Annotated in this window: 49 protein-coding genes, 1 riboswitch and 3 other annotated features (1 of these 53 cut by a window edge); of the genes, 47 read left to right on the forward strand and 2 right to left on the reverse strand. The window is 37.1% G+C overall.

Annotated features, from left to right (window positions below; all coding sequences use genetic code 11):
- Nucleotides 1-118: 118 nt before the first annotated feature.
- From BK574_RS22375 to BK574_RS22500, 27 genes are all read left to right on the forward strand, one after another.
- Nucleotides 119-592, forward strand: coding sequence for a DUF441 domain-containing protein (locus BK574_RS22375; protein WP_078430144.1), 474 nt, complete (start codon nt 119-121; stop codon nt 590-592).
- 218 nt (nt 593-810) lie between these two features.
- The gene (gene citZ / locus BK574_RS22380; protein WP_075386020.1) at nt 811-1,926 is read left to right on the forward strand and encodes a citrate synthase; all 1,116 of its coding nucleotides are present in this window, start codon (nt 811-813) and stop codon (nt 1,924-1,926) included.
- A 119-nt stretch (nt 1,927-2,045) separates the two neighbouring features.
- Nucleotides 2,046-3,314 carry an NADP-dependent isocitrate dehydrogenase gene (gene icd, locus BK574_RS22385; protein WP_075386021.1) on the forward strand — a complete coding sequence of 423 codons (1,269 nt, stop codon included), beginning with the start codon at nt 2,046-2,048 and terminating at the stop codon, nt 3,312-3,314.
- Nucleotides 3,315-3,563: 249 nt separating this feature from the next.
- Nucleotides 3,564-4,508 carry a malate dehydrogenase gene (gene mdh, locus BK574_RS22390; RefSeq protein WP_078430145.1) on the forward strand — a complete coding sequence of 315 codons (945 nt, stop codon included), beginning with the start codon at nt 3,564-3,566 and terminating at the stop codon, nt 4,506-4,508.
- Nucleotides 4,509-4,854: 346 nt separating this feature from the next.
- Entirely contained in the window at nt 4,855-5,574 is a 720-nt protein-coding gene (locus BK574_RS22395; protein ID WP_078430146.1) for a response regulator transcription factor, read from the forward strand.
- Nucleotides 5,567-7,360: a two-component system histidine kinase PnpS gene (gene pnpS, locus BK574_RS22400; protein WP_078430147.1), complete on the forward strand. Its 1,794-nt coding sequence runs from the start codon at nt 5,567-5,569 to the stop codon at nt 7,358-7,360. Before BK574_RS22395 ends, pnpS begins: the two co-directional genes overlap by 8 nt.
- A gap of 356 nt (nt 7,361-7,716) precedes the next feature.
- On the forward strand, nt 7,717-8,673 hold the full coding sequence (gene hflK / locus BK574_RS22405) for an FtsH protease activity modulator HflK (RefSeq protein WP_180320599.1): 957 nt from the start codon (nt 7,717-7,719) through the stop codon (nt 8,671-8,673).
- Nucleotides 8,673-9,605, forward strand: coding sequence for a protease modulator HflC (gene hflC, locus BK574_RS22410; RefSeq protein ID WP_078430148.1), 933 nt, complete (start codon nt 8,673-8,675; stop codon nt 9,603-9,605). Before hflK ends, hflC begins: the two co-directional genes overlap by 1 nt.
- Before the next feature lie 261 nt (nt 9,606-9,866).
- Nucleotides 9,867-12,542: a DNA polymerase I gene (polA, locus tag BK574_RS22415; protein ID WP_420797003.1), complete on the forward strand. Its 2,676-nt coding sequence runs from the start codon at nt 9,867-9,869 to the stop codon at nt 12,540-12,542.
- Nucleotides 12,543-12,554: 12 nt separating this feature from the next.
- The gene (mutM, locus tag BK574_RS22420; protein WP_075388329.1) at nt 12,555-13,379 is read left to right on the forward strand and encodes a DNA-formamidopyrimidine glycosylase; all 825 of its coding nucleotides are present in this window, start codon (nt 12,555-12,557) and stop codon (nt 13,377-13,379) included.
- Nucleotides 13,380-13,439: 60 nt separating this feature from the next.
- The gene (gene ytaF, locus BK574_RS22425; protein ID WP_075388328.1) at nt 13,440-14,105 is read left to right on the forward strand and encodes a sporulation membrane protein YtaF; all 666 of its coding nucleotides are present in this window, start codon (nt 13,440-13,442) and stop codon (nt 14,103-14,105) included.
- Nucleotides 14,106-14,317: 212 nt separating this feature from the next.
- Nucleotides 14,318-14,923 (forward strand): dephospho-CoA kinase, encoded by a 606-nt coding sequence (coaE, locus tag BK574_RS22430; RefSeq protein WP_075388327.1) that lies wholly within the window; start codon nt 14,318-14,320, stop codon nt 14,921-14,923.
- A 655-nt stretch (nt 14,924-15,578) separates the two neighbouring features.
- Nucleotides 15,579-16,607 (forward strand): glyceraldehyde-3-phosphate dehydrogenase, encoded by a 1,029-nt coding sequence (locus BK574_RS22435; protein ID WP_075388335.1) that lies wholly within the window; start codon nt 15,579-15,581, stop codon nt 16,605-16,607.
- 496 nt (nt 16,608-17,103) lie between these two features.
- On the forward strand, nt 17,104-17,487 hold the full coding sequence (gene speD, locus BK574_RS22440) for an adenosylmethionine decarboxylase (protein ID WP_075388326.1): 384 nt from the start codon (nt 17,104-17,106) through the stop codon (nt 17,485-17,487).
- 192 nt (nt 17,488-17,679) lie between these two features.
- Nucleotides 17,680-18,147, forward strand: a complete 468-nt coding sequence (gene nrdR / locus BK574_RS22445) for a transcriptional regulator NrdR (RefSeq protein ID WP_078430149.1) — start codon at nt 17,680-17,682, stop codon at nt 18,145-18,147.
- 74 nt (nt 18,148-18,221) lie between these two features.
- On the forward strand, nt 18,222-19,676 hold the full coding sequence (locus BK574_RS22450) for a replication initiation and membrane attachment family protein (protein ID WP_078430150.1): 1,455 nt from the start codon (nt 18,222-18,224) through the stop codon (nt 19,674-19,676).
- Nucleotide 19,677: 1 nt separating this feature from the next.
- Nucleotides 19,678-20,613: a primosomal protein DnaI gene (gene dnaI, locus BK574_RS22455; RefSeq protein ID WP_075388323.1), complete on the forward strand. Its 936-nt coding sequence runs from the start codon at nt 19,678-19,680 to the stop codon at nt 20,611-20,613.
- 77 nt (nt 20,614-20,690) lie between these two features.
- Complete coding sequence (gene mqnC / locus BK574_RS22460; RefSeq protein WP_078430151.1) at nt 20,691-21,797, forward strand: cyclic dehypoxanthinyl futalosine synthase; 1,107 nt, start codon at nt 20,691-20,693, stop codon at nt 21,795-21,797.
- Between the two features lie 157 nt (nt 21,798-21,954).
- Nucleotides 21,955-22,107 (forward strand): hypothetical protein, encoded by a 153-nt coding sequence (locus tag BK574_RS27715; protein WP_158211726.1) that lies wholly within the window; start codon nt 21,955-21,957, stop codon nt 22,105-22,107.
- 331 nt (nt 22,108-22,438) lie between these two features.
- Nucleotides 22,439-23,305 carry a putative sporulation protein YtxC gene (gene ytxC, locus BK574_RS22465; protein ID WP_075388321.1) on the forward strand — a complete coding sequence of 289 codons (867 nt, stop codon included), beginning with the start codon at nt 22,439-22,441 and terminating at the stop codon, nt 23,303-23,305.
- A 79-nt stretch (nt 23,306-23,384) separates the two neighbouring features.
- Nucleotides 23,385-23,638 (forward strand) — a binding site (T-box leader).
- 140 nt (nt 23,639-23,778) lie between these two features.
- Nucleotides 23,779-25,719 (forward strand): threonine--tRNA ligase, encoded by a 1,941-nt coding sequence (thrS, locus tag BK574_RS22470; protein ID WP_078430152.1) that lies wholly within the window; start codon nt 23,779-23,781, stop codon nt 25,717-25,719.
- Nucleotides 25,720-26,330: 611 nt separating this feature from the next.
- The gene (locus tag BK574_RS22475; RefSeq protein ID WP_078430153.1) at nt 26,331-28,475 is read left to right on the forward strand and encodes a sensor domain-containing protein; all 2,145 of its coding nucleotides are present in this window, start codon (nt 26,331-26,333) and stop codon (nt 28,473-28,475) included.
- Between the two features lie 68 nt (nt 28,476-28,543).
- Nucleotides 28,544-28,664 (forward strand) — a sequence feature (ribosomal protein L20 leader region).
- Between the two features lie 152 nt (nt 28,665-28,816).
- Nucleotides 28,817-29,320: a translation initiation factor IF-3 gene (gene infC / locus BK574_RS22480; protein ID WP_078430154.1), complete on the forward strand. Its 504-nt coding sequence runs from the start codon at nt 28,817-28,819 to the stop codon at nt 29,318-29,320.
- 39 nt (nt 29,321-29,359) lie between these two features.
- The gene (gene rpmI / locus BK574_RS22485) at nt 29,360-29,560 is read left to right on the forward strand and encodes a 50S ribosomal protein L35 (RefSeq protein ID WP_034627113.1); all 201 of its coding nucleotides are present in this window, start codon (nt 29,360-29,362) and stop codon (nt 29,558-29,560) included.
- 34 nt (nt 29,561-29,594) lie between these two features.
- Complete coding sequence (rplT, locus tag BK574_RS22490; protein ID WP_075388318.1) at nt 29,595-29,954, forward strand: 50S ribosomal protein L20; 360 nt, start codon at nt 29,595-29,597, stop codon at nt 29,952-29,954.
- 521 nt (nt 29,955-30,475) lie between these two features.
- On the forward strand, nt 30,476-30,733 hold the full coding sequence (locus BK574_RS22495; protein ID WP_078430155.1) for a DUF1294 domain-containing protein: 258 nt from the start codon (nt 30,476-30,478) through the stop codon (nt 30,731-30,733).
- Between the two features lie 82 nt (nt 30,734-30,815).
- Nucleotides 30,816-31,388 (forward strand): TVP38/TMEM64 family protein, encoded by a 573-nt coding sequence (locus BK574_RS22500; protein ID WP_078430156.1) that lies wholly within the window; start codon nt 30,816-30,818, stop codon nt 31,386-31,388.
- 64 nt (nt 31,389-31,452) lie between these two features.
- Here the strand turns inward: BK574_RS22500 and BK574_RS22505 are convergent, their stop codons facing one another.
- Nucleotides 31,453-31,836 (reverse strand): sigma-w pathway protein ysdB, encoded by a 384-nt coding sequence (locus tag BK574_RS22505; RefSeq protein WP_078430157.1) that lies wholly within the window; start codon nt 31,834-31,836, stop codon nt 31,453-31,455.
- 222 nt (nt 31,837-32,058) lie between these two features.
- Here BK574_RS22505 and BK574_RS22510 point away from each other — a divergent pair, with 222 nt between their 5' ends.
- Entirely contained in the window at nt 32,059-32,544 is a 486-nt protein-coding gene (locus tag BK574_RS22510) for a dUTP diphosphatase (protein ID WP_078430158.1), read from the forward strand.
- A gap of 88 nt (nt 32,545-32,632) precedes the next feature.
- Nucleotides 32,633-33,718 (forward strand): M42 family metallopeptidase, encoded by a 1,086-nt coding sequence (locus BK574_RS22515; protein ID WP_078430159.1) that lies wholly within the window; start codon nt 32,633-32,635, stop codon nt 33,716-33,718.
- 242 nt (nt 33,719-33,960) lie between these two features.
- Here the strand turns inward: BK574_RS22515 and sspI are convergent, their stop codons facing one another.
- A complete protein-coding gene (sspI, locus tag BK574_RS22520; RefSeq protein ID WP_078430160.1) occupies nt 33,961-34,170 on the reverse strand; it encodes a small acid-soluble spore protein SspI in 210 nt (69 codons plus the stop codon).
- Between the two features lie 145 nt (nt 34,171-34,315).
- On the opposite strand from sspI, the gene BK574_RS22525 reads away from it, so the two are divergent.
- From BK574_RS22525 to BK574_RS22615, 18 genes are all read left to right on the forward strand, one after another.
- Nucleotides 34,316-35,071 (forward strand): TrmH family RNA methyltransferase, encoded by a 756-nt coding sequence (locus BK574_RS22525; RefSeq protein WP_078430161.1) that lies wholly within the window; start codon nt 34,316-34,318, stop codon nt 35,069-35,071.
- Nucleotides 35,072-35,139: 68 nt separating this feature from the next.
- Nucleotides 35,140-35,377 (forward strand) — a binding site (T-box leader).
- Between the two features lie 129 nt (nt 35,378-35,506).
- Nucleotides 35,507-36,541, forward strand: a complete 1,035-nt coding sequence (pheS, locus tag BK574_RS22530; RefSeq protein ID WP_078430162.1) for a phenylalanine--tRNA ligase subunit alpha — start codon at nt 35,507-35,509, stop codon at nt 36,539-36,541.
- Between the two features lie 15 nt (nt 36,542-36,556).
- Nucleotides 36,557-38,983: a phenylalanine--tRNA ligase subunit beta gene (gene pheT / locus BK574_RS22535; protein WP_078430163.1), complete on the forward strand. Its 2,427-nt coding sequence runs from the start codon at nt 36,557-36,559 to the stop codon at nt 38,981-38,983.
- A 322-nt stretch (nt 38,984-39,305) separates the two neighbouring features.
- Nucleotides 39,306-39,584, forward strand: coding sequence for a cell division protein ZapA (gene zapA, locus BK574_RS22540; protein ID WP_078430164.1), 279 nt, complete (start codon nt 39,306-39,308; stop codon nt 39,582-39,584).
- Nucleotides 39,577-40,116, forward strand: coding sequence for a CvpA family protein (locus BK574_RS22545; protein WP_078430165.1), 540 nt, complete (start codon nt 39,577-39,579; stop codon nt 40,114-40,116). The genes zapA and BK574_RS22545 overlap by 8 nt, the downstream gene beginning before the upstream one ends.
- 204 nt (nt 40,117-40,320) lie before the next feature.
- Entirely contained in the window at nt 40,321-42,033 is a 1,713-nt protein-coding gene (gene polX / locus BK574_RS22550; protein ID WP_078430166.1) for a DNA polymerase/3'-5' exonuclease PolX, read from the forward strand.
- 33 nt (nt 42,034-42,066) lie between these two features.
- Entirely contained in the window at nt 42,067-44,427 is a 2,361-nt protein-coding gene (locus BK574_RS22555) for an endonuclease MutS2 (protein ID WP_078430167.1), read from the forward strand.
- Between the two features lie 19 nt (nt 44,428-44,446).
- Complete coding sequence (locus BK574_RS22560) at nt 44,447-44,860, forward strand: DUF350 domain-containing protein (RefSeq protein ID WP_075388304.1); 414 nt, start codon at nt 44,447-44,449, stop codon at nt 44,858-44,860.
- Between the two features lie 279 nt (nt 44,861-45,139).
- Nucleotides 45,140-46,852, forward strand: a complete 1,713-nt coding sequence (locus BK574_RS22565) for a long-chain-fatty-acid--CoA ligase (RefSeq protein WP_238458074.1) — start codon at nt 45,140-45,142, stop codon at nt 46,850-46,852.
- A 302-nt stretch (nt 46,853-47,154) separates the two neighbouring features.
- A complete protein-coding gene (locus tag BK574_RS22570; RefSeq protein ID WP_078430957.1) occupies nt 47,155-48,840 on the forward strand; it encodes a long-chain-fatty-acid--CoA ligase in 1,686 nt (561 codons plus the stop codon).
- 380 nt (nt 48,841-49,220) lie between these two features.
- Complete coding sequence (locus tag BK574_RS22575) at nt 49,221-49,808, forward strand: TetR/AcrR family transcriptional regulator (RefSeq protein ID WP_078430169.1); 588 nt, start codon at nt 49,221-49,223, stop codon at nt 49,806-49,808.
- Between the two features lie 45 nt (nt 49,809-49,853).
- Nucleotides 49,854-50,630 carry an enoyl-CoA hydratase gene (locus BK574_RS22580; RefSeq protein ID WP_078430958.1) on the forward strand — a complete coding sequence of 259 codons (777 nt, stop codon included), beginning with the start codon at nt 49,854-49,856 and terminating at the stop codon, nt 50,628-50,630.
- Nucleotides 50,631-50,656: 26 nt separating this feature from the next.
- The gene (locus BK574_RS22585; protein ID WP_078430170.1) at nt 50,657-51,427 is read left to right on the forward strand and encodes an electron transfer flavoprotein subunit beta/FixA family protein; all 771 of its coding nucleotides are present in this window, start codon (nt 50,657-50,659) and stop codon (nt 51,425-51,427) included.
- Nucleotides 51,428-51,441: 14 nt separating this feature from the next.
- Complete coding sequence (locus BK574_RS22590; RefSeq protein WP_075388300.1) at nt 51,442-52,416, forward strand: electron transfer flavoprotein subunit alpha/FixB family protein; 975 nt, start codon at nt 51,442-51,444, stop codon at nt 52,414-52,416.
- A gap of 232 nt (nt 52,417-52,648) precedes the next feature.
- Nucleotides 52,649-52,963, forward strand: a complete 315-nt coding sequence (gene trxA / locus BK574_RS22595; RefSeq protein ID WP_075388299.1) for a thioredoxin — start codon at nt 52,649-52,651, stop codon at nt 52,961-52,963.
- Between the two features lie 536 nt (nt 52,964-53,499).
- Nucleotides 53,500-54,774 carry a group II intron reverse transcriptase/maturase gene (gene ltrA / locus BK574_RS22600; RefSeq protein ID WP_078430171.1) on the forward strand — a complete coding sequence of 425 codons (1,275 nt, stop codon included), beginning with the start codon at nt 53,500-53,502 and terminating at the stop codon, nt 54,772-54,774.
- A gap of 160 nt (nt 54,775-54,934) precedes the next feature.
- Nucleotides 54,935-56,719, forward strand: a complete 1,785-nt coding sequence (gene uvrC, locus BK574_RS22605; RefSeq protein WP_075388298.1) for an excinuclease ABC subunit UvrC — start codon at nt 54,935-54,937, stop codon at nt 56,717-56,719.
- 66 nt (nt 56,720-56,785) lie between these two features.
- Nucleotides 56,786-56,971: riboswitch (Lysine riboswitch) on the forward strand.
- Nucleotides 56,972-57,078: 107 nt separating this feature from the next.
- Nucleotides 57,079-57,671: the start of an aspartate kinase gene (locus tag BK574_RS22615; RefSeq protein WP_078430173.1), read on the forward strand. Its footprint extends 637 nt past the window's final position; only the first 593 of its 1,230 coding nucleotides appear in the window; it begins with the start codon at nt 57,079-57,081; its stop codon lies off the right edge, out of view.

A 57,671-nucleotide genomic window follows, 5' to 3' on the forward strand; every position in this document is an offset into this window, starting at 1 on the left:
TGTTCTGTACTATAATACATTCATAAGTAAACTGCTATTATGAAACATAGCGAATATTTTGGAAATATGGTATGATGTTGAATGAGGATTGCCTATGGAGGAAGGATGAACAGTTAATTTGTTGTCTCAATCATCATTGTTTTTACTGATATTATTAGTGATTAGTTGGCTGGGGAAAAACCAGTCATTACTAGTAGCTGTTGTTGCACTCCTAGTATTAAAGTGGTCAGGGCTTGGTGACAAACTCTTTCCAATAATACAGGCAAAGGGGATCAATTGGGGAGTTACAATATTGACCATTGCCGTTCTAATACCAATTGCAACGGGAGAAATAGGTTTTAAACAATTAACAGACTCTCTTAAATCTTCGTATGCTTGGATTGCACTTTTTTCTGGTATTGCTGTTGCGTTAATTGCAGCGAGTGGGGTAGATCTATTAAAGGACGACCCACACATTACTACAGCATTAGTGCTAGGAACAATATTAGCAGTTGTTTTATTTAAAGGTATAGCTGTAGGACCTTTAATCGCAGCAGGAATTGCGTACTTAATTATTCAAATTATCTCTTTTTTTTCAGCGGGTGGGAGTTAATTTTTTTCGTGTTTCCATTTATCAGAAAAATCAGACTAGTTAAACTTTTCAAAGTAAGTGATGAATATTTTGATAAAACGTTCACAAAACTTAAAAAAATGTTTATAATGTAAGTTGATTGAAACTTCCTTCCTACATAGTTTTAGATGGAAATGTAAGCATTTACTTTTCCTCGTGTAAATCTGTATGAATATAACGGGTAAAGGAGAGGTTGAGAAATGAGTACTACAAAGGGTCTTGAAGGAGTTGTAGCAACAACTTCTAGTGTAAGTTCTATCATTGATAGTGTATTAACATATCAGGGGTATAACATTGACGATCTAGCTGATAACGCAACATTTGAGGAAGTAATTTATTTACTTTGGAATGGTAGATTACCAAACCAAGCAGAGCTTGACCAATTAACGAAGGATTTAGCTGATAATGCTGATATTCCTCAAGAAGTACTTGAGTTTATGAAAGCTTATCCGAATAAAGATGTTCATCCTATGGCGGCTCTTCGTACTGCAGTATCAAGCTTAGCGCTTTATGACGACCAAGCAGATGTAATGGACGAGCAAGCGAATCGTCTGAAAGCCATTCGCTTACAAGCAAAATTACCAACACTTGTAACAGCATTTTCTCGTATTCGTGAAGGTAAAGAGCCAATCGCACCACGCAAGGACTTAGGTTTCGCTGCAAACTTCCTATACACATTGACAGGGGAAGAACCAGATGAAATCGCAATCAGCGCTTTTGATAAAGCTTTAGTTCTTCACGCTGACCACGAATTAAATGCATCAACATTTACTGCTCGTGTCTGTGTAGCTACACTTTCAGATGTTTATTCTGGAATTACAGCAGCTATTGGAGCTCTAAAAGGCCCATTACATGGTGGAGCTAATGAAGCAGTAATGAAAATGTTACACGAGATTGGTGAAGTAGAAAATGTAGAGCCATATATTCGTCGTGCATTAGACAATAAAGAAAAGATTATGGGCTTCGGTCACCGCGTTTATAAAGATGGAGACCCGCGTGCAAAACATTTACGCGAAATGTCTAAGAAATTAACGACTATTACTGGTGAACCTAAGTGGTATGAAATGTCTGTAAAAATCGACGAAATGGTTACGAGCGAAAAAGGCTTATTACCAAATGTTGATTTCTATTCAGCAAGTGTTTATCATAGCCTTGGTATTAAATATGACTTGTTCACACCAATCTTTGCAGTGAGCCGTACTTCTGGATGGTTAGCTCATATTTTAGAGCAATACAGTAATAACCGTTTAATCCGTCCACGTGCAGAATATGTTGGACCAGACAAACAAGTTTACGTACCAATTGAAAAACGTTAAAATAGTATAAGTATTGATTTATGTCAGGAGGGGGAAACTCCTCCTTGTACATGTTTTTAGAATGTAAATATCATTGGTAAGTGATTTTACAAATCATTGTTAGGGAGGTAAATGTGATTATGGCAAATGGAGAAGCAATTAAAGTAAACAATGGGGTATTAGATGTACCGAATAATCCAGTCATTCCGTTTATTGAAGGAGATGGAATTGGATCAGATATCTGGGCTGCTGCTTCAAGAGTTCTAGATGCTGCGGTAGAAAAAGCGTACAATGGTGAGAAGAAAATTGAATGGAAAGAAATTCTAGCTGGGGAAAAAGCGTTCAACCAAACAGGTAGCTGGTTACCAGATGAAACCCTTGAGGCTGTTCGTCAATACATAATTGCAATTAAAGGACCTTTAACAACACCAATTGGTGGAGGTATTCGTTCATTAAACGTTGCTCTTCGTCAAGAACTAGATCTATTCACTTGCTTACGTCCTGTTCGTTACTTTACAGGTGTTCCATCACCAGTAAAACGTCCAGAAGATACTGATATGGTAATCTTCCGTGAAAACACTGAAGATATCTATGCAGGTATCGAGTACCAATCTGGTTCAGAAGAAGTGAAAAAGTTAATCAATTTCTTACAAAATGAAATGGGTGTAAATAAAATCCGTTTCCCAGAAACTTCAGGTATTGGTATTAAACCAGTTTCCCAAGAAGGGACATCTCGTTTAGTTCGTGCTGCTATTCAATATGCAATTAATGAAGGTCGTAAGAGTGTTACTTTAGTTCATAAAGGTAACATTATGAAATTTACTGAAGGTGCATTTAAAAACTGGGGCTACGAACTTGCTGAAGCTGAGTTTGGCGACAAAGTATTTACATGGGCTCAATACGATGCAATCGTTGAGCGCGATGGAAAAGACGCTGCAAATGAAGCACAAGCAAAAGCTGAAGCAGAAGGAAAAATCATCATTAAAGATGCAATTGCTGATATTTTCTTACAACAAATCTTAACTCGTCCAGCTGAATTTGATGTAGTAGCAACTATGAACCTAAACGGTGACTATATTTCAGATGCGTTAGCTGCTCAAGTTGGTGGTATTGGTATTGCTCCTGGAGCAAACATTAACTACGACACAGGTCATGCGATTTTTGAAGCTACACATGGTACAGCTCCAAAATACGCTGGATTAGATAAAGTTAACCCATCTTCAGTGTTATTATCTGGTGAGTTAATGCTTCGTCATCTTGGATGGACAGAAGCTGCTGATTTAATCATGGGATCAATGGAAAAAACAATTGAAAGTAAAGTTGTAACATATGACTTCGCACGCCTTATGGATGGTGCTACTGAAGTGAAATGTTCTGAATTCGCTAACGAATTAATTAAAAATCTTTAATTTACTCTAGAGTTTAATTGATTCTTATAAATGTGTGATCAATAAAGGATGGAAAATGGCTGCTTCTGGCAGCTGTTTTCCTGATTTATTGCACAACCTCTTTGATTTCCTGTTCATTATAGAAGGTTAGTAGCCTGATTAAGGGGCTAGACTTCCAAGCAACAGAGAAGTAAGTCAATGAAGAGATTAGGTGGCTTATGGCCTACCTATTTGAACAAACTCTAATAAGACGTCAGGAGTGGTTGGATAATGGCAATTAAACGTAGAAAGATTTCTGTTATTGGTGGAGGGTTTACTGGTGCAACAACAGCACTAATGGTAGCACAAAAAGAATTAGGGGACGTTGTACTTCTTGATATTCCACAAATGGAAGGTCCTACTAAAGGTAAAGCTTTAGATATGCTTGAATCTACACCTGTTCAAGGACTTGATTCAAACATTATCGGTACTTCAAGTTATGAAGATACAGCTGGTTCGGATGTTGTTGTTATTACTGCTGGTATTGCTCGTAAGCCAGGTATGAGTCGTGATGACCTTGTAAATACAAATGCAGGTATTATGAAGGCTGTTACAAAAGAAGTTGTTAAACATTCACCAGATTGCTACATTATCGTACTTACTAATCCTGCAGATGCTATGACATACACAGTTTACAAAGAGTCAGGTTTCCCGAAAAATCGTGTAATTGGTCAATCAGGTGTACTTGATACAGCTCGTTTCCGCACGTTCGTTGCTCAAGAATTGAACGTATCTGTGGAAGATGTAACTGGATTTGTACTTGGTGGACATGGCGATGATATGGTACCACTGATCCGTTACTCGTATGCTGGTGGAATTCCATTAGAAAAACTTATTCCTCAAGATCGTTTAGATGCAATTGTGGAGCGAACACGTAAAGGCGGCGGAGAAATCGTTGGTCTTTTAGGAAACGGTAGTGCATATTATGCACCAGCGGCTTCTTTAACTCAAATGGTTGAAGCAATCCTGAAAGATAAAAAACGGATTATTCCTACAATCGCCTACTTAGAGGGTGAGTATGGGTACAATGATTTGTATGTTGGTGTACCAACAATCCTCGGTGGCGACGGTATCGAAAAAGTAATCGAACTAGAACTTACAGCTGAAGAGAAAGCTGCTCTTGATCAATCTGTGGAGTCAGTTCGTAACGTAATGGCTGCGTTACCAAAAGATTAATTACTTAATACAAAAAAGAAGTAATTCACAGTGCTGGCCACTTGTGTATTACTTCTTTTTTTGTAGAAAATATAAAAATGGAAATCGTTTGTAAAAAGGAATGTCAGTTGACGTACTGGCATTCCTTTTTTTTTGAGTATGCTTTATCCCGCACCAACTGGCAGTAATACCCCAACTTCAAGACGTCGAAAAATCAAGAAGGATAAGATAAGAGTGGGGGATGAGGAAAACCCTCACTGATGGAAGTTTCACTTTAGTAAATGATCTTTACATTAAATTTACAATGTTTTGTTATAATCAATAATAAGATTACAATTTCTTAAAAATCTTATTTTCGGAGGAAGTTATGACACAAAGATTATTAGTTGTAGACGATGAGGAATCTATCATAACACTACTGCAATTTAATTTAGAACAAGCTGGATATGAAGTTGAAACTGCGATGGATGGTTCGACTGCATTTGAACTAGCACAATCACAGCATTTTGATTTAATTGTGTTAGATTTAATGATTCCTGAAATGGATGGGCTAGATGTCTGCAAACAAATGCGTTTACGTAAAGTAATGACACCTATTCTCATGTTAACAGCTAAAGATGATGAATTTGATAAAGTATTAGGTTTAGAGCTGGGGGCTGATGATTATATGACAAAGCCTTTTAGCCCTAGAGAAGTTGTAGCGAGGGTTCGAGCGATATTAAGAAGAGTTGGGCAAATTCAAGAGGAACAAGAAGGATTAAATACAATCAATACGGTCGTTCGAGTAGGCGAGGTTGACATTTACCCTGATAATTATGAAGTACATTATAAAAATCAACCATTAGAATTAACTCCGAAAGAATTTGAATTGCTTCTTTATTTAGCAAACCATAAAGGAAGAGTTTTAACACGAGATCAATTACTTAATGCGGTTTGGAATTATGAGTTTGTAGGAGACACTCGTATTGTTGACGTTCATATAAGTCACTTAAGAGAAAAAATAGAGCCCAATACAAAAAAACCGATATATATAAAGACGATACGTGGACTCGGTTATAAATTGGAGGAGCCGCATTTAGATGGGTAAGTTTCGTTTTCGTTTAGTATTTTCAATACTTGCCGTAACTTTAATTGTACTCGTTGGTTTAGGACTAATAATCGGCCAATTATTTAAAGATTTTTACTTTGATAGCATTACCGATCGTTTAAAAAAAGAAGCTGATTTGGCAGCTTACAGTGTATTAGAACTAGGCTTATACGATGAGGAGAGAACTCAGCAACTCGCTATCGAAATTAGCAAAAAACTTACCACAAGAGTAACGCTTATTTTAGCTGATGGAACTGTTGTAGGTGAATCTGAGGTCGATGACTTGCAGGTATTGGATAATCATTTGGATCGGCCTGAAATTCGATCTGTTATCGAAGGCAACGCTCAATATGAAATTCGATATAGTGATACAGTAGAAAAAGAATTAATTTATTTTGCAGTTCCTATTCTAGATAATGGCGAAAGGATCGGTTTTTTACGTCTCGGGATTCCATTTGAAGAGTTCAATTCTATGAATCAAAAAATTTGGGGACTTCTTATTTTTACTATATCGTTAGCCTTTATTGTTATTGTTTCAGTTACTTATAGAATTGCCAACCAAATGATTCAACCGATCGAAGAAGCAACAAAAGTAGCTAACTCTTTAGCAGAAGGGAATTATAAAGTACGAACGATGGAAAGCAGCCATGATGAAGTAGGGCAATTGAGTAGATCGATTAATGTGTTGGCATATAACCTTGACCAAATAACGATGAGGCATCAAATTCAACAAGAGAGAATGGAAACGTTAATTGAAAATATGGGAAGTGGATTAATATTTATTAATCCACGAGGAGATATTTCTCTCATCAATCGTTCATGTAAGGAAATTTTTCAAGAAAACACTGATTTATGGTTAAACCGTTTATATCATGAAGCATTAAAACATAAAGAAATAATTAAAATTGTTCAAGACATTTTGATGACAGAAACAAAACAACGCAAACAAATTAAATTACCAATCCACCTAGAAGTGCGTCACTTTGATGTATATGGAGCTCCAATCATTGGAGAAGATGAAAAGCTACGTGGAATAGCGCTTGTCTTTCATGATATTACGGAATTAAAAAAATTAGAGCAAGTTAGAAAAGACTTTGTCGCGAATGTATCGCATGAATTAAAGACTCCTGTTACTTCTATTAAGGGTTTTACCGAAACTTTATTAGATGGTGCAATGGAAGAACAACAATTTAGAGAAAAATTCTTAACGATCATCTTAAAAGAAAGCGAACGTTTACAAAACTTAATTCATGATTTATTAGAACTTTCTAGAATAGAACAACAGTATTTTAAGATGAATTGGCAAAAAACAGATGTGTCGACCATACTAGAAGATGTCCAAACGTTGTTGAAACCGAAGGCAGATGAGAAAGAAATCCAAATAAATGTAACATCTACAGGTGATACCAGAATAGACGGTGATCCTGTTCGTATAAAACAAATTGTCATTAATCTTGTTAATAATAGCATTACGTACACACCTGCGGGTGGTGAAGTATTTATGGAGGTAACAGAACAACGGGATGAGGTAGTTCTGAAAGTGAAAGATACAGGAATTGGCATGAGTGAAAATGAGCTTCCTCGTATTTTCGAACGGTTTTACCGCGTTGATCGAGCAAGGAGTCGTAACTCAGGTGGGACTGGACTTGGACTTGCCATCGTAAAACATTTAGTAGAAGCCCATCATGGTAGAATTGATGTGGAGAGTTCGGTAGGGGAAGGGACGTTATTTATCATTACATTTAACAAGCAATCAGAAGAGGTTGACTTCTTTACAAATAATTAATATATCCTTTATCTGAAATTTACGGTTACTCGATATAATAATATCGAACGGTTTCATCAATGCCTGTAAGCTGTCTGTTTCGCTCATCCCTTCAGACATTTTACGGCAAAGTTGTTTTACATCCCCTTGGTTAGGATGAGAGCTTCCCCTTAGCTTTCATCCTTTTTTTTGTTATGCTAACAATTGTTATTTTTTTCAATCGATGGGAGTATGGGATTTTTCCTATATTCTTGTAAACTAATATACTATAATATTTATATGAAACTTTTTCTTAGGTGTTTCGTAATAGTTAAGAGGAAGAATGTGAAACAATCTTAGATTGTAAAATATTATGGGAGACAGAAAGAGGGGATGAAATGGTGGTAAGCATTAAGCAAATGATTGTTGGATTTCTTTCAGCGATCGGAATTGGAATTTTAGCCTTATTTATCGCGACAGGCTGGTACATTGTTGACGAAACTGATCAAGCAGCATTAATTACGTTTGGTAAAGTAGAAGAAATGGTATCAGAACCCGGTCTTAAATTTAAATTGCCATGGCCGATACAGCGAGTAGAAATTCTTTCAAGAACGACGAATAACCTTCGTGTAGGCTTTGATGAACGTAATGGAGAGTTGAACTACACGGATGAGGCAAAAATGATTACAGGTGATGAAAATATTGTATTGGCAGACCTCATCGTACAATGGAGAATTACAGATCCTGAAGAGTATTTATTCAATGCCGATCAGCCAGAGCAAATTTTATTTAATGCAGCTTCCGCCTCGTTAAGGGGAGTTATCGGTAGTTCAAGAATTGACGACATACTAACTGACCAACGCCCAGAGATTGAAGCTAAAGTTAGGGAAAATCTTTTAACGTATATGGAGACTTATAAAATTGGGATAACTGTCATGGATGTCAAACTTCAAAATGTTGAACTTCCGAATGAAGAAGTGAGACGTGCGTTTACTGAAGTAACGGATGCTCGTGAAGAACGTTTAACAAAGATTAATGAAGCCAACAGATATCGTAACCAATTAATTAATGAAGCAAAAGGGGAACAAGATGCTATTATTTCCCGAGCGGAAGGTACTAGGACAGAACGTATTGAACGTTCGCGCGGGGATGTGGCAAGATTTAACGCTCTATATGAAGAGTATTTAATTAATCCTGAAGTAACAAGACAGCGTCTAGTGTTAGAAACATTAGAAGAAGTATTACCAGGTACAGAAATTTATATTATGGATAGTAACAACAATAATGTGAGTTATTTACCAATCCGACCAATTGATCGTGCTCAAAACCAGGCAGCTGAAGGGGGGAACAACTAATGAGTGATAATAATATTGTTGATTTAGATGAGCGTCGTCCGAGCGATGAATGGAAAAAGTATACGCGTATAGGAGTGACATTAGTCATTATTATCGCGGTAGTTGCAACGATCCTTTCGAATTTATTCATCGTTGAGCAAGGGGAATATAAGGTTGTACGTCAATTTGGTGAAGTGGTCAGAATTGAAGATGAACCAGGATTAAGTTATAAAATACCGTTTATCCAGTCGGTAACTTCATTACCAAAATATCAAATGGTCTATGATATTACGCCAGCGGAAATAAATACAAGAGATAAAAAGCGGATGCTCGTTGATACTTATGCCGTATGGAGTGTGCAAGAACCTAGACTTATGATCTCAAATGCACGATCCGTTCAAAATGCAGAATCAATCATGGGTAATTTTATTTTCTCAGTTATTCGTGCTGAACTTGGTCAACTTGACTATGACGAGATCATTAATGATGAAGCTTCCAATCGCGGAAGTTTTAACGAACGTGTTCGAGATCGAGTCAATGAATTGTTAGAGAGAGATAATTACGGAATTCAATTAACGGATATTCGGATGAAGCGTACGGATCTTCCTGAAGAAAATGAACAAGCGATTTTCCGTCGAATGATTTCTGAGCGTCAATCAACAGCTCAAGATTATTTATCACAGGGGGATGCTGAAGCGAATCGAATTCGTGCCAACACCGACCGTGAAGTTCAAGAAATCGTCGCTAGAGCAACAGCCGATGCGAATGAAATCATTGGTGAAGGTGAAGCTGAAGCTGCACGTATTTACAATGAATCGTTTGGTCAAGACACAGAATTTTATAATTTGTATCGTACCCTCCAATCGTATGAAAAAACAATTGAAGATGAGACTGTAATTGTTCTCCCAGCAGATTCGCCTTATGCTCGGATTTTAATGGGATATATTGATTAAGAATTCAAGAGATACTTTGCTACGGCAGAGTGTCTTTTTTTATCCTGGTTAAGTTATTAAGGTAAGACCGTCACCTCTTAGTGTAGCGAAGGTAGGGAGGTCTAATCAGGTGGAGTCGAAATTCCAACTAATTCCCCAAAGTTCCAGCTTACTGGAACGAGTTCGCTTTTCACAGCTTATATCTGGTTATTATGATGAGATTTTTGAAACAACCGTCCGAAGTTTTCTAATCAAGGAATGGTTATGATAAAATATATGAAAATAAAGGTTATTCTAATTAGCTTACAATTTGAGAGGAGAGCTCTTGTGAATAAATTAGTTTTAGTTGATGGTAATAGTATTGCGTACCGTGCTTTTTTTGCACTGCCTTTGTTAAACAACGATAAAGGAGTGTATACGAACGCGGTTTATGGTTTCACGATGATGCTACTTAAAATTATTGAAGAAGAAAATCCAACGCATATGGTCGTAGCTTTTGATGCAGGAAAAACAACATTCCGCCATGAAACATATGGCGAGTATAAAAGCGGACGTCAAAAAACACCTGGTGAATTGTCTGAACAATTTCCGCTTATTCGTGAAGTTTTAGATGCTTTTCAAATTTCTAGGTACGAGATTGAAAATTATGAAGCGGATGATATTATTGGAACACTTGCGAAACAAGCAGAGGATGAGGATTGGACAGTTAGTGTTTATTCAGGTGATAAAGACTTATTGCAATTAGTTTCACCGAAAGTAAAAGTTACTCTGTCAAGAAAAGGAATTACAAATGTTGATACATATGATGAGCAAGCCATTAATGAAAAATACGGAATTTCTCCAGAGCAAATTATTGATATGAAAGGTCTAATGGGGGACAGTTCAGATAATATCCCTGGAGTACCTGGAATTGGTGAAAAAACGGCGCTAAAACTATTAAAAGAATATGGTTCAGTTGAAAATGTACTTGACTCAATTGATAAGATTTCAGGGAAGAAAATGAAAGAACGGTTAGAAGAGAATAAAGGTCAAGCGTTAATGAGTAAAAAGTTAGCAACGATTTTTAGAGAAGTACCTGTAGATCAAAGCTTAACTTCTTTTACGTTTCAAGATTATGATAAAGAAAAAGTAGTTGCTCTTTTTAAAGAACTTGAATTTAATACGTTATTAAATAAACTGGGTGTCGGTGAATTAGAAGAAAGCCAAATGGAAGATCAAGACATACATTATGAAGTTGTTGAAAGTATTACAGAAAGTATGTTACAAAGTCCTTCAGCCGTAATTGTAGAAGTGATCGATGAAAATTATCATCAAGCTGACGTACTTGGATTTGCAGTTGTAAATAAAAATGGAAAATACTATATCCCAACGGAGGTTGCAATTGGTTCTGACCTATTTGTGAACTGGGCCAAAGATGCAACAAAGAAAAAGTGGTTAGCGGATGCCAAGCGAGCAGTTGTTGCCTTAGGATGGAAAGATATTGAGTTGAATGGCGTAGAATTTGATATTCTGCTCGCTTCTTACTTACTAAACCCATCAAGTTCTTCTTATGAGTTAGCCGATGTTACAAAAGAACGAGGCAAACAACTTGTTGAATATGACGAAATTGTTTATGGCAAAGGGGCAAAAAGGAAAGTACCTGAAGAGGAAGTACTGCAGAAGCACCTCATGAAAAAAGCGAATGTCGTATATACATTAAAAGAAGATTTAGAAAATGAATTGAAAAAGAATGAGCAGTTTGAGTTGTTTAACGAACTTGAGATGCCGTTAGCTGTAGTGCTAGGGAAAATGGAGATTACAGGTGTTCAAGTGGATGAACAACAATTAAAGCAAATGGGGAAAGAGTTAGGTGAGCAGCTAGCCTCCTTAGAAAAAGAAATCCACGAATTAGCAGGAGTTACTTTTAATATTAACTCTCCCAAACAATTAGGCGAAATCTTATTCGAAAAGTTAAACTTGCCACCAGTTAAGAAAACCAAAACGGGGTATTCGACCTCGGCCGATGTTCTAGAAAAGCTACAAGATCAACATGAAATTATTGGTAAAATTTTACATTATCGACAACTCGGAAAATTAAATTCAACCTATATTGAAGGATTACTAAAAGTCGTTCATCACGATACAAGCAAAATTCATACGATTTTTAATCAAGCTTTAACACAAACTGGTCGGTTAAGTTCAACAGAACCTAATTTGCAAAACATCCCGATCCGATTAGAAGAAGGAAGAAAAATTCGGAAGGCCTTTGTAACTTCAGAGAAAGACTGGGTCATTTTTGCAGCCGATTATTCACAAATTGAGTTAAGAGTACTCGCCCATATTGCTCAAGATCAAGGATTGATAACAGCCTTTAAAGAAGATATGGACATTCATACAAAAACAGCGATGGATGTTTTTCACGTAAATCAAGATGAAGTGACGGCCAATATGAGACGTAGTGCAAAAGCAGTTAACTTCGGAATCGTTTATGGAATTAGTGATTATGGACTTTCCCAAAACCTTGGGATTACAAGAAAAGAGGCAGCTCAATTTATCGAGCGCTACTTTGAAAGTTTTCCAGGCGTAAAAGAATACATGGATCGAATTATTGATAAAGCAAGAGAAACAGGTTTCGTAACGACATTGTTACATCGTCGTAGATATTTACCTGAAATTACGAGTCGAAACTTTAATCTGCGTAGTTTTGCTGAGCGAACAGCCATGAATACACCAATTCAAGGAACGGCAGCAGATATTATAAAAAAAGCGATGGTACAACTAGCAATACAATTAGAAGAAGCAAAACTAAACACCCGCCTACTTCTTCAAGTACATGATGAATTAATATTAGAAGTACCTAAAGATGAATTAGAAGTGGTTGAAAAAATGGTGACAGATGTCATGGAAAAAGCAGTTGAATTAGATGTCCCATTAAAAGTTGATTCTTCATACGGCGACAGTTGGTACGATGCAAAGTAAGGAGCTAGAAAGATGCCAGAATTACCTGAAGTCGAAACGGTAAAACGAACGTTAGAACGTCTCGTCATTGGAAAGACGATAATTGATATAGACATTCTGTGGCCTAAAATGATTAAAAAACCAGATGATGCTGACCATTTTAAAGCACTCATTCGAAATCAAACGATTCGTTCGATGGGGAGACGGGGGAAGTTTTTAAAATTTCTTTTAGATGACTATGTTCTGGTCTCCCATTTAAGGATGGAAGGTAGATACGGAATGTTTGATAAAAATGAAGAGCGAAACAAACATGTTCATGTTATTTTTTACTTCTCAGACGGAACTGAACTACGTTATCAAGATGTTCGCAAATTCGGGACGATGCATTTATTTGTAAAAGGAGAGGAAGAGCGGTCATTGCCGTTGAAGGATCTTGGATTTGAACCTTTCTCAGATGAATTTACAATTGAGCATTTAAAAGTAGGGTTAGCAAATACGAATAGAAAAGTAAAAACAGCTTTATTAGATCAAAAGATTGTGGTTGGTTTAGGAAACATTTATGTCGATGAAGCACTATTTCGTGCTCAGATTCATCCTGAGAGGCTGGCAAAGGAGATAAGGGAAGAAGAATTACCTCTACTTCATGAAAAAATTATAGACACCTTAGGTCAAGCCATTGAACAAGGAGGAAGTTCGATAAAATCCTATGTGAATGGCCAAGGGGAAATGGGGATGTTTCAACAGTTTCTTTTTGTTTATGGTCGAAAGGGAGATCCGTGTCGGCAATGTGGAACAGCGATTGAAAAAACGGTAGTCGGCGGACGTGGAACACACTTCTGTCCGAATTGCCAAAAATAAAGTACATTGGATAGGCTCCTGCCATATACTATCGTATCAGTCATGGAAGGAGCTTTTTACATGGTAGAAATCTTCTCATTACTTCTATTAGCTTTAGCTGTTAGTTTAGATAGTTTTGGTGTGGGTCTAACATATGGACTTCGGAAGATGAAGTTACCGTTTAAGTCCTTATTGTTTATTGCATTTTGTTCAGCAGCTTCCATTCTCATAGCCATGACATTTGGTAATTTAATTCAACGATACTTATCCCCTCAATTTGCAGAATCTCTAGGAGGGATCATTCTAATCTTTATAGGGGCTTGGGCACTTTATCAAGTGTTTCGTCCAGCAAGGCATGGCACCGATGAAGATGAGCGAAATCAAGAGCAGAAGAAAATCGACGATAAAGTCCTTATTAATTTAGAAATTAAAATGTTTGGCCTAGTCATTCGAATATTACGTAAGCCAATGGAGGCTGATATTGATAGATCTGGAACGATTACAGGAAGAGAAGCCATTCTTTTAGGGGTAGCATTATCACTTGATGCATTTGGTGCAGGGATTGGGGCAGCTTTAATCGGATTTTCACCTTGGTTGATGGCACTTACTGTTGCAGTGATGAGTGCATCTTTTGTTACGTTTGGAATGAAAAGCGGTTATCGTTACTCTGATACGTATTTTATGAAAAAATTCTCCTTTATTCCAGGGTTGTTACTGATTATACTAGGTGTATGGAGCTTAATTTAGAGGAAGTTCAAAAAGTCCGGGAAAAATAGCGAAAGAATCTCGTCGTTGGCTTGCTTCTGCGGTACTCACGTATTAAAAGCATACGCTGTGTTCCTCGAAGCTGCGCCGCCTCGATCTTCTTGGCTCTTTTTGTCCTCCTTTTTGAACAAGTTTTTTAGAGGAAGTTCAAAAAGTCTAGGGAAGCACTAAATGATGATTAAAGGGGATAGAAGATGATTATAGGGTTAACGGGTGGGATTTCCAGTGGAAAAAGTACCGTATCAAATTTAATCTCTACTATAGGGATCCCAATTATTGATGCAGATGTTATTGCAAGGGAAGTTGTGGAACCTGGTGAAAGTGCATATGAACAAATCGTTGCTCATTTTGGAAGTCGCGTGTTACAAGAGGATGGGACGATTGCACGTAAACGATTAGGTGAAATTATTTTTAACGATGAAAATGAGCGAACGGTCCTAAATTCCATTGTTCATCCTGCCATTAGAAAACGAATGTTGGAAACTAAAGATCGATTACTGGCAGATGGTTATTCTGTTGTTGTGTATGACATCCCGTTATTATTTGAAAGTGATTTAAGGCATATGGTCGATAAAATCCTTCTAGTTTATGTAGACGAACATGTTCAATTAGAAAGATTAATGGAGCGAGATCAGTCAACAAAAGAAGAGGCATTAAGCCGGATCAATTCACAAATGCCTTTAAAGGACAAATGTCAATTATCTGATGAAGTAATCAATAATAATGGCTCTCTAGAAGAAACAAAACAACAGTTAATAGATATCTTAACAAAATGGGAAGTAAAATACGATAAGCACTAGGAGGAAATCCTGGTGTTTTTTCTTTTGTGTAGTTTCATTGGACCAAGAGTAATGAATAGTAACATTTACTACATAATAATTCCAGTATAAGGAAGAATATGAGCCTAAAGCAACGTTTACTACATAATAATTCCAGTATAAGGAAGAATATGAGCCTAAAGCAACGTTTACTACATATTAATTCCAATAAAAGGAAGAAAGTGAACCTAAAGCAACGTTTACTACATAATAATTCCAATAACAGGAAAAGTTATTGCCATAAACATTGTTTACCTCACATAAATCCCATTTATAGGTGTGTTCATTTTAGTTGTTACTGGCAGTTTATGCTCCACTTATCCTTCTTTGACCCTCGAAGTTTTGAATTGTCGATATTGCTGCCAGTTGACGTGTAGTAAATTCCTTATATTAGAAACTTCTTTTGGCGTAAAGCGGTTTTACATAGACAAAAAACGCCACGTCCTGTGAACTTCACTGTGATCCACATCACAGTGAGTATAATAAATTTAGTATTTAATTGTCCGAATTGCCTAATTATTATTATTTATTGCCTTTTAATAAAATTATTAGTTCTTATTGCATATTATATGTTATACTAATTCATATCAAAGGACATTTAGTATAGCATATATATATTGGGGAGGAGCTATTTGTGATGAAGGTTAAAGTAGCGATTAATGGATTTGGGAGAATTGGGAGAATGGTGTTCCGAAAAGCAATTCTTGATGATAAATTAGATGTAGTAGCGGTAAATGCAAGTTACCCTGCAGAAACATTAGCTCATTTAGTAAAATATGATAGCATCCATGGAGCATTTCCAGCGCAAGTAGAAGCTGGCGATAACGAACTGATCGTAAACGGAAAGGTTGTTAAGCTTTTACAATCACGCGATCCAAAACAATTACCATGGAAAGAGTTAAACGTAGATATCGTTGTGGAAGCAACAGGTAAATTCAAATCAAAAGAAACAGCAGGATATCACATTGAAGCAGGTGCTAAGAAAGTCGTGATTACAGCACCCGGTAAAGATGAAGATGTAACCGTTGTTATGGGCGTTAATGAAGAAGATTACATTCATGAAAAACACGATGTTATTTCAAATGCTTCGTGTACAACAAACTGTTTAGCACCTGTTGCTAAAGTAATTGATGAAGCTTTTGGGATTGAAACTGGAATGATGACAACAGTTCATTCTTATACAAACGATCAAAAAAACATTGACAATCCACATAAAGATTTACGTAGAGCACGTGCATGCGCTCAATCGATCATACCAACTTCTACGGGTGCAGCAAAAGCAATTGCAAAAGTATTACCTAATCTTAAAGGTAAATTAAATGGTATGGCGTTGCGTGTTCCTACACCTAACGTATCTTTAGTTGACTTTGTTGTTCAAGTGAAGCAAGATGTGACGGTTGAAGAAGTAAATGAAGTATTAAGAAATGCTGCTAATAATGAATTAAAAGGCATATTAGGTTACACAGATGAGCCACTAGTTTCAATTGATTTTAACGGAAACGAAAATTCTTCGATTATTGATGGTCTTTCAACAATGGTATTAGGTGACAGACAATTAAAAGTGTTAGCTTGGTACGATAACGAGTGGGGCTACTCTTGCCGTGTTGTTGATCTTGTAAACCTTGTGGCAAGTAATATTGTAAATGATGCGAAACTTCATGTTTAAAATACTTTAGTTTGCGATAAGAAAGCTGATTTAAGCGAAGAGACACCTTAGATAGTTTGGGGTTGTGATTGGACCTCGCACTATACACGTTCGAGGGTCTAAATAGCTTATATCAGCTTTTTTTGTCTTTTCAGATGGAAGTCATTGATTGTATATTGGTACTACGGTCGGTCAACAATAATGTGAGAACTTCAGTCAATGTTGCTCGATGGAGTGTCAGTTCAGGGGACTTGAGATAATGTTAAAGACCACCCGTTTAGTCGTAAAAACAATGGGTAAAACTCAATTCTAAGCGATAAAATACTTGTTAAATTCTTATTGCAAATCAAAAATAAAACAAGTATACTAATTCACGTGAACTTCACTTAAGCAAACCAGGAATAGTAAGCTACTCAAAGGGTTAGGACCTCTCTGGACTAACTTTCCCCCGTGGTACTTTAACATTCCTACATGCTTCAGAAGGCATGAAATTTTTTCGAAAAGGGGGATTCAACTTATGGATACTATGGGTCGTCACGTAATTGCGGAATTATGGGGATGTAACGTAGAGAAGTTGAATGATATGGATTTTATTGAGAGAGTTTTCGTTGATGCTGCATTGGAATCGGGGGCTGAAGTACGTGAAGTTGCGTTTCATAAATTTGCCCCACATGGTGTTAGTGGAGTTGTGATTATTTCAGAATCTCATTTAACGATCCACAGCTTTCCTGAACATGGTTACGCAAGTATAGATGTTTACACTTGCGGCGATCGAATTGACCCGAATGTAGCTTCTAATTATATATCTAAAGCATTACAGGCTACAACAAGCGAAATCATTGAAGTGCCTAGAGGAATGGGTCCTATTAAAGTTGAAAAAACAAAAGTTCAAGCATTGTAGTTAATAAAAGAGGTGGTTTCTACCGCCTCTTTTTGATTCGCGTCTGTATAGATCAGAAGTTTAGACATTTTTATTCTTTTGTCTCTCTTATGAACGATTTCTTGTCATTCGTCGAGTTTTTATTTATTATTAAGAGAGTAGAGAATTATTGAATGTACGCCCAAATGCAAGACAAAGTGGAGTTGATACCAAATGCGTTGTCCAGCATGTGAATTTAATGGAACAAAAGTGCTTGATTCTAGACCAAGCCATGAAGGGAAGTCGATCCGGAGAAGAAGAGAGTGTGAAGCTTGTAATTATCGCTTTACAACGTTTGAGACCGTAGAAGAGCACCCGATCATCATTGTAAAAAAAGACGGTACCCGTCAAGAGTTTAGTCGCGAAAAAATATTAAGAGGACTTATTCGTGCATGTGAAAAACGACCAATATCTCTAGAACAACTCAATGAAATTGTTACAAAAGTTGAACGAGAACTACGTGGCAAAGGAATGAGTGAAGTTGAGAGCCGAGATGTCGGGGAATTAGTGATGGAAATTTTAGCGAATGTTGATGATGTTGCCTATGTGCGCTTTGCCTCGGTTTATCGTCAATTTAAAGATATTAATGTTTTTATCGATGAATTAAAAGATCTCATTGATCGAAATACTTCTAAGAAATAAATTGAGCTTTAAGCAATTTGCTGAGAGCTCTTTTTCACTTTTTTATAACATAAAGTTAGGCTAGGTGGTATGGAATGGAATGGCATTGGAAAGAGCTTTTGCCAGTAGACCGTTATATGATTAGAGCGACAGATCAATTAACGATTCAAGATCAAAGAGTACTCATTTTATTATATCAACCACTCATTGGTGCTATAGCGTATAGCTTGTATATGACGTTGTGGAGTGAATTAGAGGATGATGTGTATTGGAGTGAGGAGGCTACGCATCGTCAATTGATGATTAGTATGGACTTACCGTTACATCAACTTTTTCAAGAACGAAAGAAATTAGAAGCGATTGGATTATTAAAAACTTATAAGAAACGAAACGCTGAAACATCCACCTATTTATATGATCTTCAACCTCCAATGTCACCACAGGCATTTTTTACAAATGACGTATTAAGTGTTTATCTATATAATCGATTAGGGAAGACAAAGTATCGCCAAATTAGAGAGCGATTTTTAATTGATAAATTAAACCATGATGAATTCGAAGAAGTTACGTACGCTTTCGATGAAGTATTTACTTCCTTGTCACATTCTGAAATAGCGACTCATCACCAAACTGAGGTGCTTGAAGCTCTTGAAATTGACAATAATAAAGATATTATTCAACGAGGCCAAAATTTTGAGATAGTGTTTGCAGATCATAACTTTGATTTTCAATTGATGGAAGCGGACCTAGCTACATTTATTAATGCTGAAAAATTACTCACAGTTGAGCTTAGAAAGGTAATTGTTCGTCTTGCTTTTGTTTACCGCATTCAGCCTTTGGAAATGAGCCGTTTAATCCAGCAAGCCCTCCTTCATGATGACCAGTTGAATATAGATGAATTAAGAAAACGGGCACAAGAATGGTATAAGATTGAGTATGGTAATGAACCACCGACTTTAGGGTTGAAAACTCACCCAGTTAAACATCGAGAAATGGTCGGAAAAGAACCTCAGACGGAAGAAGAAAAGATGATCGTTTTATATGAAACGACATCACCGTTAGATTTACTAGAAAGTCGATCAGATGGAGCTAAAGTGCCGTTAGCCGATGTAAAAATCATTGAAAGTTTAATCCTTGATTATCAGTTAATGCCAGGCGTTGTAAATGTACTCTTAGATTCTGTACTTATTCGAAATGATATGAAATTAACGAAGTCTTTAATTGACAAAATTGCGGGGCATTGGTCAAGGAAAAATATAAAAACCGTAAAAGAAGCAATGGAGTTAGCGAAATTAGAGTATCAAAAAAATACAGCCTATCAACAAGTGAAAAAAGAAGTTAAACCAAATGAAAAAGGACGAGCGAAAAAATCGTATGTTCGTAAAGATAAGTTACCAAAGTGGTTATTAAAAGAGCAAGATGAAAAGTCATCGGAAGAGAAACCAGTTAAAAGTCAATCTCAAGATCCTAAATTTACTCTGGAGAAAGAAAAATTTGAGAAAATGATGGAACAGTTGAGACAAAAGAAAGCACAAAAGGAGGAAGATTAGAATGAAATCGATTCAAGCCTCCCTGCAGTCAATGATGAACGGGGATAAGTTCATTAAGCAATATGAAATGTTAAAACATGATATCTTAACCGACCCAATCATAAATGAGTTTATGCAATCGCACCCTCATGTTTCACTTGATATGCTGGAAAGAAGCTTACCGAAATTAGATCAATATAGAAAAGAAGTGAATACGTGTAACCATTGTCCAGGTCTTCAGAAATGTACTAATTTAATGACAGGTTATCGCCCGAAATTAGTTGTCGACAAACAGTTTGTCGATATTCGGTTTGACGTATGCGAAATCAAGCAAAAAGAAGATCGTCAGAAAAAACAACAAGCGCTTATAAAAAGTTTATATATCCCGAAAGACATATTAGCCGCCCGATTTGAACACTTCGATCAAGATCATGAAGCACGTTTGGCAGCCAGTGCTGCAGCTTTAGAATTTGCGATGCAAGCCGATCCCGGTAATCGTCCGATGGGATTGTATTTATATGGGAAATTTGGGGTTGGCAAAACGTATATTATGGGTGCCGTTGCAAACGAATTAGCGGACCGTGACATTGAAACGATGCTTGTGTATACTCCTGATTTCTTTAGAGAAATGAAGCAATCGATCGGGGATGGTACATTTAGTGAAAAGCTTGATCGCGTTAAAAATGCTCAAGTGCTAATATTGGATGATATTGGTGCTGAAAGCTTATCAAGCTGGATCCGTGATGATGTATTAGGCGTTATTCTGCAATATCGAATGCTTGAGAATCTACCTACCCTTTTTACGTCTAATTATGACTATGACGAACTCGAAGAACATTTAGCTTATTCGGATCGTGGAGGGCTTGAACAGTTGAAAGCCAAACGAATCATGGAGAGGATTCGGCACTTTACTACGCCAATCTATGTTGATGGTGAAAATCGTCGACGACGGAATTAGTGCTATTTGGAATAGGCATTATTCAATAATCTATGATAGTATAATACTAGTTAATAAAGATGGGGGTTATGAATGAAATGAGCATTGACCACATTCTCGAACGAGCAGTGAACGGTGAACGAATTTCACTTGACGACTGCATTGAACTTTATAAAAGTGATGAAGTAGAAAAAATGGGAGAGGCTGCTAATTTCATTATGAAAAAGTGGCATCCTGACCCAATTACTACATTTGTTATCGGTAGAAACGTTAACTATACAAATTTCTGTGATACGTATTGTCGATTCTGTGCGTTTTATCGTCCACCTGGGCATGCAGAAGGTTATGTTCTTGAAAATGAGGAAGTATTTAAGAAAATTCAGGAAACGGTTGATGTTGGGGGTACGGAAATTTTAATGCAAGGTGGAACGAACCCTGATTTACCTTTTTCGTATTATACTGATTTATTAAAAGAAATCAAAAAACGTTTTGACATTACGATGCATTCGTTTTCACCAGCTGAAATATACAAAATGGCAGAAGTATCAGGACTTTCATTAGAAGAAGTACTCATCCAACTAAAAGAAGCAGGGTTAGATTCTGTACCTGGCGGTGGTGCAGAAATTCTTACAGAAACGACTCGTAAACGAGTGAGTCGTATTAAAGATACTTGGGAAGAATGGATCGAATGTATGAAAACTGTTAAGAAAGTTGGAATGCATGGGACAGCTACGATGGTAATTGGATTAGGTGAAACGATCGAAGAGCGTGCATTGCATTTGCAACGAGTTCGTGATGCGCAAGATGAAGCTGATTGTTTTCTTGCTTTTATCTCTTGGACGTTCCAACCCGATAATACAAATTTAAAAGGTGAAAAAATTTCACCACGAGGATACTTAAAAAATGTAGCGATCTCGCGAATTTTCTTAGATAACATCGCGAATTTCCAATCTTCATGGGTAACGATGGGACCAGAAGTTGGAAAAGAATCGTTATCATACGGTTGTAATGATTTTGGAAGTACGATGATGGAAGAAAACGTCGTTTCAGCAGCAGGTACAACGCATAAAGTAAATACAAATCAAATTTTACAACTAATTCGAGAAGCGGGTAAAGTCCCTGCTCAACGAAATACAAAATATAAGACTTTGCGTGTGTTTGATAATGACGAAACGTCAGCAAAAGACTTTGTTATGCAAAATTAACAATCAGTTGTGACAGTTTACATTATGCTTATCTGATAGGAGGCTCTTGGGAGGACCTCTTATTGGATAAGCTTTTTTGGGGTCATTTTTTTCAAAGAAGTATACTTAATGAGAATTTTACAATAATAATAAAAAGTGAAAGGGGGACTGCGTTTCAGTGGAGATGGTAGGACATCGAACAATTGCTACCTTCGAATGTGATCATTGTTTAATTCATTTAACCGAACATAATGACGACTTGTTTGATAACGAGTCCAAAGAGTTTTATCAATCATTAGCCCAAATGATTGTAGATAGTTATAACAGTTAAGAGAAAATCATCATGTGAAAATATATTTGAAAATACGCTTATTCGATTAACGGTAAGCGTATTTTTTTGTTCTATTTTTCACAGCTTGTCATAGGAATGAATTAGGATGATTTGTCATGCACGAAAAATGACAACCAGAGACGGTACAATAAAGAACTTTCACACAGACGAGTCACACGTTATTTCGTTCTGTTTGTCTGTGTCCATTTATTCGGGCTATTTCTGACGTTTAATGTTTAACCTCTCTTCCTTTAACCTTGTATAAGGTGGGAATTAAGCGTTAGTTAAACGGGATAAATTGTTTATTTCATCGGTTAAGGGGGATTTGCCATTGATTGCTATCCAATTTGAATCTCAGCACGATTGCCAGCAAGTGTATAATCAACTTACCCGGTATATGTCTAAATATACTGAATTAGGTTTACATGTAATGTTAGACATAGATAAGGGTGAAGAAGAGACGACGATATTTATTTATTATGAAGACACAAGTATCGATTTCTATGATTCGTTCCATCCTCTATTAGCTTCTGTTCTTGCTCATCATGTGATCGATACAAAAGAGGAAGATTGGTTACTAGATATCATTGAAAATTTGTTTCACTTTAAAGATCCAGAAGAACAAGAACAGATATTAAGCATTGCTTGTGAAATCATTAACGGAGACCGAGATGATATACCCGCAATTTATTGTTTTTCTGAGCGTGAAAATTACTTATATGAAGCATTTGCAAGCGGGATTGATGCACATACGACGTTCTATTATGAACCATTTTTAACGTTTAGATTAAAAGAGTATGGAGAGATTTTAATAGATTGTGTGGAAATTGCGATTGATGAATACTTATTGGAACAAGAGTACCAGAGTATTGTCGAAAATCTACGTTTCTATTTAAAAACAGCACCTATGCAAATGAAAGAAATTCACCTTGTATATGATGGTCAATTTTCATTTTATAATAGTTTCTTTGAAAAAATAAGTAAGGAAGAAAAAGAATTTTTCCTTGAAGACGCATTAGTATTTGAAGGAGATCTAGACATTGAGGAAATGGTCGTATCACCGCTTGTGAGCATTAACCCAGAAACGGTTCACATTTATACAGATGATGTTGATCAGGGCATTATTTATACGCTGCAAACGATTTTTCAAGAAAGAGCTATCATTTATCCATTAGGAGTTTTTCAAAGAGTAACATAAAAAAGTTAATTTTGAAAACGAGAACTTGATTTTCTTTTCATCAATTCATATAATTACTTACATATCAAACTAAATGATGTGTGATGTAATGATAAGGATACGGGTCTTCGTTTACGGTTTCCAGAGAAGGTAGTAACTGCTGAGAGCTACCTAACACGTAATGTTGACTTACCACCTTTGAACATTAGCAGGGAAATGATAGTATCTGCTAACGGCTCCAGACCGTTATTCTGAAGAATTGAGCTATAATTGCGGCTTTTGATCGTAGGTAATTGTAACGATTGCAATTATGGAAACAAGGGTGGAACCACGAGTATAACACTCGTCCCTTTTTGGGATGGGTGTTTTTTATTTGGATTAGAAAAATTTTACTTATCGCCAAGTCCTTATGGTGAAAGCCTTAGTTTTACTTATACTATCAACCACTAAACATATAGTCTGCTGATAGTACAAAAAAAGATAGGAGTGAGAGTATGTCAGATGTATTGCAAATTACATTTCCAGATGGTGCTGTAAAGGAGTTTCCAGATGGAACGTCGACAGAAGATATTGCAGCATCAATTAGCCCAGGACTTAAGAAAAAATCAATTGCGGGTAAATTTAATGGCGAATTAGTCGATCTACGTACACCCCTTAAGACAGATGGAGTAATTGAAATTGTTACTCAAGACTCAGGAGATGCTTTAGAAATTATGCGACACAGTACCGCGCATTTATTAGCACAAGCCGTTAAGCGACTTTTCGGAGACGTGAAGCTTGGAGTTGGCCCAGTAATTGAAAATGGGTTTTACTACGATATTGACAGTGAAACGCCAATAACAGCTGAAGATCTACCGAAAATTGAAAAAGAAATGAAGAAAATTATCAATGAAAACATCGACATTAACCGTGTTGAAGTTAGTCGCGATGAAGCGGTCGCTCGCTATAAAGAAATTGATGATCAACTTAAACTAGAACTCATTGAAGCCATCCCAGCTGAAGAAAAGGTTACAATCTATGAACAAGGTGAATTTTTTGACCTTTGTCGTGGCGTGCATGTTCCATCTACTGGAAAAATCAAAGAGTTTAAATTATTAAGTATTGCTGGTGCGTATTGGCGTGGAGATAGTAAAAATAAAATGCTTCAACGTATTTACGGAACAGCTTTCTTTAAGAAAGCAGACCTTGATGAGCATTTACGTTTATTAGAGGAAGCGAAAGAACGTGACCATCGTAAGCTAGGAAAAGAACTTAGTTTATTTACGAACTCACAAAAAGTAGGACAAGGTTTACCTCTTTGGCTTCCAAAAGGAGCAACGATTCGTCGTTTAATTGAAAGATACATCGTCGATAAAGAAGTTCGCTTAGGGTATGATCACGTTTATACACCAGTTTTGGGTAGTTCTGAATTATATAAAACATCGGGACACTGGGATCATTATCGCGATAGTATGTTTCCAGTGATGGAAATGGATAATGAAGAACTCGTCCTTCGTCCAATGAACTGCCCTCATCATATGATGGTGTACAAGCATGATATTCATAGCTATCGAAAGTTACCAATTCGTATTGCTGAACTTGGGACGATGCATCGTTATGAAATGAGTGGTGCGGTTACAGGATTACAAAGGGTACGAGGTATGACGTTAAATGATGCTCATATTTTCTGTCGACCAGACCAGATTAAAGATGAGTTCATCCGTGTAGTTCGTCTCATTCAAGAAGTGTATAAAGACTTTGGTTTAAATGATTATTCGTTCCGATTATCATATCGTGATCCTGAAGATAAAGAGAAATACTTTGACGATGATCAAATGTGGAATAAAGCGCAAAGTATGTTAAAAGAAGCGATGGATGATTTAGGTGTGGAATACTTTGAAGCTGAAGGTGAAGCAGCGTTTTACGGGCCGAAGTTGGATGTCCAAGTGCGTACAGCGTTAGGAAAAGATGAAACATTATCGACGGTTCAACTTGACTTCTTATTACCAGAGCGATTTGATTTAACCTATGTAGGGGAAGATGGAAAGCCTCATCGTCCAGTGGTTATCCACCGTGGTGTAGTATCAACAATGGAACGTTTCGTTGCCTTCTTAATTGAAGAATATAAAGGAGCTTTCCCAACGTGGATTGCACCTGTTCAAGTTCAAGTGATTCCAGTCTCTCCTGACGTTCACCTCGACTATGCGAAACGCGTAGCTGAAACGTTACAGGCAGATGGCATTCGAGTAGAGATTGACGAACGGGATGAAAAAATTGGATATAAAATCCGTGAAGCACAAATGCAAAAGATACCTTATATGCTTGTCCTTGGTGATCAAGAAATTGAAGGTGAAGCTGTAAATGTACGAAAATACGGTGAGCAAAAGTCAACATCAATACCGCTTGTAGGTTTCGTAAACCAAATCAAAGAAATTGTAGAACAACGTGGAAAATAACAGGTAAATGAAAAAGACTTACTTACTGTCATACACTTAAAATGGCTAGTAGCGAATATTTCAACTTGGAATAGTTCGCCCTTGCTGTATTAGAGTGAAAGGACTTTAAGTGAGTCTTTTTTTATTAAAAAGTTTATCTTGGTTAAGTTCTTAGGGTAAAGACCCCACCTCTTAGCGTATCGTAGGTGGGAAGTTTTAATCAGGTGGAGTCGAAACTCCATCTGATACCTCGATGTTCCAGCTTGCTGGAACGAGTTCGCTAAGGTATTTAGAAAAAAACGCTAGAGCTAATCACCCTACCAAAATTTTCGTTTTCCTTGAGAAGTACAGTTTCTCAAGTATAGGTGGTAATAGGTAATTAGTATGATCTTAGAAATGTAGACATTCATTGTCAATTTTTATGCAATAATGAAGTTTCCGTAATTACAATAGAATAATACTGTTAAAAACACGTCATATCCATTAAAATAAGTACAGAACTATGAACAGAACTTAGAGAAATAGTTAGAACTATAGTACTACATTAGCTGTAAAGTATTATTGTAAGACAAGCGAATAATTCAAATGGACTGAAAAATTATATCGCGAGATGGATATGAGGGGGATTTGGTGTGAGTAATAAGGACGTAAGAGGGCAAGGTTTACTCACCATTTTTGATGAAGTGAAGCAGAATATGAAGAAATTTGAACTTTGTCAAAATGAAAAGGAAGGCTTACAACAGTTGCAAGACTATATATCAGTGCTTAACAATTCTTCTATCTTGGCTGTTACTGATGGGGAAGGATTTATCGTAGATGTTAACGATACTTTTTGTAAAATCTCACAGTATTCAAGAGAAGAACTAATAGGAAAAAAACATAACGTTTTAAAGTCTGGCTATCATGATAAAGCATTTTATAAAAATTTATGGGAAACGATTATGAGTGGTGTTGTATGGGAAGGTGAAATAAAAAACCGGAGAAAAGATGGGAGTCATTATTGGGTAAAAACTGTAATTTTCCCTTTTATCGATGATAATGGGAAGCCGTATAAATTTATTTCAGCTAGAACAGATATAACAATGGGGAAAGAATACGAACAAGAGCTTCGCGAACAGATGAAAACCGACTTTAAACATATTGTAAGGGAACTTCATAATCTTGTTTTTAAAGTAGAAGAAATAAAGGGGAAATATGTTATTACACTATTTGACGGTCAATTAGCGGAAGTATGGGACCGAAAAAATGACATAATAAACAAAGCTCCAGGAGATGTATTTTCAGCAGAAACTAGTGAAACGATGGTCAATTATATTGCACAAGTTTTTCAAACAGGTGAAAACATATCATTTGAAATTGTTGAACGTAAAAGGTATTTTCATATTACGTTATCCCCAGTCTTAATAAGTGGAAACATTGAATCTGTAGTGGGTTCTGCCAGTGATTTAACGGAATTGAAGCAGTCTGAATTGAAAATTATGCATATGGCTTATCATAATCATATTACAGACCTTCCAAACCGTGTAAGGTTAATTGAAGATTTAAAGCGTGAAATGGAACATGTAAATAAGACCGAAGCCAACTTAGGTATTATCCTAATTGATTTGGACCGCTTTAAACATATTAATGATACTGCAGGTCATTTAGTTGGCGATGTAGTAATTATTGAAGTAGGAAAAAGAATTTCAAAAATTTCCTTATTTGATTTAGTAGGAGAAGTGAAGTTATATCATCTAGGTGGAGATGAATTTGTCTTAATGATCAAAGGATTTCGAGAGATCGATGTAAATAGGGTGATTTCACGACTTTATACAGCATTATCCCAACCATTTGCATATAAAGACGTAGATTTTTATTTGACATTAAGTGTAGGAGTGGGTCTTTATGATCCCTCACAATCGATAGAAGCTGAGGAAGAATTACTGAAACAAGCAGATTTGGCCTTGTTAAAAGCGAAGGATGAAGGACGTAATTCTTGCCAACTCTACACTCCACAAATGAATGAAGATTTGATTAAGAAGATTGAAATTGAAAGTGATATTCGCAAGGCTTTAGAGAGAGAGGAATTTGTATTATACTTCCAACCGCAAATGGATCTCTTTTCTAATCAAATGATTGGGGTCGAAGCGCTTATTCGTTGGCTTCATCCTACTAAAGGGTTAATATCACCTGCAGAATTTATCCCTGTTGCTGAAGAGACGGGCTTGATTATTCCGATTGGTGAGTGGGTTTTGAATAGAGCTTGCAAGCATATAAATGAATGGAAGAGTTTAGGGATCAACAACGTTAAAATGTCGGTGAATATCGCGACAAGTCATTTTAAACGACGTGATTTTTCAGAAAATGTTCTTCAAATTCTAAGTCATGCAAATATTGACGGTGATTTAATCGAGTTAGAAATTAATGAAAGTAGTTTATTGGAAAATACAGCTGAAACAACACTGACACTTGAAAAGTTAAGAAAGCATAATATCCGAATTTCGATAGACGATTTTGGAACAGGTTACTCTTCTTTAGGTTATTTAAAGTCGTTTCCGATTACAACGTTAAAAATAGATCAATCCTTCATTCGAGATTTAATGAGTAATGAAAAAGACCGAGCGATTGTTTCTACGATAATCAATTTAGCGAAAAATTTAAAACTTGAAGTTGTCGCTGAAGGTGTAGAGACAGAAGATGCACTTAACTTCTTAAAAAATGAACAGTGCGATGTCATGCAAGGATATTATTACAGTAAACCATTACCTGCTGAACAATTTATTAATTTTGTTAGCTAATTACTGTAATATGCGTTTGACATACAGGAAAAGCTGTGATAAAGTAGGAAAGTAATTTAATAAAGGACATATAAAAGCAGGAGCGCCCGCTTCTCACCTGATTGACGCCAGTGCTGTTAACAGGTTTACGATTTTTACTTTTAAAAGGATCAGTGTGGGCGTAGTATGCGTTCACACTTTTTTTTATTGAACAGAATGCTGTACATTCAGTCAAGGCTTCAAAGATCATAAGGTATACCAACATAGACATACCTTTAAAAATGAAGTCTTTTGAGAGTTAAGCGCATGAATGCTTTGTCCGTTTTAAAATCACTTGGAGGTGGCTCATTATTAGTAAGGACATGTTGATCAATGAGGCCATTCGCGCCCGTGAAGTACGTCTCATCGGTCCAAATGGCGATCAAATTGGAGTTAAGTCGAAACAAGAAGCTTTAGAAATGGCACAAAAGGCTAATCTTGATTTAGTTATGGTTGCGCCGAACGCAAAACCACCGGTGTGCCGTATCATGGATTTTGGTAAGTTTAAGTATGAGCAGCAGAAGAAAGATAAAGAAGCTCGTAAAAATCAAAAAGTGATTAATATTAAAGAAGTACGTCTCAGTCCAACGATTGAAGATAATGACTTTAATACGAAACTTCGTAATGCGAGAAAGTTCCTTGAAAAAGGTGACAAAGTAAAAGCTGCTATCCGTTTCCGTGGCCGTGCGATTACTCACTCTGAAATTGGCCGTAGAGTTTTAGAACGGTTAGCAACTGAGTGTGAGGACATTGCGATTGTTGAGGCAAAGCCGAAGATGGAAGGCCGAAGCATGTTCTTAGTACTTGCTCCAAAAAGTGAAAAGTAATAGTACGCCAACTAAGAACGATTAAGGGAGGAATTAACAATGCCTAAAATGAAAACTCATAGAGGCGCTGCTAAGCGTTTTAAAAAGACTGGATCAGGTAAGTTGAAGCGTTCACACGCGTTTACAAGCCACTTATTCGGTAACAAGTCACAAAAGCAAAAACGTAAGCTTCGTAAAGCAGGAATGGTTCATTCTGGTGACTTCAAACGTATTAGAGAAATGTTAACATACAAAAAATAATTGCAAAAGCTAAAGAAACAAGGAGGGAACTACAATGCCAAGAGTAAAAGGCGGATATGTAGCTCGTCGTCGTCGTAAAAAGGTATTAAAGTTAGCAAAAGGTTATCACGGTTCCAAACACCGTTTATTTAAATCAGCACAAGTACAGGTAATGAAATCATTCTTATACGCTTACCGTGATCGTCGTCAAAAGAAGCGTGATTTCCGTAAATTATGGATCACACGTATTAACGCGGCTGCTCGTATGAACGGATTATCTTACAGCCGTTTAATGCACGGTTTAAAAGTTGCTGAGATCAATGTTAACCGTAAAATGCTTGCTGACTTAGCGGTAAACGATGAGAAAGCATTTGCAGAATTAGCTGCGAAAGCAAAAGCAAGTTTAAACGCATAATTATAATACACGAACAATAAAAGGGAACTGGTATTTTTACTAGTCCCTTTTTTTCATTTTAGCGGTAAAAAAGTACAATAGATGCGTTCTGGTACGTTGGTATAACGGTAGCTTTTATGATGTATTTGCTAAATATGGGTGTAACTGTAACTGAGTTCAGGCTAGATTATTGCCAATAAAAGGGAACAATTGCATCTAAAGCAAAGTTTAGATTAAATTTTTTCCAACAATAGAAATAAAATGCATCTAAAACAATTTTTAGGTTGAAAAATTACCATAATAAGGTTGCGGTTGCATCTAAAACTCAGTATAGATGATAATTCTCCCAACAATAGGAAGTGACTGCACCTAAAACAGAGTTTAGGTTCCATTATTTCCACTATTACGCTATTTGCTACTATATAAATGAGATTCTAATATTTTTTCAAATAGATGTATTTTATTCTTTTATAATCCTTAAGCTAATCCAGTTTTCTATTTTTTTCATTCTACTTCAAAAAATCGGTTAAAAGGTGAGAACCATGTTGTATATTGTTTCATATTTTATTGTTGTAAGCCTTATCGGATTACTGCTCATGTGGTTGGACAAACGGTGGGCTATTCATAGAAAACAAAGAATTCCAGAACGGACACTTTTATTTTTGGCTTTCATTGGTGGGTCGCTTGGAATATATTTCGGTATGATGCAATTTCGTCATAAAACAAAAAAGCCAAAATTTAGGGTAGGTATACCTGTCATTATACTAGTTCAAGTTGCTTCTATTATTTTCCTAATTTAATAATATTAAAGAATTGAATCCTACCTCGATATATGTTTTCATAGAATAAAATAAGGTAATTGCCATTGGAAGGGGGAAGACAGTGGAACAGTCGTTAGATTCCATTCAGTTTGTTATTGAGGAAAGTGGATGGTTAGCCCCTTTATTTTTTATCTTACTGCATGTATTAAGGCAAATTTTCTTTATTCCTGTTATTCTTGTTTGTCTATTAGGTGGTTATTTATTTGGTGTATTTTATGGCACGATCTATTCATTAGTAGGTTTAATTTTTACGAGTTTAGCATTTTATATCATTGCCAAAAAGTTCCCGAAAGTAACGACAAAGCTTTTCTATTTAAAGAAAAAATACTTTGGGTCCTATCATAGAATGAGTCTAGTACAGATGATGATTATCCGCTTAATGCCCTTTATTCATTTTCATTTAATTTCTTTATATTTACTTGAAATCTCAAAAAATGTAAGAGAATATACGAAGTACTCTTTCTATGCTTGTATTCCTCCTGCGTTTGTATTTACCGCATTCGGACATATGATTCATGAGTTACCACTTGTTTTAAGTTTAACGTTAGTTGGTCTTTTATTTATTGCATTTACATTTATCGGGAAGAAAGAAGTTACGTATAAGTGGAGTGATTTCTTTACCGCAAAATCATAAAAGGGAGAATAGTACTATGAGTAACTATTCTCCCTTTTTTAGTTTTTCACAGTGTTGGTGTACGTTATTGGTTACTAAGAAATTCTTTGACTGGACTTTTCCATTCAATTTGGGCACTCGGATAATGAATGAGTATTTCTTTTTCGATAACGTTAAAGTCTTCCCGATCTAAGCCTTGCAATAACTCTGGATTTTTTACCCGAACTTGTACAGAAATAACTTCAAACGCTTTATCTGTCGTTCCTAAATATTTCTCACCTTCAAATAGGACGCCTTTATACGTAACAAGAACATTTTTCCGTACATTTTGTTTCTCGTCATGGAAATGAAATTGCTTTTTTTCATGAGCAAGTTCAAATTTCCGCTTCGGGTTCGTAATGTATTTAATCGCACTATATATAATTAAAATAAAAGCAATAATGATTAATAAACGAAACAATAAGACCATTATAATTCCTCCTTTATCGTGGTCTGAAACATCCTTAACCTTACATACGAATTAAACGAAAAAAGGTTGCACATTTGCTATAATATTTGTATCCATTTTACTTTTGCTTGTGTAACCGCGATCTGTTCACTTTAACATAAAGAAAAATGAGTTAAGCAGAACGTTAATTTTATCTTATACTACAACTAAAAAGAATGAAAGTGATAAAAGGAGAGGACTACATTGAAAGTAGAAAAACTATTTGATATGCAACGGCAATTAAACGACAGAATTATAAGTGAACACCGACTGGAAGGACAAGATCTATTGGCGGAACAAATTCTTGCACTTGAAGTGGAACTAGGGGAATTAGCTAATGAAACGAGGTGCTTTAAGTATTGGAGTAATAAACCACCAGCAGATCGTCACATTATATTAGAAGAATATGTAGATGGGCTTCATTTTATCCTATCATTAGGGATTGTTTTGAAGTTTGAAAATGTAGAAATTCAAACGATACATTTTGAAGGTTCTTTGGTTCAAACTTTTCAGAGAGTTTATGATTTGATTACAAAATTACATGAACAAAAAACGTACGAAAGTTTCACGGGTTTATTTGATCTGTATTTATTTCTCGGAAAAAATTTAGGGTTTACACATCAAGAAATTGAGCAGGCATATTATGATAAAAATGAAGTGAATCATCAACGACAAGATGAAGGATACTAAACAGCATCTCTTCACAGTGATCGTTTGAGTATCGAAACACTTTTCGTATATACTAGAGTGGAATACATAATAGGGAGGACAATTACATATGGCAAATTTAGATCCAACGTTACAAATGTTAAAAGAGTTAACAGATGCTAACGGAATTCCTGGAAATGAAAAAGAGCCTCGCGAAGTTATGAAGCGTTTTATCGAGCCTTATGCAACAGAAGTTTACACAGATAATTTAGGAAGCTTAATTGCAAAGAAAACAGGGTCACAAGAAGGACCTAAAATTATGGTTGCAGGTCATTTAGATGAAATTGGCTTTATGGTCACGAGTATTGAAGATAAAGGATACCTACGTTTCCAAACTGTTGGTGGCTGGTGGGAGCAAGTCATGCTCGCTCAACGTGTCACGATTATGACGAAAAACGGATATGTACCTGGTGTTATTGGTTCGAAACCACCACATATTTTATCGCCAGAAGTACGTAAAAAGCCAGTAGATAAGAAAGACATGTTTATTGATATTGGTGCAACAAGCAAAGAAGAGGCGATGGAGTTTGGTGTACGACCAGGAGATGCTGTTGTTCCAGTTTGTGATTTCACTGTTATGAAAAATGAAAAATACTTAATGGCGAAAGCATGGGATAACCGTATTGGTTGTGCGATCGCAATTGAAGTATTAAAACAATTAAAAGATGTAGAGCATCCGAATACAGTCTATGGTGTAGGAACCGTTCAAGAAGAAGTTGGGTTACGTGGTGCGAGAACATCAGCTCACTTGATCCAACCAGATATTGGTTTTGGTGTAGATGTTGGTATTGCAGGTGATACACCTGGTGTTAGCGAAAAAGATGCACTTGCTAAAATGGGTGAAGGTCCACAAATTATCATGTACGACGCATCAATGGTTTCTCATAAAGGCTTAAGAGACTTTGTAACTTCAACTGCAGAAGAAAATAATATTCCATATCAATTTGATTATGTAGCTGGTGGAGGAACAGATTCAGGCGCGATTCACTTAACTGCAAATGGTGTACCATCACTTTCCATTACAATCGCAACACGATACATCCACACACACGCTGCCATATTACACCGTGATGACTTCGAGAATGCAGTAAAATTAATTGTAGAAGTGATTAAGAAGTTAGACTCGGATACAGTGAAAGAAATTACGTTCGATTAACTGCTAATTGACCGTGTTAGAGTGGTGGTCAAACCAGGAACGGACAATGCTTCCGTTATATGACAAATACGGGGATTGTATGATAGACAGTGGTGACGCTAATTAGCATACAATCAACGAAAGTTGATCTTTTATAATGGGCTAGTACGGTTTCGGGTTAAAGCAGGAGAATAATCAAATAAATTTCATAGGAAGTTGATTTTCATACTCGTCTTAAAAAAAAATCCGGCGAATTCGCCGGATTATCTTTGAAGACCATTTGTAATTTGAGATACCATCTGTTGCTTCTGATCTTCACTTGCATTTTTCCAATACACTTCGAATAGTACACCGAGTCCAGGTAACATTTTTTCTTCACCACTAGACATCGCATCAGCTATTGTTGCTTCGACTTGATCTTCGCTACTTCCTTGAACATTCGCTAGTATTGCCCCACGTAAATTAAAGCTCATCGCTTAGCACTCCTTCATTTGGTGGATATTTATTCTTTCTTTCTTAGTTTGTGAAATTTTTTGAGGTTTATGTATAATTTGGTGGGTATAATTAGAAAAGATTGTCTAAAATTGAAAGGTAAAGAAAAAGGGTGAGGAGTCTACCATGAATCGAATTGAATCGGTGAAAAACCCGAAAGTGAAACAGTGGAAAAAACTACATACAAAAAAAGGACGAGACGCAGAAAAGCAATTTATACTTGAAGGAACTCATTTAATAGAAGAAGCACGTACATCGGGGATTGTGCCAGAAGAACTAATTATATCCGAAGAATATGATGTGCCAAAAAGTTGGTCGGATTGGCAAGTTCCGATTACTTATGTGACGGACCGCGTGATGGTAGAGCTAAGTGAAACTCGAACTCCACAAGGTGTCATCGCTATCTGTCAACAGTTTGAGCATCTTTTAGCTCCTAAAAAAGGAAAATATCTATTTCTCGATGCCGTTCAAGACCCAGGTAATGTTGGCACGATTATCCGTACTGCCGATGCTGCAGGAATGGATGGGGTCGTGTTAGGTGATGGTTCAGTGGATCTATATAATGGCAAAGTCATTCGTTCAACACAAGGTTCGCTTTTCCATCTTCCGATAATAAGAGGTAACTTAAATGAGTGGGTTACTAACATGAAAACACTTGAAATCCCAGTTTATGGGACGGCGCTTGAGAATGGACGAGATTATAACGAAGTAGAGACAACATCATCTTATGCACTCATTGTTGGTAATGAAGGTGAAGGGGTTTCAAAAGAGCTATTAAAACAAACGGACTTGAACTTGTATGTTCCCATTTACGGTAAGGCTGAATCATTAAATGTCGCGATTGCAACAGCTATCTTAATATATGGATTGAGAAATCAATAATTCCACTTGCGCTGTGTGTTATTTTTTTCTATACTTTAATAAGTTTGATATTACATAACTCGATATTGTTAAAAGCGATGAAGGAGAGTAGTAAGCTGTCCATCACCATTTAGGGAGGAAATGTCTTAGACTGAAAGCATTTCTATGGTTGATACAGGTGAATTCACTCTTGAGCTAGCACTGGAACATAAGATTATTCATGATTAATCTTATTAAAGTGTATCGGTGAAAGCCGTTACCTAATGAAGTGAGTGATAGTGGATTCTATTGCTAATAAGGGTGGTACCACGAGCCATCGTCCCTTAATTTGGGGCGATGGCTCTATTTTTTTTACAATACAAAGTTCTTTCAAAGTGTACCATCTTTGTTAGACAATCGTTTTTTCCCAATAATCTAGGTACATTTTAGTTGTATATAAAAAGGAGGAAAAATCTAATGAAAGATCGATTAGAAGGTCTGAAAACAGAAGCGCTTGAAAAAGTGGCGCAAGCTGATACGTTAAAAGCATTACAAGATATTCGTGTCGCTTATTTAGGAAAGAAAGGTCCAATTACGGAAGTGTTAAGAGGGATGGGGCAACTATCAGCAGAAGAACGACCACTTATAGGGCAAATGGCCAATGATGTTCGTGCCGCTATTACTGAAAAATTAGAAGAAAAAGAGTCACATCTAGAAGCACAAGAAGTAGAGCGTAAATTAGCTGAGGAAAGTATCGATGTGACACTTCCAGGCAGACCAGTCGCAAAAGGAGCTCGTCATCCATTAACAGCGGTTGTTGAGCATGTCGAAGATGTTTTTATCGGAATGGGCTTTGAGGTGGCTGAAGGTCCAGAAGTTGAAACAGATTATTATAACTTTGAAGCACTCAACTTACCGAAAGATCACCCAGCACGTGATATGCAGGATTCTTTTTATATTACTAATGATTTGTTATTACGTACACATACGTCACCAGTTCAAGCCCGTACGATGGAAGAATATCAAGGACAAGGCCCTGTGAAAATCATTTGTCCAGGAAAAGTATTCAGACGAGATGATGATGACGCCACTCACTCGCATCAGTTTATGCAAATCGAAGGGCTTTACATAGACGAAAATGTCCGCATGAGTGATTTAAAGGGTGTTCTTGCTACGTTTGCTAAGAGATATTTTGGTGAAGAACGTACGATTCGTCTTCGTCCAAGTTTCTTCCCGTTTACAGAGCCTTCTGTTGAAGTGGATGTTTCGTGTGGAATTTGTGGTGGAAAAGGTTGTAGAGTTTGTAAACAAACAGGTTGGATTGAAGTGCTTGGCGCTGGTATGGTACATCCACGCGTTCTTGAAATGGGTGGATTCGATCCAAAGAAATATAGTGGCTTTGCTTTCGGTATGGGTGTTGAACGTCTCGCAATGTTAAAGTACGGTATTGATGATATTCGTCATTTTTATACAAATGACTTACGATTCTTAGAACAATTTAAACGAGTGTAAGAGGGAGGAAAGAATATGTTAGTTTCTTATAAATGGCTTCAAGATTATATAGATGTAGCGGATTTAACACCAGCTGAAATTGCAGACAGGTTAACTAAAGGTGGAATTGAAGTCGATATCATTCATTCACTAAAAAAAGGAATGAGTGGTGTCGTCGTCGGCCATGTTTTGGAATGTACACAGCATCCAAATGCGGATAAATTACGAGTGTGTAAAGTCGATGTTGGTGCAGAAGAACATTTACAAATTGTTTGTGGTGCAGCGAATGTCGGCGCAGGGCAAAAAGTAGCGGTTGCAACTGTAGGTGCTGTATTACCAGGAAACTTTAAAATTAAAAAAGCGAAGCTTCGTGGGGAATTGTCCCAAGGAATGATTTGTTCTCTTCAAGAGTTAGGAATTGAAGGTAAGTTAATTCCTAAAGAGTTTGCAGAAGGCATTTATAATTTTCCAGAAGAAGTGGAAGCTGGTCAAGATGCGCTTGAAGCATTGAATTTAACAGATGAAGTCTTAGAATTAGATTTAACGCCAAATCGCTCCGATTGCTTAAGTATGCTTGGAGTAGCCTATGAAATGGCTGCATTATTAGGTCGTGACGTAAAACACCCAACAATTGCGGAAAGTACAAGTAGTGAAAAAGCGGCAGATTACGTTTCCGTTCATGTCGAAGCGTCAGAAGAAAATCCGTATTACGGTGCAAAGGTTATTAAAAATGTAAAAATCGGACCATCACCTTTATGGCTTCAAAACCGATTAATAGCAGCGGGCATTCGCCCGATTAGTAATGTAGTAGATGTAACGAACTATGTTCTTATTGAATATGGTCAACCGTTACATGCATTCGATTACGATCGCTTTGGTTCAAAGGAAGTCCTCGTGCGTCGTGCTCGTGATGGTGAAGAAATTATTACGCTTGATGATGAAACACGAAAGCTCAGCGCAGATCACTTAGTCATTACAAATGGAACGGACGCAACCGCAATTGCTGGCGTGATGGGGGGCGCATTTTCAGAAGTTCAAGAAGATACAACGACGATCCTTTTAGAAGCAGCATATTTTAATGGACAAACTGTTCGAAAGGCGTCTCGAGATTTAGGGCTGCGTAGTGAAGCGAGTATGCGTTATGAAAAAGGTGTAGATCCTAAGCGAGTTCGTGAAGCTGGTGAACGTGCCGCACAATTAATTGCTGAACTAGCAGGTGGAGAAGTGTTAGATGGTTTTGTTGAGGTCGATACTTTAGATATTAAAGAACGAGAAGTAACTGTATCGACAGAAGGCGTAAACCGTCTTCTAGGTACGGACTTAACAGCAGAAGATATCGCTAAACTCTTTGCCCGTTTACAATTTCCTTATGTACAAAATGCAGAGGAGTTTGTTGTAACGGCACCAACAAGACGAAACGATATTTCGATTTCAGAAGACTTAGTTGAAGAAGTAGCTAGATTGTACGGGTATGATCATATCCCTACAACCTTACCACTGGGGCTAACAACAGCAGGCCATTTAACGGACTATCAAGCAGATCGTAGAAAGGTACGTCACGCACTAGAAACAGCAGGCCTTTATCAAGCCATTACGTATTCTTTAACAACACCTCGTAAAGCGACAGGCTTAAATAAAGAAAATGAGCATTTAACATCTGTAAAACTTTCAATGCCAATGAGTGAAGACCGAAGCACGTTAAGAACGAGCCTTATTCCTCACTTGTTAGATGTGGTTAGTTATAACTTAAATCGAAAAGTAAGTAATGTGGCGGTCTATGAAGTTGGTTCGATCTTTTTATCAGAAGAAAAAGAAGTCACAAAGCAACCAACAGAAAAAGAAATGGTCGCAGGTGCATTAACAGGAGTAGCACATAGTCATTTATGGCAAGGTGAAAAGAAAGTTGTGGACTTCTTCGTAGCAAAAGGGGTCGTTGAATCCCTTCTTTCAGAGCTTGGATTAACTAAGGCGATTACATTTGAACAAGTGAAAAAGCCAGGGTTACATCCAGGACGCACGGCGGCTGTTAAGTTGGAAGGAAACGAAGTAGGATTTATTGGACAAATTCACCCATCATTACAAAAAGAATTAGATATAAATGAGACGTACGTGTTCCAACTCGACTTAGAACAGTTGTTAAACTATAAACATGAAGACGTAGTATACGTACCTATTCCAAGGTTCCCGTCTATTTCTCGAGATATCGCTCTTGTTGTTGACGAAACGGTTCATGCGGGTAGTGTGCAACAAGTGATTGAAACCGCTGGCGGGCAACTACTGAAGAACGTTCAACTATTTGACCTTTATCAAGGTGAACATCTGGAAGCAGGTAAAAAATCATTAGCCTTTTCTTTAACGTATTTCGACCCAGAACGAACGCTAACGGACGAAGAAGTTAGTCAAGTTCATCAAAAGGTTCTCGATCAGTTAAAAGTTGAAATTGGAGCAGAGTTACGTTCATAAACGTAAATAAAAGCAGACGGATTCCTTAAGAGGAGTCCGGTCTGCTTTTATTAATTCCAAAAAAATGTAAAACTAAGGAGTGTTAATAGTATCCACTATTTGTAAGGTTATAAAACAAGCAATTCCTTGAATATAGTGTTCTGAACCATTATCCCGCAACTACTAGCAGTAATACCCTCACTGATGGAAGTTTCACTTTATGACAAATCGCTTCGTCTTAATATTTTCAACGTTAGCGCTTCATGTTATGATAGAACTTAGGATTTTTAAAACATACATGTTGAAAAATAAGAAGCCATAGATCGTGATGGGAGGCTTTGGGGTGTCAGAAGCAGGTAAAATCGAACGAACTCGAACGACTGTAACAATAAACGGTCAGCAATATACAATAGTAAGTCAAGAAGGAGCTACTCATGTTAAGGAAGTAGCTAAATATGTTGATCAAAAAATGAAAGAAATCAGAAAGCTTAATCCAATGCTAGATACAACTAGACTATCCGTTTTGACGGCATTAAATGTCACGGATGAATATGTGAAAATGACGAAAAGAATTAAACAACTAGAGGCAAAATTAAAGGAAGAGGAAGAAACAGATGTTTAGTATATTAATATTTGTTATATTAATTAGTAGTTTTTTCATTGGATTAAAAAGAGGGTTTATTCTTCAATTAATCCATCTTGTTAGCTTTTTTGTAGCGTTAATTGTGGCTTATTTGTATTATGGGGAATTAGCTTCTTACATTCGTTTGTGGGTACCGTACCCACAATTTTCTAGTGATAGTGCTTTTTCAATGTTCATAGAAGCGTTTAACTTTGAAAGTGTGTATTATTCAGGAATTGCATTTGCGATTTTGTTTTTTGGAACGAAAATCGCCTTGCATATTGTCGGTTCCATGCTAGACTTTGTAGCTCACTTACCAATATTACGAACGATTAACGGTTGGCTTGGTGGAGCGCTCTGCTTTTTGGAAGCGTATTTAATTCTTTTTATTGTATTACATGTGGCGGCTCTTTTACCGATTGAATTTGTTCAAACGCATCTACAACAATCCACACTTGCACATTTAATATTAGATTATACTCCATTTTTATCGAGTTGGATTAAAGAAATTTGGATTAATAATGAGCTATAAAACTGGGCGTGCTATCTATGCTCAGTTTTTTATTTGATTTTTGTAGACTATTATTTGTATGATCATAAAGATAGTATTTTTTTAAGCCATATGGTTCACAAAATTGGCTAATAAAACCGAAAAACGGACAATAAATTCATTAATCTCGACAATTAAAGGCTTGTTTGGAAAATAAATGAAATATTAAAAGAAAGGAAGACGAATGTGAATAAGAAAGACGTCATTAAAATACTCGAACTTATTGCAATATATATGGAGATTAAAGGAGAAAACTCATTTAAGGTTTCTGCTTATCGTAAAGCAGCACAAGCGTTAGAAAGTGATGAACGAACGTTAGTTGAAATTGAAGATCCTTCGAAATTAAAAGGCATCGGTAAGGGGACGAGTGAAGTAATACTTGAGTTGAAAGAAAAAGGGACGTCCTCCTTATTAGAAGAACTCCAAGCAGAATTACCATCGGGATTAATCCCATTATTAAAATTACCTGGGCTTGGCGGTAAAAAAATTGGTAAACTGTACCAAGAGTTAAATGTAACGGATCTTGAAAGCTTGCGTGAAGCATGTGAAACAAAGAAAGTACAAGTTCTTGCGGGTTTCGGCAAAAAAACTGAAGAAAAAATCCTCGCAGCGATTGCTGAAGTTGAAAATCGACCTGAACGTTTTCCAATCGCCTTCGTTCTGCCTATTGCAGCCGAAATTGAAGCACAGCTGACAAACTTTCAAGACATTGATCAATTTTCAAGAGCGGGGAGTTTACGTCGGTTGAGAGAAACGGTTAAAGATCTTGATTTTATCATTAGTACGAACGAGCCAGAAAAAGTAAAAGAGCAGTTGTTAAGTCTCCCACGAATAGTTAATGTGATTGCAAGTGGTAATACTAAAGTATCCGTAGAGTTAGAGTATGACTATTTAGTAGGTGTTGACTTTCGACTTGTTAAACCAACTGAATTTGCAACAACGTTACACCATTTTACAGGTTCAAAAGACCATAATGTTAAAATGAGACAGCTAGCGAAAGAACGGGGCGAAAAAATAAGTGAATACGGCGTTGAAAATATTGAGACTGGGGAAGTGAAAACATTTGATACGGAAGAACAGTTTTTCAACCATTTTCAATTATGCTTTATTCCCCCTGAAGCAAGGGAAGATCAAGGGGAAGTAGAATTTTCAAAAGGAAAGTTAGATCTTATTGATATGAAGGACATTAAGGCAGACCTGCATATGCATACAACGTGGAGTGATGGAGCTTATTCTTTGAAAGAGATGGCTGAAGCGGCCCGCGCTAAAGGGTACTCGTATATCGCGATAACGGATCACTCTCAATATTTAAAAGTAGCTAACGGTTTAACAGAAGAACGGTTACAAGAACAAATGAAAGAAATAAAACGACTGAATGAACAATACGAAGACTTTAAAATTTTTACGGGAATTGAAATGGACATTTTACCGAATAGTACCCTCGATTTTTCTGATGAATTATTAGAACAAGTCGATTTTGTCATTGGTTCGATACATTCTTCCTTTTCCCAAGACCGTGAGACTATTATGAAACGATTGGCGGCTGCATTACGTAATAACCATGTAGACTTAATTGCTCATCCGACTGGACGTTTAATTGGGAGAAGAAGCGGCTATGACGTAGATATTGAAATGCTTATTGACTTAGCCAAAGAAACAAATACAGCTCTAGAATTAAATGCAAACCCTCACAGGCTCGATTTATCTGCTGAATGGCTGAAAAAAGCACAAGAAGCAGGAGTGAAACTGTCGATCAACACTGATGCACACCATTCTGACCATTTTGATTTTATGGAAATAGGAGTAGGTGTTGCAAGAAAAGGAATGATTAAAAAGGAATCGGTCATAAATACGTACACAAAAGAAGAGTTTGAGCGGTATATTAACCGCCATCTTTAAAACGTAAGTGGCATTAGAAAGGAGCAATTGCTCGTGCAAGAAAGAGTTATTCGAGTTTTAGAATATGAAAAGATGAAAAAGCAGCTTGTAGAGCACGTTTCCTCTTCATTAGGAAGACATAAAGTAGAGCAACTCATACCGTCTACTTCGTTAGAGGAAATCTCACAAAAACAAAATGAAACATTTGAAGGAACGAAAGTATTACGACTCAAAGGACAAGTTCCATTAGGTGGGATTTTTGATATTCGAGCGAGTGTCAAAAGAGCAGGCATTGGTGGAGGATTGTCACCTTCTGAGTTAATTGAAATTAGTAGCACGATTTATGGGGGTCGACGTTTTAAACATTTTATAGAAGATTTAACAGAAGATGGAGTAGAAATTCCGTTACTGCAACAGCTAGCAGGAGATATTGTTCCACTTACTGATCTTGAAAGAGCGATCAAACAGTGTATTGATGACTATGGAGAAGTGTTAGATTCAGCTAGTCAAGCATTACGAACAATACGCCATCAAATTCGGAGCTTTGAGTCAGGGATAAGATCAAAGTTAGAAAATGTGATTCGATCTTCTTCTACACAAAAGATGCTATCCGATGCGTTAATTACGATTCGAAATGATCGATTTGTTGTGCCTGTGAAGCAAGAATATCGAGGATCCTTTGGTGGAATTATTCATGACCAATCGGCATCTGGAGCGACGTTATTTATTGAACCGCAAGCGGTCGTTACGATGAACAACCAGTTGCGAGAAGCGAAGGCAAAAGAGACAAAAGAAGTCGAACGGATTTTAGCAGAACTATCGGCACAAGTCGGAGAACATACAGATGAACTACTCGTCTATGTTGATATATTAGGCGATGTTGATTTTATATTTGCGAAAGCACACTATAGTCATAGATTGAAAGCCGTACAGCCCAAACTAAATATCGACGGGCACGTTGAATTATTTAAGGCGAGACACCCTCTTATTCCTCATGATGAAGTCGTGCCGATTGATGTAGAGCTTGGAAAAACGTTTTCGTCACTAATTATTACGGGTCCGAATACGGGAGGTAAGACGGTCACATTAAAGACGATCGGTTTACTTACCCTCATGGCTCAATCAGGTCTTCACATCCCCGCGGAAGAAGGATCCGAAATGGCTGTGTTTCAATCGGTATATGCCGATATAGGCGATGAACAATCCATTGAGCAAAGCTTAAGTACGTTTTCGTCACATATGGTCAATATCGTAGAGATTTTAAAGCAAGTCGATCATGAAAGTCTTGTGTTATTTGATGAATTAGGCGCTGGAACCGATCCGACAGAAGGTGCGGCATTAGCAATTGCAATATTAGATCATGTCTACCGTTGCGGAGCGAGAGTCGTGGCAACCACTCATTACAGTGAACTAAAAGGTTATGCTTACAATCGTGAAGGTGCGATGAATGCGAGTGTTGAATTTGATGTAGAAACATTACGACCGACGTACCGGCTACTGATTGGCGTTCCAGGTCGAAGTAATGCTTTTGCCATTTCAAGGAGACTCGGTCTTTCTGAAGAAATTATCGATTTAGCAAAAGCGCAAATTAATACAGAAAATAGTCAAATCGAGAATATGATTGCTTCTTTAGAAGAAAGTAAAAAATCCTCTGATGCCGAATGGGAAGAAACCATCAAGCTCAGAGAAGAAGCCGAGAAGCTGAGAAATGAACTAATTGAGAAATTAGAGATACTTGAAGACGAAAAAGACAAAGTATTTGAAGAAGCAGAGAAGAAAGCAGAAGAAGCGGTAAGGAAAGCCCGTGAAGAAGCAGATGAAGTCATAAAAGAGTTACGGATATTACAAAAAGATGCGAAAGTGATAAAAGAACACCAACTCATTGAAGCAAAAAAACGCTTAGAAGAAGCAACGCCTTCGCTCAAAAATAAGAAAAGACAACAAAAGATGAAAAAGGCGACTAAACATCAAGAATTAAAGCCTGGCGATGAAGTAAAGGTTATTAGTTTCGGGCAAAAAGGCCATATCGTAGAAAAGGTAAATGATAAAGAATACCAAGTACAACTGGGTATTATGAAAATGAAAGTACGAATCGACGATATTCAATATATTGATCGACCAAAGCCAGTAGAAACCAAACCGTTAGCAACCATCAAAGGGGCGGACCATCATGTAAAACCAGAACTCGATTTAAGAGGGCAGCGATATGAAGAGGCGTTATTAAAGTTAGAAAAATATTTAGATGATGCACTCTTAGCTGGGTACCATCAAGTGTCGATTATCCATGGTAAAGGTACAATGGCTCTTCGTAAAGGAGTTAAAGAATATTTAAAAAAACATCGCCATGTGAAGTCTTCTAGAGATGGGGGCATGAATGAAGGTGGACTCGGAAATACAGTTGTAGAATTTAAGTAAATAAAGGGCGGTTATTTTGATGGCTAATCTTTTTGAAAATCTTTATATTCAAACCGCAGCATACTACAGCGTGTCCGTACTTGCTATCATTGTTTTTTTAGCTGTATTTGAACTCGTAACAAAATATAACAATTGGGAGGAGATTAAAAAAGGGAATATAGCTGTCGCACTTGCGACAGGTGGAAAGATTTTCGGTGTAGCGAATATCTTTCGCTTCTCTATCCTTCACAACGATTCAATATTAGAGATGCTCGGATGGGGTATCTTCGGCTTCATGCTTTTATTATTATGTTATTTTATGTTTGAGTTTTTAACGCCAAGTTTTAAGGTCGACCAAGAAATTGCCAATGATAATCGTGCTGTCGGTTTTATCGCTATGGTCATTTCGGTTTCGCTTTCTTATATTATTGGCGCGAGTATAATTTCTTTGTAACTGGAGTAGGAGGAATTTTTTAGTGGAAACACTTTGGAAAGTTCTTTATATATTATGTGGTCTGTTTATTCTTTTAGGAGTTATTTTTATGTTATTTAATTTATAAACGGGTAAAAAGTGTATTTGTATAGCGGAAGCGGTAGGGACATTTCGATGTTTCTACCACTTTTTTCGAAAAATTTTAATAAATCAGTTTAATTTTGCAACCGTTTACATTACAATAGAGTTAGAGAGGGAATGGTTGGAAAGGAGACTAATAAAAAAGGGAGGTTTTTAACTGTGACAACAACGGTTGAAAAGCGCTGGCTAGAGCATTACCCAGAAGAAATACCGACATCAATTCAATATCCTGAAAGGAGCCTTCAATCGTACTTAAAGGAAGCAGCAGAACAAGTACCAGATAAGAAGGCGATTTACTTTATTGGAAAAGAATTAACGTACCAGGAACTTTATACTTTAGCAAAAAAGTTCGCTAATCAGCTACAAGGCCTGGGTATTAAAAAAGGTGATCGAGTAGCGATTATGCTAGCGAATACTCCTCAGTCTGTTATTTGCTATTATGGAGCTCTGATGACTGGAGCTATTGTCGTCCAAACCAATCCATTATATGTTGAACGGGAAATAGAACATCAGTTGAATGATTCAGGAGCAAAAGTTATTGTTTGTCTGGATTTAGTTTATCCCCGTGTAGCAAAAGTACGAAATAAAACAAACTTAGAACATGTCATTGTCACAGGCATTAAAGACTTTTTACCTTTTCCAAAAAATTTAATTTACCCATTTATTCAAAAGAAAAACACAGGAATTACAGTAGACATTACGTATGATGCTAAGACGATTAATTTTGCTGATTTTCTAAAAGCGGGTTCTGAAAAAGAGATGGATATTCCAATCTCACCAAAAGAAGATTTAGCTTTATTACAATATACAGGTGGGACAACTGGGGTAGCAAAAGGTGTCATGCTTACACACCATAATTTAGTTGTGAATACGACGCAATGTTTACAATGGATGTATAAGATGAAAAAAGGAGAAGAACGTATTCTTGCTGCTTTACCTTTCTTTCACGTCTATGGCATGACCGTTATTATGAATGTGTCCATTATGTATCATTCTAAAATGATTGTTCTTCCAAAATTTGAGCCAAAAGATGTACTAAAATCAATTGATAAACAAAAAGTTTCGATATTCCCTGGTGCACCTACGATGTACGTAGCACTGATTAATAATCCTGATATCCAAAATTATGACTTATCTTCGATTGAAGCTTGTCTTAGTGGGGCTGCCCCATTGCCACTTGAAGTTCAGCAACGGTTCGAGCAGTTAACAGGTGGAAAGCTCGTTGAAGGGTATGGATTAACCGAAACGTCTCCAGTTGCGATATCAACACCAATTTGGGGAAAACGAAAAGAAGGTAGTATCGGTATTCCTTGGCCTGACACTGAAGCTGTTGTTTTGTCAGCTGAAACAGGCGAGTTTGCTGAACCTGGTGAAGTCGGTGAAATTATGATCCGTGGACCACAAGTGATGAAAGGCTACTGGAACCGACCAGAAGCGACAGCAGCTACATTTAAGGACGACTGGTTCTTAACAGGAGATATGGGGTACATGGATGAAGAGGGATTCTTTTATATTGTTGACCGTAAGAAAGACATGATCATTGCTGGCGGATTTAACATCTATCCACGTGAGATCGAGGAAGTCTTGTATGAACATGAAAATATTCAGGAAGCTGTTGTTATCGGTGTCCCTGATCCGTATCGCGGTGAAACAGTTAAAGCATTTGTCGTCCTCAAGGATGGAAAAAGCTTAACAGAAGATGAACTCGATAAGTATTGTCGAGCACATTTAGCAGCTTATAAAGTACCAAAGCTATACGAATTTAGAGATGAATTACCAAAAACACTTGTAGGAAAGATTTTAAGACGCGTCCTCGTGGATGAGGAAAAAGCAAAACTCGAAGAACAATCGGAAGAGACACAAACTTCATAACTTTAAAAAGTGGCTACCGCATCTTTGCGAAGCCGCTTTTTTATTATGTTTTCTACAATTTGACTAATAATAAACTTCTACTAATGAAGCTGATTTTGGCTGGCTCATAAACGAATAAAGTCGTAATGTAAAATTTCAAATACAACTAATTTTTGTACATTTAAATAAAAAATATTAAAAAAATTAAAAAAATCTATTTAAAAATGAATGAACATTCATTACAATGTAGATTAGAGAGAATGAATGCATTGTAGGAAAAAGGAGAGACTTAAGGAGGAATTCGCTTGGCACAGGTTACAGAAATGAATTGGCACAATAAATATCCTAAAGAAGTCCCTCATTCTATTAACTATGAAGATCAAACATTACATGGTCTTCTCAAAGATACGTATGAGAGATCTCCTTCTAAAAAGGCAACTTACTTTTTCGGTAAACAAATGACGTATGCTGACTTGTTTCGTTCTACGTGTAAGTTTGCAAACGCTTTAATGGAAGCAGGCTTAAAAAAGGGAGATCGCGTTTCCATCATGTTGCCTAACTGTCCTCAAGCGGTTATAGCCTATTATGGAACTTTAATGGCAGGTGGTGTGGTTGTTCAAACAAATCCACTTTATATGGAGAGAGAATTAGAACACCAATTAGCTGATTCAGGTGCAAAATTTATTTTATGTTTAGATTTGCTTTATTCACGAGTCATGAAAGTAAAACATAATACGAAAGTTAAACAGATAATTGTAACCGCTATCAAAGATTATCTACCATTCCCAAAAAACTTAATCTATCCGTTTATTCAAAAGAAAAATTACGGCTTCAAGCCTCAAGTGACGTACAATAATACAACGGTAAGCTTTCTTTCATTTTTATCTAAAGGTAGTGAAGACCCACCACAAGTTGAAGTCGATGCTAAGGAGGATCTAGCATTACTTCAATATACTGGTGGGACAACAGGATTAGCTAAAGGAGTAATGCTGACACACCGTAACCTTGTAGCGAATACAACCCAATGCTTTCATTGGATGTACAAAATAAATAGTCAAGAAAATCGGACACTTGCCGCACTCCCATTTTTTCACGTGTATGGGATGACGGTTTCCATGAATATTTCCATTATGACTGCTGCACAAATGTTTATAGTTCCTAAATTTGACCCAAAAGAAATTTTGCAAATTATTGATAAGCATAAAATTACCATTTTCCCAGGTGCACCAACAATGTATATTGGGTTAGTCAATCATCCAGACATTCAAAACTATGATTTATCTTCGATTGAAGCTTGTATCAGTGGATCCTCATCATTACCTGCGGAAGTACAGGCAAAATTTGAAGAAATAACGGGTGGTAGATTAGTTGAAGGTTACGGGTTAACGGAAGCATCACCTGTCACGCACTGTAATCCAATTTGGGAAGATAGGCGTGCTAGTAGTATTGGTTTACCTTGGCCAGATACAGATGCGGTTATTTTTATTGAGCCTGGAGAAGTGGCGAAACCAGGAGAAGTTGGTGAACTAGCGGTCTGCGCACCACAAGTGATGAAAGGTTATTGGAATCGTCCTGAAGAAACCCAAGCTACATTCTATGAAGATTGGCTACTAACAGGAGATATGGGGTATATGGATGAGGATGGTTATTTCTATATCGTGGATCGTAAGAAAGATATGATCATTGCGGGTGGATTTAACATCTATCCAAGAGAAATTGAAGAAATACTATTTGAACACGAAGCGATACAAGAGGCAGTTGTTATTGGTGTACCAGACCCGTATCGCGGTGAAACGGTTAAGGCATTTGTTGTAACAAAAGAAGGGGTTTCAGTTTCTGAAAAAGAGCTCGATGCGTTTTGCCGAGATCAACTAGCAGCTTATAAAGTCCCAAGACATTATGAATTCCGTACTGAACTACCAAAGACAATGGTAGGAAAAGTATTACGACGTGTACTTGTAGAAGAAGAAAAGAAAAAGCAAAATGATCGAGTGAAAATATCGAGTTAACATGAAGGCTGGCTTTGCCAGTCTTTTTACTTTATTAGGATGATATTTATCAAGTTATTCTAATGTTCACAAAAATATCAAAAACAATCAACCACTAGAAACTAATGGAAAAACACTAGGAATGAACGTTACTATGAAAACATTTTCGAGTTTTTTTAAACGATTGACTATGTTCACAAATGTTTCATACATTGATTTGCTATCGTTTTCATTATATGATAGAAATAGAGTAAGAGTTATTTTATGTTGAAAAATTCTTACAACTTCAATAATTTCGTTGACAAATTACGGCCCTTACAATAAAATATGAAATATGAATGAATGGTCATTCATTTTACTGAGCAACTTAACTTAATTGTTGCTTTGAAAGGAAGAATGCCATGGGAAAGAAAAAAGGACCTAAATACGATCAAATTATTGAGGCAGCGGTAAAGATTATTGCTGAAAATGGCTACCATCATGCTCAAGTATCGAAAATTGCAAAAGAAGCTGGAGTGGCTGATGGAACAATCTATCTTTATTTTAAAAACAAAGAAGATATTCTCATTTCATTGTTTGAAGAAAAAATGGGTAGGTTTGTTGATAAGATCCAAGAAAAGATTGAAGGGAATTTAACCCCAAAAGAGAAACTTATTATTTTAGTTGAAATGCACTTTAGTCAACTGTCGGCTAATCGAGCGCTCGCTATTGTTACTCAACTCGAGTTGCGTCAATCGAATGCTGAGCTTAGGGTGAGAATCAACGAAGTGTTAAAGAAGTATTTAGACTTAATTGATAGTGTTTTAATTGACGGCAAAGAAAGCGGTTACTTCTCAGAAGATTTAGATTACCGGTTAGCAAGACAAATGATTTTTGGTACACTAGATGAAGTCGTTACAAACTGGGTAATGAAAGAATGTAAATATGATTTGATCTCACTTGCAAAGCCAATGCAACAGTTGTTGTTAAATGGTATCTGCAGTAGATAATAGAAAAAGAGGATGCTTACCATGAGAGGAGTGAGAAAAGACAGAATGGAGACCATTTCTGTAAAAGTGGAGCAACAGATTGCCACAATCACTTTAAATCGACCTCCAGCGAACGCCTTATCATCTCTATTATTACAAGAGTTGGCACAGGCCTTTAATGAGGTTGAGCATAATGAAGATGTGAGTGTTATCATTCTTCATGGAGAAGGGCGCTTTTTTGCCGCAGGAGCAGACATTAAAGAATTTACTACACTTGAAAGCGGTAACAAGTTTGCTGAATTAGCAAGAAAAGGTCAAGAGTTATTAAATCGTATTGAAGCTTTTCCAAAACCAGTAATCGCAGCTATTCATGGTGCGGCTTTAGGTGGAGGATTAGAAATAGCAATGGCGTGTCACATTCGTCTAGCGACAGAGGATACGATGTTGGGTCTACCTGAACTTCAGTTAGGGTTAATTCCTGGATTTGCAGGGACGCAACGGTTACCACGTATCATAGGTAAAGCAAAAGCAACAGAATTAATTTTAACGAGTGAGCCAATTACTGGATCTGAAGCATTATCTTTAGGTCTTATAAATTCCGTATATTCTGAGCGAGCGCTCATGATGGAAGAAGCTTATAAACTAGCAGGAAAAATTGCAAAGAAAAGTCGTTATACTATGAAGCTAGCATTAGAAGCTTTATCATATGCACAAGATTCGAATTTTACTGAAGGTTTAGAAAAAGAAGCTGAGCTCTTTGGATTTGCTGGAGAGTCTCATGATAGCAAAGAAGGAATCCAAGCTTTTCTTGAAAAACGTAAACCAGAATTTCAAAATAAATAAGTTAACCAATTTAGGGAGGGACTACAATGAATATTTTCGTTATTATGAAACGTACCTTTGATACGGAAGAAAAGATTGTCCTCAATGGTGGACAAATTGATGACAGCGGAGCTGAATTCATTATCAACCCATACGATGAGTACGCAATTGAAGAAGCAATCGTTCTTCGTGATGAGCACGGTGGAGAAGTTACTGTTGTAACAGTAGGAACAGAGGATGCTGAAAAAGAACTTCGTACCGCTCTAGCAATGGGTGCTGATAAAGCAGTTCTTATTGATAGTGAAGACGTTGAAGAGACGGACCAATTCACAACAGCTACTTTGCTTGCAACCTACTTAAAAGACCAAGAGATTGATATTATTTTAGGAGGAAACGTAGCGGTAGACGGTGGTTCTGGACAAGTTGGACCTCGTGTTGCTGAAATGCTAGGTATGCCTTCTGTAACGACAATCACTAAGTTAACGATTGATGGAAATACAGCTACAATCGTACGTGATGTTGAAGGTGATGAGGAAACGGTTGAAGTTTCATTACCGGTACTTGTAACAGCTACACAAGGCTTAAACGAGCCTCGTTACCCATCTCTTCCAGGGATTATGAAAGCGAAGAAGAAGCCATTAGAAACACTTGATTTAGATGACCTCGATTTAGAAGAAGAAGATGTAGAAGCAAAATCAAAGACGGTAGAAATCTTACTACCACCACAAAAACAAGCAGGTAAAGTTCTTGAAGGCGAAATGGATGCTCAAGTAAAAGAACTGGTTTCATTATTAAAGTCTGAAGCAAAAGTCATATAATTGGGGGGATCAACATGGCAAAAAAAGTACTAGTTTTAGGTGAAATTCGTGAAGGTGAACTTCGTAACGTTTCGTTTGAAGCAGTTGCAGCTGCAAAACTAATTGCAGATGGTGGAGAAGTAGTTGCTGCATTATTAGGTGAATCAGTAGGTGACTTAGCAGACGCTATGATCCATTACGGTGCTGATCGTGTAGTTAAAGTTGAACATGCTGACTTAAAAGTATATACAACAGATGCTTATCAACAAGGCATTCTACAAGTTATGGACGTTGAACAACCAGAAGGTGTTGTTATGGGACATACTTCAATAGGTAAAGACGTGTCTCCTCGTATTGCTGCGAAATTAAACGCTGGTTTAGTTTCCGATGTAGTAAACATTGAAGTGGACGGTGGTGAGCCTGTTTTCACACGCCCGATCTACTCTGGTAAAGCCTTTGAGAAAAAGCAAATTGAAGAAGGAACAGTTCTCGTAACCATTCGTCCAAATAACATTGAGCCATTAGAGAAAGATGAGTCTCGTTCTGGGGATGTTGGAAGTGTTGCTGTAGAAATTAAAGACCTTCGTACGATTGTAAAAGAGGTTGTACGTAAAGCTACAGGTGGGGTTGACCTTTCAGAAGCAAAGATTATCGTTTCTGGTGGACGTGGAGTGAAAAGTGCTGACGGTTTCAAGCCACTTCAAGAACTTGCGGATGTATTAGGCGCTGCAGTAGGTGCATCTCGTGGTGCGTGTGATGCGGAATATTGCGACTACGCTCTACAAATCGGGCAAACTGGTAAAGTGGTAACGCCTGACCTTTACTTCGCATTCGGTATTTCTGGAGCAATCCAACATTTAGCGGGTATGTCTAACTCTAAAGTAATCGTTGCAGTTAACAAAGATCCAGAAGCACCGATCTTTGAAGTTGCGGATTACGGTATTGTTGGTGACTTATTTGATGTAGTACCTTTATTGACAGAAGAGCTTAAAAAAGTAGTTGTATCTTAATAAAGTAAGAGAAAAGCCGTCTCATTTTGAGGCGGTTTTTTGGAATTATAATTTTACATATTAAATAAAGGTATGAAGAGACATAAACAATTCAACCGTATTCGAGTGAAGAGCGTTATTTTTTTGTGAAAATGGGTATGATACATAGGTGAGCAACATAATAGCATTCGGAATACCGTAGTGTTATAATTCATTTTGTAGAAGAAGTTGGATTATAAGGAGGAAATTAATAATGGCAATTGTAAATGCTACTGACCAAAACTTTGCAACTGAAACTGGTGAAGGTGTTGTATTAGCGGACTTCTGGGCTCCGTGGTGCGGACCGTGTAAAATGATCGCTCCTGTTTTAACAGAACTAGAGGAAGAAATGGGCGACAAAGTGAAAATCGTCAAATTAGATGTTGATGAAAATCAACAAACGGCTGGGAAATTCGGTGTTATGAGTATCCCTACTCTAATGGTTTTCAAAAACGGTGAAAAAGTGGACCAAGTTGTTGGTTTCCAACCGAAAGAAGCGCTTGTTGAGCTAATAAATAAACATCTATAATCAATAGACCCGACTCCGTTCTGCGGAGTCTTTTTATTGTGTGCCAGGCATGGCAACTATCTAGGTGGTGAAAGTCCACTGTGGGGGTACACATCGACCAACCACTAAGGAAGCGCAAGGTACTTATCGTGAGGTAAGGGCTAGAGGAAGCGTGGAATAAAATCTTGGCTCGACGAACAGAAATCGGATACCAAGGCTTTATAAAGGGATGAGGCTCCATGACAAGGCAAAGTCCAAAAGATGTGCGTAACTTTATAGAGTAAATCAGGCGAGTAAAAGAGGAAAGATAGTTGTCTTACCCTGGGAGATCTTGCGAATGTACATATGTACATTCGACAAAGGTTAACCGCAAGAAGTCAGCAGAAGCCATAGTAATGAGTAATCTCATGAAGGGCTGAACAATTTATAGTGTTTCAACGCCACGAATGCGTAAGTGACGAACTCCGAATGTGTTAATGGTGAAAGAATGAGCGTATCTCAAAGGATAGCCAAAATGGAGCTATCACTTACTACGTGAGAGGAGAGGAGAAACGAGTGTGAAGCTTTTAGAGCAGATTTTAAGTAATCAAAACATGAACGAAGCTTACCTGCGTGTTTATAGAAATAAGGGTGCAAGTGGGGTCGACGGAGTAACAGTCGACGAACTAAAACAATATCTGAAAGAGAACAAGGATGAACTGCGCCAGCGCATCAGAACAAGAAAATACCAACCACAAGCTGCCTTAAGAGTGGAGATCCCAAAAGAAAATGGAAAGATGCGCAAATTGGGAATACCAACAGTAGTGGATAGGGTAGTTCAACAAGCAATTCACCAAGTACTTAGTCCGATATTCGAAAAGCAGTTCAGTGAATTCAGTTACGGCTTTAGACCAAAAAGAAGTTGTGAGATGGCAATTATAAAAAGCTTGGAATATCTGAATGATGGACACGATTGGATAGTGGACATTGACCTTGAAAGATTCTTCGATACAGTCCACCACGATAAACTCATGCGAATTATTGCCAACACAATAGATGATGGAGACGTTATCTCTCTAATAAGAAAATATCTTGTTAGTGGGGTCATGGTGAATGGGAAATATGAAGAAACACCAATCGGGACTCCGCAAGGAGGTAACCTCAGTCCATTATTGAGTAATATTATGTTGAATGAACTCGATAAGGAATTAGAAAGTAGAGGATTACGATTCATAAGATACGCTGATGACGCACTCATCTTTGTGAAAAGCGAAAAAGCCGCTGACAGAGTGATGAAATCAATCGTGAGATTTATAGAAGAGAAATTAGGATTGATAGTAAATGCCGAAAAGAGTAAAGTTTCTCGCCCAAAAGAGTTAAAATTCTTGGGATTTGGGTATTATTATGATCCTAATAACAAGAGATATCAAGTGCGGCCTCATCCAATTTCAGTACAGAAATTTCAAAGGAAGCTTCGACAATTGACAAAGCGAAATTGGAGTGTTCCGTTAGACTACCGAATACTGAAACTGAAACAAGTCATATTCGGATGGGTGAATTACTTTAGAATCGCAAATATGAAAACAGCAATGAGTCGAATAGATAAGAAATTACGCTCAAGATTAAGGGTAATCATCTGGAAACAATGGAAGGTAGCGAAAAAACAAATCAAGTCGCTAACTCAATTAGGGATACCTGAAGAAGAAGCGAAAGGATTAACGTTCTGCCGGAAAGGTTATCGGTATATCGGAGTATCGAAAGTTGTTCAAAAAGCAATCTCAAACAAAAGACTAAAACAAAGGGGAGTACCCTCTGCTTTAGAACGTTACTTAAAAGTACACACTGTAATATAAATTGAAACGCCGTATACGAGACCCGTATGTACGGTGTTGTGAGAGGGGCGAAAATAGGTTAACTTATTTTCCACCTACTCGATTTTGATAAAAATTCATAATCTATTTTGTTGCAAAAACCTTCCCTATTGAGAACAATAGAGGTAAGGGAGGAAAAAGGATGTCTACTCTAAAAGAAAAGCTAGCGGTACTTCCAGATCAACCAGGATGTTATTTAATGAAAGATCGTCAAGGGACGATTATATATGTTGGTAAAGCAAAGGTCCTTAAAAATCGAGTACGCTCATACTTTACTGGAACACATGATGCGAAAACACAACGGCTCGTAAGTGAAATAGCCGATTTCGAATATATTATTACATCATCTAATATTGAAGCACTCATACTGGAAATGAATTTAATCAAAAAACACGAACCTAAGTATAACGTAATGCTGAAAGATGATAAATCGTATCCGTATTTGAAGATTACGTCTGAAGAGCATCCCCGCTTAATTACGACACGTAATGTAAAAAAAGATGGAGGAAAATATTTTGGACCATATCCAAATGCAGGGGCAGCTACTGAAACAAAAAAGCTACTAGATAGGCTTTATCCTTTGCGAAAATGTAGTACACTACCAGACCGAGTTTGTCTTTATTATCATATTGGTCAGTGTTTGGCCCCATGTGTTCAGGAAGTAACGAAGGAACAAAATCAAGAAATGGTTCATGAAATTACAAGGTTTTTAAAATATGGACATGAAGCTGTCAAAAATCAATTGTTCGATAAAATGAATAAAGCAGCAGAAGAATTAAATTTTGAACGAGCTAAAGAGTTAAGAGATTTGATTCAACAAATGGAAATGGTCATGGAAAAACAAAAGATGTCGATCAATGATAAAGTCGACCGTGATGTATTTGCTTATGCGTATGATAAAGGGTGGATGTGTGTTCAAGTCTTTTTTGTGAGACAAGGGAAGTTGATCGAAAGAGATGTTTCCATTTTTCCATTCTATCAAGATCCACTTGATGACGTATTAACCTTTATTGGGCAATTTTATTTAAAAAAAGATCATGTGAAGCCAACAGAAATTCTCGTGCCTGAAGAAATTGAAGCTGACTTAGTTGAACAATTACTTTCAGTAAAGGTCGCGCAACCGAAAAAAGGAAAAAAGAAAGATCTCTTAAATTTAGCGACCAAAAATGCAGAAGTAGCACTAAAAGAAAAATTTACACTTATTGAAAGAAATGAAGAACGAACGATTAAAGCTGTTGAAAATTTAGGGAAAGCCCTCGGAATTTCAACACCTTATCGAATAGAAGCGTTTGATAATTCGAATATTCAAGGAACCGACCCCGTATCTGCGATGATTACTTTTGTCGATGGAAAGCCGAGTAAGAAGGATTACAGAAAGTATAAAGTAAAAGACGTTGAAGGACCTGACGATTATGCATCCATGCGAGAAGTCGTTTATCGTCGGTATTTGCGTCTTTTAAAAGAGAATGGTCCATTTCCTGACCTTATTGTTATTGATGGCGGAAAAGGACAAATTTCAGCCGCACAAAGTGTTTTAGAAGATCAATTAGGATTAACGATACCAGTGTGTGGTTTAGCGAAAGATGAAAAACATCGAACTTCTCAGCTACTAATGGGTGATCCTCCCGAAGTCGTTCCTTTAAAAAGAGATAGTCACGAATTTTATTTATTGCAGAGAATACAAGATGAGGTCCACCGGTTTGCAATAACATTTCACCGACAGGCTCGAAGTAAAACCCTTTTTTCATCTGTACTGGATGATATTCCAGGTGTAGGAGAAAAGAGACGAAGAAAGCTTTTGAAACACTTTGGTTCCATAAAAAAAATGAAAGAAGCAACGATAGAAGAATATAAAAAAATAGCCATCCCAGAAAAAATCGCTACCGAAATTTTACGTGTATTGAATAGTAACGATCAGAAAAAGTAATTGTCATATCGACTTTATTCTGCTAGAATAAGAACAACTAAATATACCGAACTTCTAATTAATTGAAGTGGTGGTAGAGGTGCGAAAACCAATAGTAAGCAAAGTGAGGGTGATGAGTTCAAAGACCTTTGCAGAAAGGGGAATTCGCCGAAGTGTTGAGAGTTACATCGCTCTTAATGCTGGACCTGTATTGAACAAGTGCAGGGCTGTCACGCAACCAACCCAAAAGTTGTGTGGAGAACTATCTCACGGAGCAAGGGAACAACTATTACCTTCTGGTATTCCAAGCAACGGTGAGGACTTATCCTTTTCTGTTGCTTTTTTTGTTTTCTTTCTCCCTAAATGAAAGGATGAAAAACATGTCAATTATAGTACAAAAATACGGTGGGACATCGGTTGGTTCTGTAGAACGAATCGAGCATGTTGCTGGCCGTGTGGCAAAGACGGTAGAACAAGGAAATCAAGTTGTTGTCGTAGTGTCTGCGATGGGTAAAACAACGGATCAATTAGTGACGTTAGCATCTGAAATATCAGACAAGCCGAGTAAACGTGAAATGGATATGCTGTTAACAACAGGGGAGCAAGTGACCATTTCTTTATTAGCTATGGCTCTTCAACAAAGAGGACTAGGAGCTATTTCAATGACCGGGTGGCAAGCTGGTATTGTAACAGAAGAAAACCACGGAAGCGCTCGGATTATCGATATCCAAACTGAGAAAATGGAAACTCAGCTTTCTTTAGGGAATGTGGTTATTGTCGCTGGATTTCAAGGATCTTCAGAACATGGAGAAATTACGACGCTAGGCAGAGGCGGTTCGGATACGACAGCCGTTGCGTTAGCCGCAGCATTGAAAGCAGAACGATGTGATATTTATACGGATGTAACAGGGGTATATACGACAGACCCTCGTTATATTGATGAAGCTAGAAAGTTACATTCAATTTCTTATGA

It is taken from the genome of Alkalihalobacterium alkalinitrilicum (genome assembly GCF_002019605.1).
Classification (GTDB): domain Bacteria; phylum Bacillota; class Bacilli; order Bacillales; family Bacillaceae_F; genus Alkalihalobacterium; species Alkalihalobacterium alkalinitrilicum.

Coding starts and splice junctions, on each gene's coding strand:
- citZ (WP_075386020.1), top strand. CDS start 811: ATGAGTACTACAAAGGGTCTTGAAGGAGTTGTAGCAACAACTTCTAGT.
- icd (WP_075386021.1), top strand. CDS start 2,046: ATGGCAAATGGAGAAGCAATTAAAGTAAACAATGGGGTATTAGATGTA.
- mdh (WP_078430145.1), top strand. CDS start 3,564: ATGGCAATTAAACGTAGAAAGATTTCTGTTATTGGTGGAGGGTTTACT.
- BK574_RS22395 (WP_078430146.1), top strand. CDS start 4,855: ATGACACAAAGATTATTAGTTGTAGACGATGAGGAATCTATCATAACA.
- pnpS (WP_078430147.1), top strand. CDS start 5,567: ATGGGTAAGTTTCGTTTTCGTTTAGTATTTTCAATACTTGCCGTAACT.
- hflK (WP_180320599.1), top strand. CDS start 7,717: ATGGTGGTAAGCATTAAGCAAATGATTGTTGGATTTCTTTCAGCGATC.
- hflC (WP_078430148.1), top strand. CDS start 8,673: ATGAGTGATAATAATATTGTTGATTTAGATGAGCGTCGTCCGAGCGAT.
- mutM (WP_075388329.1), top strand. CDS start 12,555: ATGCCAGAATTACCTGAAGTCGAAACGGTAAAACGAACGTTAGAACGT.
- ytaF (WP_075388328.1), top strand. CDS start 13,440: ATGGTAGAAATCTTCTCATTACTTCTATTAGCTTTAGCTGTTAGTTTA.
- coaE (WP_075388327.1), top strand. CDS start 14,318: ATGATTATAGGGTTAACGGGTGGGATTTCCAGTGGAAAAAGTACCGTA.
- BK574_RS22435 (WP_075388335.1), top strand. CDS start 15,579: ATGAAGGTTAAAGTAGCGATTAATGGATTTGGGAGAATTGGGAGAATG.
- speD (WP_075388326.1), top strand. CDS start 17,104: ATGGATACTATGGGTCGTCACGTAATTGCGGAATTATGGGGATGTAAC.
- nrdR (WP_078430149.1), top strand. CDS start 17,680: ATGCGTTGTCCAGCATGTGAATTTAATGGAACAAAAGTGCTTGATTCT.
- BK574_RS22450 (WP_078430150.1), top strand. CDS start 18,222: ATGGAATGGCATTGGAAAGAGCTTTTGCCAGTAGACCGTTATATGATT.
- dnaI (WP_075388323.1), top strand. CDS start 19,678: ATGAAATCGATTCAAGCCTCCCTGCAGTCAATGATGAACGGGGATAAG.
- mqnC (WP_078430151.1), top strand. CDS start 20,691: ATGAGCATTGACCACATTCTCGAACGAGCAGTGAACGGTGAACGAATT.
- thrS (WP_078430152.1), top strand. CDS start 23,779: ATGTCAGATGTATTGCAAATTACATTTCCAGATGGTGCTGTAAAGGAG.
- infC (WP_078430154.1), top strand. CDS start 28,817: ATGTTGATCAATGAGGCCATTCGCGCCCGTGAAGTACGTCTCATCGGT.
- rpmI (WP_034627113.1), top strand. CDS start 29,360: ATGCCTAAAATGAAAACTCATAGAGGCGCTGCTAAGCGTTTTAAAAAG.
- rplT (WP_075388318.1), top strand. CDS start 29,595: ATGCCAAGAGTAAAAGGCGGATATGTAGCTCGTCGTCGTCGTAAAAAG.
- BK574_RS22495 (WP_078430155.1), top strand. CDS start 30,476: ATGTTGTATATTGTTTCATATTTTATTGTTGTAAGCCTTATCGGATTA.
- BK574_RS22505 (WP_078430157.1), bottom strand. CDS start 31,836: ATGGTCTTATTGTTTCGTTTATTAATCATTATTGCTTTTATTTTAATT.
- BK574_RS22515 (WP_078430159.1), top strand. CDS start 32,633: ATGGCAAATTTAGATCCAACGTTACAAATGTTAAAAGAGTTAACAGAT.
- sspI (WP_078430160.1), bottom strand. CDS start 34,170: ATGAGCTTTAATTTACGTGGGGCAATACTAGCGAATGTTCAAGGAAGT.
- BK574_RS22525 (WP_078430161.1), top strand. CDS start 34,316: ATGAATCGAATTGAATCGGTGAAAAACCCGAAAGTGAAACAGTGGAAA.
- pheS (WP_078430162.1), top strand. CDS start 35,507: ATGAAAGATCGATTAGAAGGTCTGAAAACAGAAGCGCTTGAAAAAGTG.
- pheT (WP_078430163.1), top strand. CDS start 36,557: ATGTTAGTTTCTTATAAATGGCTTCAAGATTATATAGATGTAGCGGAT.
- BK574_RS22545 (WP_078430165.1), top strand. CDS start 39,577: ATGTTTAGTATATTAATATTTGTTATATTAATTAGTAGTTTTTTCATT.
- BK574_RS22560 (WP_075388304.1), top strand. CDS start 44,447: ATGGCTAATCTTTTTGAAAATCTTTATATTCAAACCGCAGCATACTAC.
- BK574_RS22570 (WP_078430957.1), top strand. CDS start 47,155: ATGAATTGGCACAATAAATATCCTAAAGAAGTCCCTCATTCTATTAAC.
- BK574_RS22575 (WP_078430169.1), top strand. CDS start 49,221: ATGGGAAAGAAAAAAGGACCTAAATACGATCAAATTATTGAGGCAGCG.
- BK574_RS22580 (WP_078430958.1), top strand. CDS start 49,854: ATGGAGACCATTTCTGTAAAAGTGGAGCAACAGATTGCCACAATCACT.
- BK574_RS22585 (WP_078430170.1), top strand. CDS start 50,657: ATGAATATTTTCGTTATTATGAAACGTACCTTTGATACGGAAGAAAAG.
- BK574_RS22590 (WP_075388300.1), top strand. CDS start 51,442: ATGGCAAAAAAAGTACTAGTTTTAGGTGAAATTCGTGAAGGTGAACTT.
- trxA (WP_075388299.1), top strand. CDS start 52,649: ATGGCAATTGTAAATGCTACTGACCAAAACTTTGCAACTGAAACTGGT.
- uvrC (WP_075388298.1), top strand. CDS start 54,935: ATGTCTACTCTAAAAGAAAAGCTAGCGGTACTTCCAGATCAACCAGGA.